The 57,671-nt window shown below is 51.3% G+C and carries 47 protein-coding genes and 1 pseudogene (2 of these 48 cut by a window edge); 35 read left to right on the top strand and 13 right to left on the bottom strand.

Annotated elements, in window-relative coordinates; genetic code table 11:
- From AB4Z33_RS00505 to AB4Z33_RS00485, 5 genes and pseudogenes are all read left to right on the top strand, one after another.
- On the top strand, positions 1-455 hold the final stretch of the coding sequence (locus AB4Z33_RS00505) for a leucyl aminopeptidase (protein WP_442048003.1). Its footprint begins 1,060 nt before the window's first position; only the last 455 of its 1,515 coding nucleotides appear in the window; its start codon lies off the left edge, out of view; it ends in the stop codon at positions 453-455.
- Between the two features lie 94 nt (positions 456-549).
- Positions 550-1,258: pseudogene (locus AB4Z33_RS00500) on the top strand (DNA alkylation repair protein).
- A gap of 265 nt (positions 1,259-1,523) precedes the next feature.
- Complete coding sequence (locus tag AB4Z33_RS00495) at positions 1,524-4,436, top strand: 2-oxoglutarate dehydrogenase E1 component (protein ID WP_442048002.1); 2,913 nt, start codon at positions 1,524-1,526, stop codon at positions 4,434-4,436.
- 6 nt (positions 4,437-4,442) lie between these two features.
- A complete protein-coding gene (odhB, locus tag AB4Z33_RS00490; RefSeq protein WP_442048001.1) occupies positions 4,443-5,669 on the top strand; it encodes a 2-oxoglutarate dehydrogenase complex dihydrolipoyllysine-residue succinyltransferase in 1,227 nt (408 codons plus the stop codon).
- A gap of 232 nt (positions 5,670-5,901) precedes the next feature.
- Positions 5,902-7,761, top strand: a complete 1,860-nt coding sequence (locus tag AB4Z33_RS00485; protein WP_442048000.1) for a PAS domain S-box protein — start codon at positions 5,902-5,904, stop codon at positions 7,759-7,761.
- Here the strand turns inward: AB4Z33_RS00485 and AB4Z33_RS00480 are convergent.
- The 3 genes from AB4Z33_RS00480 to AB4Z33_RS00470 all read right to left on the bottom strand — a co-directional run bounded on the left by AB4Z33_RS00480 (position 7,697) and on the right by AB4Z33_RS00470 (position 10,415).
- Positions 7,697-8,941 (bottom strand): MFS transporter, encoded by a 1,245-nt coding sequence (locus AB4Z33_RS00480; protein WP_442047999.1) that lies wholly within the window; start codon positions 8,939-8,941, stop codon positions 7,697-7,699. The genes AB4Z33_RS00485 and AB4Z33_RS00480 overlap by 65 nt on opposite strands.
- Positions 8,942-9,015: 74 nt before the next feature.
- The gene (locus AB4Z33_RS00475; RefSeq protein WP_442047998.1) at positions 9,016-9,465 is read right to left on the bottom strand and encodes a MarR family winged helix-turn-helix transcriptional regulator; all 450 of its coding nucleotides are present in this window, start codon (positions 9,463-9,465) and stop codon (positions 9,016-9,018) included.
- A 104-nt stretch (positions 9,466-9,569) separates the two neighbouring features.
- Positions 9,570-10,415, bottom strand: a complete 846-nt coding sequence (locus AB4Z33_RS00470) for an AraC family transcriptional regulator (protein WP_442047997.1) — start codon at positions 10,413-10,415, stop codon at positions 9,570-9,572.
- Between the two features lie 146 nt (positions 10,416-10,561).
- Between AB4Z33_RS00470 and AB4Z33_RS00465 the strand changes: the two genes are divergently transcribed.
- Together AB4Z33_RS00465 and AB4Z33_RS00460 are read left to right on the top strand one after the other, a co-directional pair.
- Positions 10,562-11,698: a Gfo/Idh/MocA family protein gene (locus tag AB4Z33_RS00465; RefSeq protein ID WP_442047996.1), complete on the top strand. Its 1,137-nt coding sequence runs from the start codon at positions 10,562-10,564 to the stop codon at positions 11,696-11,698.
- Positions 11,695-12,768, top strand: a complete 1,074-nt coding sequence (locus tag AB4Z33_RS00460; protein WP_442047995.1) for a Gfo/Idh/MocA family protein — start codon at positions 11,695-11,697, stop codon at positions 12,766-12,768. Before AB4Z33_RS00465 ends, AB4Z33_RS00460 begins: the two co-directional genes overlap by 4 nt.
- A 60-nt stretch (positions 12,769-12,828) precedes the next feature.
- On the opposite strand, the gene AB4Z33_RS00455 is transcribed toward AB4Z33_RS00460, so the two are convergent.
- Positions 12,829-13,206, bottom strand: a complete 378-nt coding sequence (locus tag AB4Z33_RS00455; RefSeq protein ID WP_442047994.1) for an ABC transporter permease — start codon at positions 13,204-13,206, stop codon at positions 12,829-12,831.
- A 407-nt stretch (positions 13,207-13,613) separates the two neighbouring features.
- On the opposite strand from AB4Z33_RS00455, the gene AB4Z33_RS00450 reads away from it, so the two are divergent.
- The 4 genes from AB4Z33_RS00450 to AB4Z33_RS00435 all read left to right on the top strand — a co-directional run bounded on the left by AB4Z33_RS00450 (position 13,614) and on the right by AB4Z33_RS00435 (position 17,333).
- Positions 13,614-14,846, top strand: a complete 1,233-nt coding sequence (locus AB4Z33_RS00450) for a GTP-binding protein (RefSeq protein WP_442047993.1) — start codon at positions 13,614-13,616, stop codon at positions 14,844-14,846.
- Positions 14,847-14,912: 66 nt separating this feature from the next.
- The gene (locus tag AB4Z33_RS00445) at positions 14,913-15,995 is read left to right on the top strand and encodes a LacI family DNA-binding transcriptional regulator (protein ID WP_442047992.1); all 1,083 of its coding nucleotides are present in this window, start codon (positions 14,913-14,915) and stop codon (positions 15,993-15,995) included.
- 140 nt (positions 15,996-16,135) lie between these two features.
- A complete protein-coding gene (locus AB4Z33_RS00440; protein ID WP_442047991.1) occupies positions 16,136-16,591 on the top strand; it encodes a VOC family protein in 456 nt (151 codons plus the stop codon).
- Between the two features lie 40 nt (positions 16,592-16,631).
- Positions 16,632-17,333 carry an SDR family oxidoreductase gene (locus AB4Z33_RS00435; RefSeq protein WP_442047990.1) on the top strand — a complete coding sequence of 234 codons (702 nt, stop codon included), beginning with the start codon at positions 16,632-16,634 and terminating at the stop codon, positions 17,331-17,333.
- A gap of 124 nt (positions 17,334-17,457) precedes the next feature.
- Here the strand turns inward: AB4Z33_RS00435 and AB4Z33_RS00430 are convergent, their stop codons facing one another.
- The 4 genes from AB4Z33_RS00430 to AB4Z33_RS00415 all read right to left on the bottom strand — a co-directional run bounded on the left by AB4Z33_RS00430 (position 17,458) and on the right by AB4Z33_RS00415 (position 21,578).
- Positions 17,458-18,537 (bottom strand): Gfo/Idh/MocA family protein, encoded by a 1,080-nt coding sequence (locus AB4Z33_RS00430; protein ID WP_442047989.1) that lies wholly within the window; start codon positions 18,535-18,537, stop codon positions 17,458-17,460.
- A 25-nt stretch (positions 18,538-18,562) separates the two neighbouring features.
- Complete coding sequence (locus AB4Z33_RS00425) at positions 18,563-19,489, bottom strand: AraC family transcriptional regulator (RefSeq protein ID WP_442047988.1); 927 nt, start codon at positions 19,487-19,489, stop codon at positions 18,563-18,565.
- Between the two features lie 55 nt (positions 19,490-19,544).
- Positions 19,545-20,549 (bottom strand): Gfo/Idh/MocA family protein, encoded by a 1,005-nt coding sequence (locus AB4Z33_RS00420; RefSeq protein ID WP_442047987.1) that lies wholly within the window; start codon positions 20,547-20,549, stop codon positions 19,545-19,547.
- Positions 20,550-20,714: 165 nt separating this feature from the next.
- Positions 20,715-21,578: a helix-turn-helix domain-containing protein gene (locus AB4Z33_RS00415; RefSeq protein ID WP_442047986.1), complete on the bottom strand. Its 864-nt coding sequence runs from the start codon at positions 21,576-21,578 to the stop codon at positions 20,715-20,717.
- Between the two features lie 134 nt (positions 21,579-21,712).
- On the opposite strand from AB4Z33_RS00415, the gene AB4Z33_RS00410 reads away from it, so the two are divergent.
- From AB4Z33_RS00410 to AB4Z33_RS00395, 4 genes are all read left to right on the top strand, one after another.
- Positions 21,713-23,008, top strand: coding sequence for a Gfo/Idh/MocA family protein (locus tag AB4Z33_RS00410; protein WP_442047985.1), 1,296 nt, complete (start codon positions 21,713-21,715; stop codon positions 23,006-23,008).
- Positions 23,009-23,026: 18 nt separating this feature from the next.
- Positions 23,027-24,433: a glucuronate isomerase gene (gene uxaC / locus AB4Z33_RS00405; protein ID WP_442047984.1), complete on the top strand. Its 1,407-nt coding sequence runs from the start codon at positions 23,027-23,029 to the stop codon at positions 24,431-24,433.
- Positions 24,434-24,636: 203 nt separating this feature from the next.
- Positions 24,637-27,456, top strand: coding sequence for an EAL domain-containing protein (locus tag AB4Z33_RS00400; protein WP_442047983.1), 2,820 nt, complete (start codon positions 24,637-24,639; stop codon positions 27,454-27,456).
- Positions 27,457-27,460: 4 nt separating this feature from the next.
- Entirely contained in the window at positions 27,461-29,110 is a 1,650-nt protein-coding gene (locus AB4Z33_RS00395; RefSeq protein WP_442047982.1) for a thiamine pyrophosphate-binding protein, read from the top strand.
- Here the strand turns inward: AB4Z33_RS00395 and AB4Z33_RS00390 are convergent.
- Positions 29,093-29,719, bottom strand: coding sequence for a hypothetical protein (locus AB4Z33_RS00390; protein ID WP_442047981.1), 627 nt, complete (start codon positions 29,717-29,719; stop codon positions 29,093-29,095). The two genes, AB4Z33_RS00395 and AB4Z33_RS00390, sit on opposite strands and share 18 nt — an antisense overlap.
- Positions 29,720-29,781: 62 nt before the next feature.
- The gene (locus tag AB4Z33_RS00385) at positions 29,782-29,988 is read right to left on the bottom strand and encodes a hypothetical protein (RefSeq protein WP_442047980.1); all 207 of its coding nucleotides are present in this window, start codon (positions 29,986-29,988) and stop codon (positions 29,782-29,784) included.
- A gap of 124 nt (positions 29,989-30,112) precedes the next feature.
- Here AB4Z33_RS00385 and AB4Z33_RS00380 point away from each other — a divergent pair, with 124 nt between their 5' ends.
- The 3 genes from AB4Z33_RS00380 to AB4Z33_RS00370 all read left to right on the top strand — a co-directional run bounded on the left by AB4Z33_RS00380 (position 30,113) and on the right by AB4Z33_RS00370 (position 32,935).
- On the top strand, positions 30,113-30,847 hold the full coding sequence (locus tag AB4Z33_RS00380; protein WP_442047979.1) for an SDR family oxidoreductase: 735 nt from the start codon (positions 30,113-30,115) through the stop codon (positions 30,845-30,847).
- Between the two features lie 45 nt (positions 30,848-30,892).
- Entirely contained in the window at positions 30,893-31,525 is a 633-nt protein-coding gene (locus tag AB4Z33_RS00375; RefSeq protein ID WP_442047978.1) for a ThuA domain-containing protein, read from the top strand.
- Positions 31,526-31,594: 69 nt separating this feature from the next.
- Positions 31,595-32,935 (top strand): multi antimicrobial extrusion protein MatE, encoded by a 1,341-nt coding sequence (locus AB4Z33_RS00370; protein ID WP_442047977.1) that lies wholly within the window; start codon positions 31,595-31,597, stop codon positions 32,933-32,935.
- Positions 32,936-33,009: 74 nt separating this feature from the next.
- On the opposite strand, the gene AB4Z33_RS00365 is transcribed toward AB4Z33_RS00370, so the two are convergent.
- Positions 33,010-34,227, bottom strand: coding sequence for an aspartate aminotransferase family protein (locus tag AB4Z33_RS00365; protein WP_442047976.1), 1,218 nt, complete (start codon positions 34,225-34,227; stop codon positions 33,010-33,012).
- Between the two features lie 430 nt (positions 34,228-34,657).
- On the opposite strand from AB4Z33_RS00365, the gene AB4Z33_RS00360 reads away from it, so the two are divergent.
- On the top strand, positions 34,658-35,686 hold the full coding sequence (locus tag AB4Z33_RS00360) for a dienelactone hydrolase family protein (protein WP_442047975.1): 1,029 nt from the start codon (positions 34,658-34,660) through the stop codon (positions 35,684-35,686).
- 5 nt (positions 35,687-35,691) lie between these two features.
- On the opposite strand, the gene AB4Z33_RS00355 is transcribed toward AB4Z33_RS00360, so the two are convergent.
- On the bottom strand, positions 35,692-36,612 hold the full coding sequence (locus AB4Z33_RS00355) for an AraC family transcriptional regulator (protein ID WP_442047974.1): 921 nt from the start codon (positions 36,610-36,612) through the stop codon (positions 35,692-35,694).
- A 131-nt stretch (positions 36,613-36,743) separates the two neighbouring features.
- Here AB4Z33_RS00355 and AB4Z33_RS00350 point away from each other — a divergent pair, with 131 nt between their 5' ends.
- The 9 genes from AB4Z33_RS00350 (at position 36,744) to AB4Z33_RS00310 (ending at position 48,966) form a co-directional block, all read left to right on the top strand.
- Positions 36,744-37,808: a Gfo/Idh/MocA family protein gene (locus tag AB4Z33_RS00350; protein WP_442047973.1), complete on the top strand. Its 1,065-nt coding sequence runs from the start codon at positions 36,744-36,746 to the stop codon at positions 37,806-37,808.
- Complete coding sequence (locus tag AB4Z33_RS00345) at positions 37,801-38,538, top strand: ThuA domain-containing protein (protein ID WP_442047972.1); 738 nt, start codon at positions 37,801-37,803, stop codon at positions 38,536-38,538. The genes AB4Z33_RS00350 and AB4Z33_RS00345 overlap by 8 nt, the downstream gene beginning before the upstream one ends.
- Positions 38,539-39,103: 565 nt before the next feature.
- On the top strand, positions 39,104-40,444 hold the full coding sequence (locus tag AB4Z33_RS00340) for an extracellular solute-binding protein (RefSeq protein ID WP_442047971.1): 1,341 nt from the start codon (positions 39,104-39,106) through the stop codon (positions 40,442-40,444).
- Between the two features lie 107 nt (positions 40,445-40,551).
- The gene (locus AB4Z33_RS00335) at positions 40,552-41,508 is read left to right on the top strand and encodes a carbohydrate ABC transporter permease (RefSeq protein ID WP_442047970.1); all 957 of its coding nucleotides are present in this window, start codon (positions 40,552-40,554) and stop codon (positions 41,506-41,508) included.
- Between the two features lie 75 nt (positions 41,509-41,583).
- The gene (locus tag AB4Z33_RS00330; RefSeq protein ID WP_442047969.1) at positions 41,584-42,417 is read left to right on the top strand and encodes a carbohydrate ABC transporter permease; all 834 of its coding nucleotides are present in this window, start codon (positions 41,584-41,586) and stop codon (positions 42,415-42,417) included.
- A 28-nt stretch (positions 42,418-42,445) separates the two neighbouring features.
- Complete coding sequence (locus AB4Z33_RS00325) at positions 42,446-44,239, top strand: glycoside hydrolase family 66 protein (RefSeq protein ID WP_442047968.1); 1,794 nt, start codon at positions 42,446-42,448, stop codon at positions 44,237-44,239.
- A 114-nt stretch (positions 44,240-44,353) separates the two neighbouring features.
- The gene (locus AB4Z33_RS00320) at positions 44,354-46,126 is read left to right on the top strand and encodes a cache domain-containing sensor histidine kinase (protein WP_442047967.1); all 1,773 of its coding nucleotides are present in this window, start codon (positions 44,354-44,356) and stop codon (positions 46,124-46,126) included.
- Between the two features lie 20 nt (positions 46,127-46,146).
- Positions 46,147-47,670 (top strand): response regulator transcription factor, encoded by a 1,524-nt coding sequence (locus tag AB4Z33_RS00315; protein ID WP_442047966.1) that lies wholly within the window; start codon positions 46,147-46,149, stop codon positions 47,668-47,670.
- A gap of 27 nt (positions 47,671-47,697) precedes the next feature.
- Entirely contained in the window at positions 47,698-48,966 is a 1,269-nt protein-coding gene (locus AB4Z33_RS00310; protein WP_442047965.1) for an extracellular solute-binding protein, read from the top strand.
- Positions 48,967-49,024: 58 nt separating this feature from the next.
- Here AB4Z33_RS00310 and AB4Z33_RS00305 read toward each other — a convergent pair whose 3' ends face one another.
- Positions 49,025-49,483, bottom strand: a complete 459-nt coding sequence (locus tag AB4Z33_RS00305; RefSeq protein ID WP_442047964.1) for an Lrp/AsnC family transcriptional regulator — start codon at positions 49,481-49,483, stop codon at positions 49,025-49,027.
- A gap of 313 nt (positions 49,484-49,796) precedes the next feature.
- Between AB4Z33_RS00305 and AB4Z33_RS00300 the strand changes: the two genes are divergently transcribed.
- The 7 genes from AB4Z33_RS00300 to AB4Z33_RS00270 all read left to right on the top strand — a co-directional run.
- The gene (locus tag AB4Z33_RS00300) at positions 49,797-51,182 is read left to right on the top strand and encodes an amidohydrolase family protein (RefSeq protein WP_442047963.1); all 1,386 of its coding nucleotides are present in this window, start codon (positions 49,797-49,799) and stop codon (positions 51,180-51,182) included.
- Positions 51,094-52,371, top strand: a complete 1,278-nt coding sequence (locus AB4Z33_RS00295; RefSeq protein WP_442047962.1) for an ABC transporter permease — start codon at positions 51,094-51,096, stop codon at positions 52,369-52,371. Before AB4Z33_RS00300 ends, AB4Z33_RS00295 begins: the two co-directional genes overlap by 89 nt.
- A gap of 1 nt (position 52,372) precedes the next feature.
- Positions 52,373-53,311: an ABC transporter permease gene (locus AB4Z33_RS00290; protein ID WP_442047961.1), complete on the top strand. Its 939-nt coding sequence runs from the start codon at positions 52,373-52,375 to the stop codon at positions 53,309-53,311.
- 30 nt (positions 53,312-53,341) lie between these two features.
- The gene (locus tag AB4Z33_RS00285; RefSeq protein ID WP_442047960.1) at positions 53,342-54,880 is read left to right on the top strand and encodes an ABC transporter ATP-binding protein; all 1,539 of its coding nucleotides are present in this window, start codon (positions 53,342-53,344) and stop codon (positions 54,878-54,880) included.
- A 44-nt stretch (positions 54,881-54,924) separates the two neighbouring features.
- Positions 54,925-55,959: a BMP family protein gene (locus AB4Z33_RS00280; protein ID WP_442047959.1), complete on the top strand. Its 1,035-nt coding sequence runs from the start codon at positions 54,925-54,927 to the stop codon at positions 55,957-55,959.
- 64 nt (positions 55,960-56,023) lie between these two features.
- Complete coding sequence (locus tag AB4Z33_RS00275; RefSeq protein WP_442047958.1) at positions 56,024-57,022, top strand: Rieske 2Fe-2S domain-containing protein; 999 nt, start codon at positions 56,024-56,026, stop codon at positions 57,020-57,022.
- 38 nt (positions 57,023-57,060) lie between these two features.
- Positions 57,061-57,671, top strand: the 5' portion of a protein-coding gene (locus tag AB4Z33_RS00270) for a phytanoyl-CoA dioxygenase family protein (protein WP_442047957.1). 172 nt of this gene lie beyond the right edge of the window; the window shows 611 of its 783 coding nt (coding positions 1-611); the start codon lies at positions 57,061-57,063; the stop codon falls past the right edge of the window.

The raw sequence follows: 57,671 nt of genomic DNA, 5'->3' as shown, positions 1-57,671 counted from the left end.
CCGACGCAGAAGGAAGGCTTGTGCTTGCCGATGGTTTAACGACCGCCATTCGCCGCGGCGCTACACGTCTAATCGATGTGGCAACACTGACTGGAGCGGTAGGAGTGGCGCTTGGTACGGAGGCAACGGGAGCGGTTACGAACGATACGTCATTGCTGCTGCAATTGCTTGCGGCTGCTGAACGTGCGGGCGAGCGCGTATGGCAGTTGCCTTCCTACCCAGAGTACAAGAAGCAGTTGCGAAGCGACGCTGCTGATCTGAAGAACAGCGGCGGACGTTATGCCGGAACGATTACGGGCGGCTTGTTCATTGGCCATTTTGCCGAGGAGCTGCCATGGGTTCATCTGGATATCGCCGGAACGGCGTGGCTGGAAGCGCCAAGAGGCTGGGAGCCTAAGGGAGCAACAGGCGTAATGGTGAGGACATTGGTCGAGTTAGTCGAACAGCGAGATTAGCGTTATTATAGGCATCGGTGGCATCGGTTAGGCTATTCACCCTCCCATAAGTGGGCATACTAACTACTAATTAACGATCTGGGGGACAGTTGTCGTGACTTATGAAGAGGTTATGAGTGAGCTGGAGCGATTGGGATCGGAGCAAACGAAGCGTACATGTATCTCTCATGGAGCAATGGAGCCTTTCTTTGGTGTTAAGATTGGCGATATGAAGAAGCTCGTGAAGCATGTGAAGAAGGAACATGAACTAGCTCTAAAGCTATATGACTCGGGGATCTCTGATGCGATGTATCTGGCAGGTCTTAGCGTTAATCCAAAGCTGATGGCAAAAGAGCAATTGCAGCATTGGGTAGATCAGGCGTACTGGTATCTGCTTGCGGAGACGACAGTAGCGGGTGTAGCGGCCGAAAGTCCCTATGCCCGCGAGCTGGCGCTTGCATGGATGGAATCAACGAAGGAAATGGTTGCTTCGTGCGGTTGGAGCACCTATGCCAGTTATGTATCGGTGACGCAGGATGAGAAACTAGATATAGAAGAAATTCGCGGCTTGCTTCGGCGCGTTGAGCAGACCATTCATCAAGAGCAGAATCGCGTCCGTTACACGATGAACAGCTTCGTTATTACAGTCGGCGTCTACGTCACGGAATTGATGGAAGAGGCAATGACCGCAGCTGAGCAGATCGGCAAGGTRCATGTGGACGTAGGTAATACGGCATGCAAAGTGCCGCTGGCGGCGAATTACATACAGAAGACGGTAAACCATGGGTAAGGCGGGCGTAAAGAAAAAAACATGTATATGTTAGCCTGCGTATTAAGAATAAATTGGATTAATCGATTATCGGCAAGTTGATGCCCATAATTGATGCTTGAAATGGATGAAACCGATGCCAAGTTGATTATGGTTGACGGGCAAGTAATGTACTAAAATATGAAGAGGTTATGTATCAGAGGGCAAGCATCAATAATTATGAAGCAATTAGTATCAAGGAAGACGGCGCCCATGTATGTTGGCGTTCGCCTTAGAAAATAATAGGATGGTTATGAATAGAGAGGGTGGAATTTTCTGCAATGAGCATCCATGATGAGCGCAATCATTCGCCTTGGAAAAGCTACTATGGTCCCAATCTTGGTTATGTGCAAGAGCAATACGAGCAATATTTGACCGATCCGAATTCGGTTGACGCTTCGGTTCGTGAACTGTTTGTCCAATGGGGGGCACCTCCTTCCACGCCAATTGCGGGCGGAACGCAAACTGCAAGTGCAGTAGTGAGCAACGTGGCACTGCCGGCAGGCGCTGGAGTCGGTCCGATCGACTCGAATATGTTGAAGAAGGTCGTTGCTGCGCATCAGCTTATGCTGAACATACGCAGATACGGCCATTTAGCTGCGGATATCGATCCACTGGGCTTAAGCCCGGAGGCTGATACGAAGCTTCTTGATCCTGCGACGTTCGGTCTTACGCAAGCGGACTTGTCGGCTATACCGGGATCATTGATCTGGGATAACGCGCCAGCGGAAATTTCGAACGGCTGGGATGCTATCCTTCGTCTAAAAGAAATTTACTCGCGTTCGGCTGCTTACGAGTTTACGCATATCCATGACGAAAGCGAACGTTTCTGGCTGCACGAGAAAGCGGAATCGGGTTCATTCCCTGCGCCGCTATCGGCAAGGGAACGCGAATCGCTACTCGAGCGTTTGCTTCAAGTTGAGCAATTCGAAAGCTTCCTGCACCGTACATTTGTAGGTCAGAAGCGCTTCTCGATCGAAGGCGTTGATATGCTCGTGCCGGTGCTGGATGAGATTGTCCGCGCAGTCGCTCATGATGGAGCTACTAATATTCTAATGGGTATGGCGCATCGCGGTCGTCTAAACGTACTTACTCACGTGCTCGGCAAGCCGTATGAGAAAATTTTCTCTGAGTTCCATCATGCGCCTAACAAGGAAGTCATTCCTTCCGAGGGCTCGATGGGTATTAACTACGGGTGGACAGGCGACGTTAAATATCACCTTGGCGCGGATCGCGCAATCAAGGAAGGCGAGACGGTACGCGCGAATGTTGTACTCGCGAACAACCCGAGCCATCTTGAATTCGTTAATCCGGTCGTTGAAGGCTTCACGCGCGCAGCGCAAGAAGATCGCAGCAAGCCTGGCTTCCCGCAGCAGGATCTGCATAGCGCAGTTACGATCGCCATCCATGGCGATGCGGCATTCATCGGCGAAGGCATTGTGGCCGAGACGCTTAACTTCAATAAATTGCAAGGCTACCGCAACGGCGGAACGATTCACATTATTGCGAACAACCGCTTGGGCTTCACGACGAACAGCATCGATTCCCGCTCGACGCRTTATGCGAGCGACTTGGCCAAAGGCTTCGACATTCCGATCGTTCACGTGAACGCGGATGAGCCGGAAGCTTGTCTTGCAGCCGTTCGCCTTGCTTGCGAATATCGTCTGCGCTTCAACAAAGGTTTTGTTATCGACCTGATCGGCTACCGCCGCTACGGACATAACGAGATGGACGATCCGGAAGTAACGCAACCGCTGATGTACACGAAGGTCCGCAATCATCCGACGGTTGCTACGTTGTACAGCGAGCAGCTGAAAGGCGCACAAGCGATTACGGAAGAGCAAGTGGAGCAATTGCGTCAACGCACGACCGCTTCGCTTCAAGCTGCTTATGATGCGATGAAAGCGAACGAAGGCAAGGCGAAGATTGCCCCGCCTGAACAGACTGGCAATGTCGTGGCCGAGGATGTTCGCACAGCTGTTCCTCTAGAAGAGCTGCGTGAGATCAATCTGGAGCTATTGAACCGTCCAGAAGGCTTTACTGAATATACGAAGCTGCAGCGTATTTTGCAGCGCCGGGCATCGGCATTGAACGATGGCGAGAAAGTAGAATGGGCACATGCGGAGACGCTGGCTTTCGCTACGATTCTTGCTGACGGAACGCCGATCCGTCTCAGCGGTCAAGATTCCGAGCGTGGAACGTTCGCGCATCGCCATATTATGTTGAACGACAATGCGAACGCCGAGAAGTTCTCGCCGCTGCACATGATTCCGCAAGCGAAAGCGTCATTCGCCGTTCATAACAGCCCATTGTCCGAAACGGCTGTTCTAGGTTTCGAGTATGGCTACAACGTATTCGCGCCTGACACGTTCGTTATTTGGGAAGCGCAGTACGGCGACTTCGCGAACGTGGCACAAGTTATTTTCGACCAATTTATTTCCGCAGGCCGGGCAAAATGGTCGCAAAAATCGGGTATTACGATTTTGCTGCCGCACGGTTATGAAGGTCAAGGTCCAGAGCATTCCAGCGCAAGGCTCGAGCGTTTCCTACAGCTCTCCGCCGACAACAACTGGACAGTAGCTAACCTGACGTCCGCGGCTCAATACTTCCACTTGCTTCGTAAGCAAGCGGCTATGCTGGGCAGCGAGAATGTTCGTCCGCTCGTGCTGATGGCGCCTAAGAGCTTGATCCGTAATCCGCGCGTCGCATCGCATGGCGTAGAGCTTAGCGAAGGCTCGTTCAAGCCGGTGCTGCCGCAGTTCAGCCTGACTGAACCGAAGGCTGCGAAGGATAAAGTGAAACGCCTTATCCTAGCGACGGGTAAAGTTGCTATCGACCTTGACGAAGCGCTTGCTTCCGGCAATGCAGAGGATTACACTTGGCTGCGCGTTGCGCGTGTAGAGCAATTGTATCCATTGCCGCAAGTGGAGCTTGAGCGTATTATTAGCCAGTTCCCTAAGCTGGAAGAGATCGTGTGGGTACAAGAAGAACCGAAGAACATGGGCTCATGGTTCTACATGGAGCCGCGTCTCCGCGAGCTTGCTCCTAATAAAGTGGAAGTCCGTTATATCGGACGTCCTGATCGCGCCAGTACGGCAAGCGGTCACCAAGAAGTGCATGCAGCAGAACAACAAAGCATTATTTCATCCGCTTTGAACGGTCAACCGTTCGAATCGAGTTTGGTAAGGGGGTAGTTACCGATGGCAGAAATTATTGTGCCGGAATTGGGAGAGTCGATTTCGGAAGGTACAATTACGAAATGGTTTGTGAAGGAAGGCGATTCCGTCAATCAGGGCGACGTCCTTCTGGAGCTGGAAACGGATAAAGTAAATATCGAGATCAGCGCAGACAGCAGCGGTGTTGTCTCGCGCATTGCAAAAGGCGACGGAGAGGTTGTACTTGTAGGCGAAGCGATCGGTTCGATCGGCGCTTCCGCAGGCGGCGCAGCACCTGCACCAGCGGCAGCACCTGTCGCAGCTCCTGCACAGCCAGCAGCCGCTGCGCCTGCAGCTGTGCAAGCGCCAGTAGCTGCTGGAGCAGCATCTGTTAACGCTTCGCCGGCTGTTCGCAAGCTGGCTCGCGAGCAAGGCATCGATCTGACGCAAGCGCAAAGCCAAGCCGGCCGCATTTCTTCCGGCGATGTATTGTCGTCGCAAGGCGGACAAGCTGCTGCAGCAGCTCCAGCGGCAGCAGCACCTGCTGCTCAGCCGCAAGCCGTGAGCGGCAAGCCGGTTGAACGCAAGCGCATGTCGCGCCGCCGGGCAACAATCGCGAACCGTCTCGTTGAAGCGCAACGTACAGCTGCGATGCTGACAACGTTCAACGAAGTTGATATGACAGCGATTCTTGACTTGCGCAAACGCCGCAAGCAATCGTTCTTCGAGAAAAACGATGTGAACCTCGGCTTCATGTCCTTCTTCACGAAAGCAGTCGTTGGCGCGCTCAAAGCGTTCCCGCTGCTTAACGCAGAAATCGACGGCGAAGATATCGTCGTTAAGAAATTCTACGATATCGGTATTGCCGTATCCGCGAAGGAAGGTCTTGTCGTTCCTGTCGTACGCGAGGCAGATCGTCTTAGCTTCGCTGAGATCGAGAAAAGCATCGGCGAGCTTGCATCGAAAGCTCGTTCGAACACGCTTGCGCTTAGCGACCTAAGCGGAGGAAGCTTCACGATTACGAATGGCGGCGTCTTCGGCTCCTTGCTTTCGACTCCAATCTTGAACACGCCGCAAGTAGGTATTCTCGGCATGCACAAGATCCAAATTCGTCCGGTCGCCATTAACGATACAGAGATGGCTAACCGTCCAATGATGTACATCGCTCTTTCTTACGATCACCGTATCGTAGATGGCAGCGAAGCGGTTCGTTTCCTAGTTACCGTTAAGAACCTGCTTGAAGATCCGGAAGCTCTTCTTCTTGAARGCTAAGTTCATTACCTATTCAATCTTAAGCCCGTGGGCAGCAACTTTGTTGCTTCCACGGGCTTTTTCAATGTTGGCGGTGAGTTGCGGCTTCTACAATGACCTTCTGCATTGACAAGAAAATCGATGGTCAAACAAATTTAATAGGTATTAAGCAGGACAATGGTTTTGCACGTTGAACATTATTCAATGATGATGACAAATTTACATGCAAATGCACATATAGGTGGGATAGCATATGTCGATAAACAAGTGTGATCTATTCATGTTGGAGAGCGAGGAGCGTTATAGGCATTTGGTTCAGATGCTGCCTGACGCTCTCGTTGTATTTGTCGATTATGACCTCGTTTTCGCGAATGACTCTGCACTTCGGCTTTTCAAGGCAGGGAAGCTGGAAGACGTGATCGGGGTGCCGATCGTCCAATTCGTGCATCCGGATTACTTGTACTGCCTCCCGGCACATGTGGAGTATCTGCTTAGCGAGGTTGGCCCCTCGAACCTTCAAGTGAAGAAGCTGCTGCGCATGGATGGAACTGCTTTTGAAGTCGAAATCAAGGCAGTAGCCGTTACTTATGATGGCAAACGGGGGATTCAGCTCCTTATCCGCGATTTATCCGATCGGATCCGTATGGAGGCTTCCCTTAACGAGAAGGAGAAGCTGTACAAGACGGTAATTGAAAACACGGTTGCAGGAGTTTTCGTCGCGCAAGGAGATGAAATTACATATACAAATCCGCACTTCGCGGAGATGTACGGTTATACACCGGAGGAGTTTATACATATTAGAGTGCGAGATTTGCTGGATGATGGCGATCTGAGAAAGATTAGGCATGAAGTGATGGACAGTTTAAGCAAGGGAACGACTAAGATTCATCTGAGATTGAAAGGACGGCGCAAGGACGGCAGCGTTATGTATATTGAAGGCAGCTCCTCGATTACAACGATAGAAGGCGAGGAGGTTATGCTAGGTATTGTGCAAGACGTTACGTTCAAGCATGAGCAGGAGCAGCAGCTTCGCATGACAGCACTCATGTATCAGAAAATTATTAAATTCATTCCTGAGGCTATCGTATTAACTGACGATGGCCAGGTTATATATGCAAATAAGCTTGCGCTTGAATTAATAGGGGCTAAGGATGGCAATGATGTAATCGGGCAAAACGTAATCAACTTCATACATCCAACTTTCCAAGCGAAAACAACGATGCGGATGGATGAAATTATTTTGTCTGAGGATATCGCCCCTTTCACCGAAAGCATCGTTCGCTGTTCGGACGGAAGATATGTCGACGTCGAAATATCAAGCATACGTATAAATGATTACATGGGCAAAAACGTACTGCTTAGCGTTATAAGGGATCTGACAAACCGAAAGCGATCGGAGGAAATGCTGGTTCGTTCGGAGAAGCTCTCGGTCATTGGCCAATTGGCGGCTGGTGTAGCGCATGAGATCCGCAATCCGTTAACAGCACTTAAAGGGTTTACCCAGCTGCTTAAAGCGAAGTACGACGATCATTCGCACTATTTTGATATTATGGCTGGGGAGATTGATCGTATTAACCTCATTGTGAACGAATTTATGACGCTTGCGAAGCCGCATTTCTCGCAATTCAGCAGCGGACATATCGAGCCGATTATGCAAAGCGTGCTGTCGATCTTGGAGACGCAGGCGATTCTGCTTAACGTCGAGATTAAGGTGGAGCTCGGGCTCGAAATGCCAGCCGTATATTGCAATGAGAATCAGCTGAAGCAGGTGTTTCTGAATGTCATCAAAAACGCGATAGAAGCAATGCCTGGAGGTGGCGTTGTGGATATATCGGCTGTTCTTACAGCTGAGAACGACATATGCATTCGAATTAAGGATGAGGGGCAAGGTATACCTGAGGAGCTCATTGCCAAGATTGGCGAGCCGTTTGTAACGACCAAGGAAAAGGGAACTGGTCTTGGTCTGATGATCAGTTCCCGAATCATTGAGGCCCATAACGGCACGCTGCATCTATACAGTAAGCAAAATGAAGGCACGACTATCGAAATTACATTGCCTGCTCAAGATTCAGATCAGGAACGGCTGCCTGGCGGCGCTTATGATGCAGAATGAAATAAACAACAGAAGATAAGGCAACGATGCTGCCGCAAATGAGATACATGGCGGTGTAGCCGTAGTGAGTAGCGATTAAGCCAAGGCAAAAGGATCCGATGCCGTAGCCCAAATCGAATAGGATAAAGAACGTTGCCGTAGCAAGTCCTCTGCGATGTGGCGGAGCGGCCAGCACGGCAATCGTCTGGAAGCATGGAAGCAGAGCTCCATAGCCAAGTCCGATGACGGCGCCCGATACGAGCAGCATAAGCGGTGAATGTGCAGCGCTTAGCATGAACAAGCCGATGGCAAAGACGGCAATGCTCGGATAGACGATATAATGCTCGGACACTCGATCGAGCAGCTTGCCTACGATTGGACGAGGCAGGACGATCATAATGCCGAAGCAGACGAAGAAGTAGCTGGCATAATCGTCAATGGCACGATCGGCTGCGAAGACGGACATGAAGGTTACGAGTCCGCTGTAAGCGAATGCGACGACGAAGCCGCTAACGGCAATAGGCAATACTTTACGTTCGAAGAGATTACTCCATTGCAGCTTAGTCTTAACCTGGGTATGTGTAGTCTGAGATAGCCCCGATTGCGCCTTCGATGCCTCCTGGGCTTTTGCAGTCGATTTGCTCTTAGCACTTGCTCCTAGTGCAAAAGCGATTAGCGCAAATACGGCGCATAACATAAACAGTGAATTGTAGCCGCCGTGTTTCGTAATCGTCAGCCCGACGAACGGACCAATCACCATCGCTAGGCTCATGAACAAGCTGAAGTAACTAATACCTTCGCCCTTGCGATTCTCAGGCATAATGCTAATCGCGGTTGTGTTCGTTGAGGTTGTGCCGATTGCGAACGTTCCTCCGTGAAGAAAACGGACAAGCAGCAGCATGCCGAAGCTATATACGCCTAAGTATGCGACGGAAAATAAAAAGAATAGCAATAGCGAAACGAATACGATCTTCCTCTCGCCAAATTTGTCCATTAGCTGGCCGGTGAACGGGCGAAGCAGTACGGCGGCGATAATGAAGACGGTCATTGCCAATCCCGCCTGTGATTCAGATCGGCCGAGACCATCGGTAACGTAACCCGATAAGGCGGTAGMCATAATATAAAAGCTCAGAAATAAGAAAAAACTGCTTAAGCAGACTTTAACAAAATCTTTGGTCCATAATTTATGATTGTCTATCACTGCAGGTTCCCCTCTCGGATGTTGTCGTTTTTTTGCCTAAACACAAAAAAAGCTGTAATCGCTGGAATGCAACGTCAGCCGTTTAAAGGTTGAATGTCTTGTGCGTTCTCGATGTTACGGTTCACTTTGTTCATGAATTGCATGAACAATTGAACTTCTTCCGGTGAGATGCCGGAAACGATCTGCCGGACATATGCGGCTTCTATAGGAGCTAGCGTGTGCGCTGCCGATCTTCCAAGATCGGTTAAGTGAAGCAGGAGCGATCTTCGATCATTCGGATGCGCTGCCCGTCGCACGAGCCCTTTTTTCTCCAATTGATCGACTAAGCGCGTGATGTTGGCAGGATCCTTCTCGGAACGCTGTGCGAGTTCCTTGTGGCTGATCCCATCCTTCTCGTCTAATGTCATGAGAAGCGACCATTGCTCAGGCGTAACGTCTGAATGGTGAAATAGCTGCTGTAAGCTTTGATTGAGCTTGCGGCCTGTATTTGAGATCATATAGCCGACTGAATGTTTGAATTCCACTGTTCATTCACCTTCTTCGCAATTCGAATCTAAAATAGTTGATATAACAATAATACGCGTAACAACTAATTAGGTCAAGGAAAGGTTGTCGGCGCAAAACGGAGTTAAATACGAAGCTGATGCTGCTTGCGGTATTGTTCAGGCGTTACTTTTAATTGCAGCTTGAAGGCACGGCTGAAATGAGACGGATGCTTAAATCCGACCTCGTAACCAATATCGGTAATCGGCTGCTTGCCCTGAGTGAGCTCGATCTTTGCTTGATAAATACGGCGCTGCATCAGAAATTGAAAGATGGTCATGCCGGTTACTTCCTTAAACGTTTTGGCCAAATAATATTTGCTTAGATGCAGCTCGGCTTGGATCGCGTCAAGCGTAACGTCGTCGGCATAATGCTTCTYCACATAGGAGATGATTGATTGAACGTGATGTTCCTTCGGCGACGGTAAGGTCGCTATCTCCTGCAATGGTTGCTTGCAATGCTCGTTAATAATAATCATGAATTCAAGAAACAGTGCTTGAAACCGTTGGAACGCATAGGTGGATGATTCATTATGGAATTGCACCAGCTTGGCGAATATCGTCTCTATTTCCTGCTTGTCCTCACCACGAAGCTGCAGCCTCACGTTCTGCAGCTTCTGGAATGGAGCTAGCAAATCGGCTGCAAAGGGCGGTTGAATGAACTGCTTGAAATAATAGGGGTCGAAATGCAGCGTCGAACGATGGTACAGCACGTTTGGATCGACATTGGCTCGGTGCAGCGTTGTGCCGTGCATAAGAAGCAAATCGCCAGGTTCGAGCACATAAATGCGATCATTGATAAGATAGTTGGCTTTACCGTCATGGAAGTAATAGATTTCATAATGAAAATGGGTATGGTATTGAATTTGCGCGTTATAATTGGAGCTTGTCCCGATTGTGAAAGGCTTGGAGATTTTATGCTGCGTACTCATTGCTCACCCGAGTCCTCCTTGTGTAAATAAACTCATTATACACCAACCAGAGTTAAATTAAAGCGGATACAAGCTAATGCGAATGAAGTCGCTTTCGCTCTGAAGTGGTACGATTCAAGTAAACCAACACAAAGGGGAAATGGCGGATGCAAACCGTACGATTGGGTATCATCGGACTTGGCAATATGGGCAAGGGACATATCGGATATTTAAAGAAAGGCGAGGTTAGCGGTGTCGTTCTGACGGCCGTTAGCGACAGCGTACCTGCTAGCCTTGCATGGGCAAAGGAGCAGCTTGGCGATCAGGTTGGTTTATTCGCGGATCCCTATGAGATGATGGACTCCGGTCTTGTTGACGGCGTGTTAATCGCAACTCCGCATTTCTCTCATCCCGAGCTTGCGATCGCGTGTTTCGAACGTGGTCTGCATGTGCTTTGCGAGAAACCAGCCGGAGTCTATACGAAGCAAGTTCGCGAGATGAACGACGCTAGCCGCAAGACGAATGTGAAGTTCAGCATGATGTACAATCAACGGACCAATCCGCTATACGTGAAGCTGAAGGATTTGATCGATTCCGGCGAGCTTGGCGAGATTAAGCGTACGAACTGGATTATTACAAATTGGTATCGTTCGCAATCCTATTATGATTCGGGCACTTGGCGCGCCACATGGGCAGGCGAAGGCGGCGGCGTACTGCTTAACCAAGACCCGCATCAGCTTGATCTATGGCAATGGACGATCGGTATGATGCCGACGCGCGTCCGCGCCTTCTGTTACTTCGGCAAACATCGCAATATCGAAGTAGAGGACGACGTAACGGCTTTCGTCGAATATGAGAACGGGGCAACGGGCGTATTCGTAACGACGACAGGCGAGGCGCCGGGCACGAACAGGCTGGAAATTAGCGGCGACCGAGGTAAGGTTGTTATCGAGGACAATAAACTTACGTTCTGGAGATTGCGCGTATCGGAGAAGGAATTTAACAACAGCTACAAAGGCAGCTTTGGTCAACCGGAATGCTGGAAGATGGACATACCGGTTGAAGGCAGCTACCCGGATCACAAGGGCATTACGCAGAACTGGGTCAATGCGATTCTGCGCGATGAGCCGCTTATTGCTCCCGGCGAGGAAGGCATTAAAGGATTGATGCTGTCCAACGCGATGCTGCTGTCCACTTGGACGGATAATTGGGTCGACTTGCCGATCGATGAGGAGAAATACTACGAGTATTTGCAGGATCGTATTGCCAATTCGACGTTTAAGAAGGAAGTGACTGCACAATGAGTAAAGCTGACGGTATGAATTACGCCCCTAAAGGCAAGCCCAATCGGGTAGCTGAGCCGGGACAGTTTGTTTTCGCGGCGGTTAGTTTGGATCATGGGCATATCTATGGCATGTGCAACGGTCTATTGGAAGCGGGCGCTGAGCTTAAATGGGTATACGACACAGAACCTGCTCGGGTAGAAGCTTTCTTGAAGACATATCCGCAGGCGAAAGCGGCAGAGTCGCTAGAGCAAATATTGGACGATTCGCAGGTTCAGCTTGTTGCTGCAGCGGCGGTGACGTCGGACCGCGGGCCGCTTGGCGTTAGCGTTATGCGCGCAGGAAAACATTATTTCACCGACAAAGCTCMGTTCACGACGCTGGAGCAGCTTGAAGATGCTCGGCAAGCGTATGCCGATACGGGCAAGAAATATGCGGTCTATTATAGCGAACGGTTGCATGTGGAAAGTGCCGTGTTCGCCGGACAGTTAATCGAACAAGGCGCGATTGGCAGAGTGCTGCAGGTCATCGGCCTTGGTCCTCACCGCCTGAACGCGCATTCGCGACCGGAGTGGTTCTTCCAGAAGGAGAAGTATGGCGGCATTATATGCGATATCGGCTCTCACCAGGTGGAGCAATTCCTTTACTTTACCGGCAACAAAAACGCAACGGTCGTGAACAGTAAAGTTGCAAACTACAATAATAAGCAATACCCCGAGCTAGAGGACTTCGGCGATATGTCCATCGTCGGCGAGAACGGAGCGACTGGCTATTTTCGCGTAGACTGGTTCACGCCGAGCGGCCTAAGCACATGGGGGGACGGCCGTATGATTATTATGGGCACGGAAGGATACATCGAGCTTCGAAAGTATGTAGATATTGCACGGGATTCCGCAGGTGATCAAGTGTATTTGGTCAACGCGGACGGCGAGCAGCGGATGCAGGTAAGCGGCCAAGTCGGTTTCCCGTACTTTGGCGGGCTCATTCTCGACTGCTTGAACGGCACGGAGCTTGCCATGACACAGAAGCATACGTTTAAGGCAGCGGAGCTGAGCTTGATCGCACAGAAACAAGCGGTGAAGGTCGAATAATCCGCTTAATTATAGTCAGGCCGTAAGCGCATCAATCGCTTGCGGCCTCTTTATTGTGAATTAACCGATTCGTGCTCCTTCAAAACGTGTGCCTACGTTTGCTTCAATGTTGCCGCCTGCAACACCGCTAATCGTAAAAAAAACTTGTACCCGATCGCCGACGCGCAGCCGGGCAAGTCCGCCCGCATCAATGCTTCCGTCGCCGAACGGGAACGTTTCGCGATCGGTTAGGATAGGCGCGTCGTTTGCCCGGATCGCTAGTCCGACATCAACCGCTCCAGATGCGTTACTGTCGAATCTGACACTTGCAGTAATTGAATATACGCCGCTTCTCTTCGGAATAAACGTCGATGTTGCGGGATCATATTCATTATTGAGATCGAATTGCTCCAAACCGTACAATACCTGAGGGAACGGGTTGCCTCCTGCGCCAGGCACGGGCTGGACCGCATTGGCAATAGCTCTAAACGCCGAATTGCATCCACAAGTATGTTTTTTGCAGGAGCATCTTTTTTTCGTCGGCCGTTTTGCGCATTTCGTCACGCGATTTTTTACATGACATACCTGTTTCTTGGGAGAGCATACTGTTTGCTTTTTAAACATTCCGCCACCGTCCTCTATTAATCTGGCATGAGCTATATAATAGAGTATGTAGCTCAAAAGTTTATTGATTGGATATGAGCCCGGAAAAGTAGAGTGGTGCACATACATTGACGAGATCCTTATGGACTGATATACTCACTTAATCGTAACAATTACGATTAAACCGATGTGAATCGGTTTTTCTTTCGATATCTAATCGTAATAATTACGATATAACAATTGGAAACGAGGGGTCACTTAAGATGAGCATTTTGAGCAAATTGAGCATTTTGGACAAAACGAAGAGCCGCAACAAAATTCCGGTCACGGTGCTGAGCGGTTATTTGGGTGCTGGAAAAACGACGATTATGAACCATGTACTGAACAATCGGGAAGGATTAAAAGTAGCTGTTATCGTCAATGACCTTAGCGAGGTCAATATCGATGCCGACTTGATTCAAGGCGGCGGCGGGTTATCCCGCACGGACGAGAAGCTCGTGGAAATGTCGAATGGCTGCATTTGCTGTACGCTGCGCGAAGACTTGCTTCGGGAAGTAGAGAAGCTTGCGATGGAGAATCGGTTCGATTATATTTTGATTGAATCGACTGGTATAAGCGAGCCTGTTCCAGTAGCGCAGACGTTCACCTACTTGGATGAGGAGCAAGGGATTGATCTATCGAGGTACTGCACATTAGACTGTATGGTCACTGTCGTGGATGCTTATAGCTTCTGGCATGATTACTCCTCGGGGGAATCGCTGCTGGAACGAAGCCAGGCAGCTTCCGAGGACGATGCGCGCTCAGTCGTGGATCTGCTTATTGATCAAATCGAGTTTTGCGATGTGCTTATTCTTAACAAATGCGATTTAGTAGAGGAAGAGGATCTAGCGGAGCTGGAAGGCGTTTTGCGTGCGCTTCAACCGAGAGCCAAGTTGATACGCGCTGCAAGAGGACGGGTCAATCCGAAAGATATTTTGCACACGTCGTTGTTCAACTTTGATGAAGCGAGCCGATCAGCGGGTTGGATAAAGGAAATGGAAGCGCCGCACCATACGCCGGAGACGGAGGAATACGGCATCGCTTCTTTCGTTTATGAGCGAGCAAAGCCGTTCCACCCAGGGCGATTAATGGCCTGGATGGAGCACTGGCCTGAGGAGGTCGTCAGAGCCAAAGGGATTGTCTGGCTTGCGACTCGGAATAGGATGGCCCAAAGCTTAAGTCAGGCAGGGCCATCCATTCAATTCGGGCCGGCAGGATTATGGGCTGCCGAGCTTCCGGAGGCCGAAAAGCTGGCGCTGCTCGCCGAAGAGAAGGAGCTTGCGGACAAATGGGATGAGCAATATGGCGATCGGATCAATAAGCTTGTATTCATCGGCATTACGATGAATCGGGCCGAGCTGACGGGTTCGCTGGATGACTGCCTTCTCAGCGATCAAGAGCTCGCATCGGATTGGAGCCTGCTCATGGACGAGTTTCCGACTGTATTAGAAATGTAAGGAGCAGCAGGCGAAAATGACGTTTGACAGCGGTTGCGATCGTTGTTAACATAGCGGTATAAACGCGTGTTTACAGGAAGTGGGTACATCGATTTGAGCAAGCTGGGCAAGGAAATAAACAGTACCGAAATTGCCAGGCTTGCTGGCGTATCGCGCAGTACGGTGAGCCGTGTCATTAACAACTATTCGAACGTTCCGGAGCATACGAGGCAGAAGGTGCTCCAGGTCATAGAACAATATAATTATTTTCCGAACCTGTCAGCGCAAGTGTTGGCCGGGAAGAAGACAAGAACGATCGGCCTGTTCATGATCGATTCGGGCGATGTATCGAGCGACTGGATCGCCAGTCTGCTGCTGACGAAAGTAATTGAGAGCGCATCGAGATACGGCTACTTCGTCTTGACGCATATCGTGCGCGATCCGAAGCGGCAGGAGGAAGCGAGAGCGGTGAAGGAATGTTTCTATCAGCGCCGAATTGATGGCGGCATCTTCATTGGAGCAGCGAATGAGGAGCCGATCATCGAGGAGCTTATCGCGGAGGGCTTCATGGTCGGCATCGTTGATCATCATATGTCTGGTGAGCAAGAGCCGAATCGGATTGTATTCAACTTCGATAATGAGGCAGGTGCTGGTCTTGTTATCGATTATTTGGCGGGACTTGGGCATACGCGCATTGGGATTATTAACGGCGATTTGAACAGGTACTCGGGAGTTGCGAGGCGGAAGGGTTTCAAGGCGGCCATGGAGCGCAATCGGCTGCCTATTGTGAAGCAATGGATGATGGCAGCTGATTTCAATGAACCAAGCGGCTACTTGGCGATTAAGGAACTGTTAAAGCTTGGCRGAGAGCTGCCGACGGCGATCTTCGCAGCCAACGACAGCATCGCTTTCGGAGCTATGCGCGCATTAGGAGAAGCAGGTTTGCGCGTCCCTGATGATCTATCAATCGCAGGTTTCGACGACCATAGTCTGAGCGCCGGATTTAGTCCCCCTCTGACAACGATTCACGTTGATTTCTCGGCGATGATGGATGAGCTTACTCGCCATTTAATTGACGGAATAGAGAACGGCAGTCAAGTTTACTCACAAATAGCGATGACGAATTCGCTTATCATACGTGATTCCTGCCGGGCGCCTTCTTCTTCATAAGTGGAAGAGGCGCTTCTTCTTACAAAGAAATAAACGCGTGTTCACGCAATTCGAAGCTAATGAGGGGGGATGCTTATGTAAGGAAACCGCGATTCGGATTTTGCACAGATGCACACTAATCGAAAAGGGGAATGTTAGCTATGAACAATAATATTTTGGGCAATCGTACCATTACTCAGATTGGTCTATTGGTGCATGACATAGAAGCAACCTCGCAGGCATACGCACAGTTTTTTGGCGTGGATAAGCCTGATTGGTTCTGGACGGATGCGGTAGACAAGGCGCAGACGGAATATAACGGCGAATCATCCGTAGCTCGGGCGAAGCTTGCGTTCTTCGATATGGGAGCGCTTCAGCTTGAGCTGATCGAGCCGGATGAGCATCCGAGCACATGGAGGGATCATCTGAACGCGCATGGCGAAGGGCCGCATCATATTGCTTTTGCCGTCGACGGCATGAAGGAGAAGATCGCCTTAATGGAGCAAAACGGTATGCCTCTTGTGCAAAAAGGGGAGTATACCGGGGGGCGTTACGCTTATATGGATACATTCAAATCATTAAAGGTTATGTTGGAACTGCTCGAGAACGATAAATGAGATAGCATCAACTGGGATATAGATGGAGGTAAATGACGAAATGCGAATATTAATTACAGGTGCAAATCGGGGGCTTGGCCTTGCCTTGGCAAAGGAAGCATGCGAGCGTGGACATGAGGTGCTGGCCGGGGTACGAGGACCAGGCTCTTCTGTGGAGAAGCTGCAGCCGTTGATCGAGCAAAATGGAGAGCAACTTACGTTATTGCCGATTGACGTATCGGATGAGAATTCGATCCGATATGCGAGTGAGCAGGCAGGGGCTCGGTTCGATGGGCTCGATGTCATTATTAACAGCGCGGCTATTCTGCTTGGGCGCGATCAGAAGTTGGAACAGCTGGATGCGGAACAGCTGGAGCAGTCGTTCCAGACGAATCTATATGGGCCGATACTCGTGCTGAAGCATTTCCTGCCTTTGCTGCGCAAAGGTGAGCAGCAAGCGGTTATCAATATTAGCTCGGAGGCAGGTAGCTCGGCTGGCGCTTACGGCGGAGATTACTCTTATGCATTGTCGAAGTCTGCGCTTAACATGTTCTCTGCTCAACTACGGGCAGAGCTTGGACCGCAAGGCATACTTGTTCATGCCGTACATCCCGGCTGGATACAGACTGACATGGGCGGTGAGCAAGCGCCAGGTGATGCAGACGCTTCGGCTAGCGGCATATTGGATTTGGTGGAGAGACGGACAGCGGCGGAAGATGGTGCGCTGTTCATCGATCATCGTGGAGCGCCGATGCGCTTGTAGTGATTTGGAATAGTTGGGAGGAACCCCTGTGAACACACTAATGTGTTCACAGGGGCTCCTCCTGCTTCTAGAGACATATAAGAAAGCCAGGCAGATGGTTTGTATCTGCCTGGCTTCTAATGAATTATAGGTAAACCGCTTTGCCGGTTTTCGCTGATTCGTAGATAGCTTCAAGGATTTGGGATACGACGAATGCTTGCTCAGGCGTCACGACAGGATCTTTGTCCTCGTCGATTGCTTTGATCCACAATCTCATCTCGAGATCGATGTCTCTTTCGGTAGCGCCGTCGTAGAACGCAACGCCGCCGGCTTTCAAGTCAATCTCCGTTGTGTACAGGCGGCTGTGCTTCTCGCCGTTGATGCGAAGGCCGTCTTTCATATCGGCTCCGCCTTCTGTACCGGACAGCGTACATTTCGCTTCGTCGACTTCAAGCGTATTGAGTGCCCAGCTTGATTCGAGCGAGATCGTAGCGCCGTTCTCCATCACGATCATGCCGAATGCGGAATCTTCAACCGTGAACTTGGCAGGGTCCCATGGTCCCCATGCATTAGCCGCGTTCTCGCGTTGCGACAACTTGTGGTACGAAGTGCCGAGTACGACTTTCGGCTTGTAGTTGTTCATCATCCACAGCGTAAGGTCAAGCGCATGCGTACCGATATCGATAAGCGGGCCGCCGCCTTGTTTCTCTTCGTCGAGGAATACGCCCCAAGTCGGAACGGCACRGCGACGAATCGCGTGAGCCTTCGCGAAGTAAATTTCGCCAAGCTCGCCTTCCTCGCAAATTTTCTTCAAGTGTTGGCTGTCAGCGCGGAAACGGTTGTTGTAGCCGACCGTCAATTTTTTGCCTGTGCGTTTCGCTGCATCAACCATACGCTGAGCGTCATGAGCCGTCTTCGCCATCGGCTTCTCGCTCATAACATGTTTGCCTGCTTCGAGCGCGTCAATGGCAATTTCAGCATGCGAATCGTTCGGCGTACATACATGAACGATGTCGATAGTAGCATCGGTTAGCAATTCTTTATAGTTCGTGTACACGCGAGCGCCTTCAGCGCCGTACTTTTGGGACGCTTCCACAGCGCGCTCTTCCACGATATCGCAGAATGCGACCATTTCAATGTTTTTCAGCTTGCACAGTGCCGGCATATGCTTGCCGTTGGCGATACCGCCGCAGCCTACAATTGCAATACGATAAGTACGTGACATATTAAATAGCCTCCTCAGATTAAGTCTATAAAGTAGTCACGGTCTGACGTTCCATCTTCCGATAGTCGGAAGGGGTCATTCCGTAACGCTTGCGAAAGACGGTGTGCAAATAGTTGCCGGCGGCAAAGCCGGCGTTCTTCGCGATTTGCTCTACGGATAACTCGCTTGCCACAAGCTCCCGGCAGACGGCCGCAAGCCGAATATCTTCGAGTATGCGGCTGAAGGATTGCCCGTTATGAAGCTCCTTGAACAACCGCTGAATTTGCCTTACGCCGAGATTCAGCTTGTCGGCAACATCCTCCAGTGTAATCGGCCCGGCATAGTTGGCTTGGATGTATTCCATTGCGAGCCGGTACCGATAAGCCTTCATGTCGCGGGTCGGAAATTGCTTCTGCTCGCCTGCCGTCTCGTATGCGCGGACAGCACGCAGCAGAATTTGAATCACATTTTGCTTAATGGTCGTATAGCTGCCCGTATAGTTGTCCTTATAAGCCCGGTATGCATCAAGGAAACACGGCATCGCCTCATGAAGATCGGACGTCGGATAAGCAGGGAGCGCCTTCAGCTTCTCGACGCAGGCATGGGCTTCCGCATCCTCCCAGTCATCGTATACATCGGGAAGCTCGTTCTGCTCCAGGCTGCGATCGATAATATCGACATGAAGACAAAGCTCGTCCATAGCCTCAGCCGTATCCGCTTCCTGATAGTGCATGACCTCGGGCCCTGTTAAGTACAATAATCCGGACTTCAGCGCGTACTCCTGATCGACGATAATGACCTTGCCTCTGCCTTGAGGAATGAAATGGAATTCGAACTCCGCATGCTTGTGAAAGCCGATGACTCTGCCGGATGGAAAATGGGTGAGATGGAATCGCAGCACATGGATATCATAACGTCCCCATCTGATGTGAAGCTCCAATCGTTCCAGCGCATCTTCGCGTTCTCTCATCATTTCGTATGGGAAGCTAGGCAAAACCATCTCCTCCTCTGCAGTTCCAGATGCCCGTCTACTCGCTAAGCTCGCTGATCGAGATCGCTCTTCTCTCCTGAGCAGACCGGTTAGAAGCTTCCATCAGCTTCGTAAGGTCGGTTGCCAAGGAGATGTTCTCATCCGCTTGCGTGTCGTTGTTGATATGGCCGACCCATTGGTCGAATGCGCTTTCACGATTGCCAGGCAACGGAATCTTCGTCCACTTGTCGGCATATTCGCCGTTTGCGCCATTCGTGCGAAGCAATAGTTCGCCGTCCGGCGTACCATACAGCAGCGTTCCTTCCGTGCCGTGGACTTCAATCGTGAATGGCGAGTGGCTGTTCACGAAGCCAGCCTCCGCAATACCGATAGCTCCCGAAGGKGTAGACAGCACGGATACCGCGTTGTCCTCGACATCTTTGCCAGTTAAGTAACTGAACGTAGCGGATACTTCGGAAGGCATCTCGCCAAGGAACAATCTAGCGAGGTACATCGGATGACAACCAAGATCGATGAGCGCGCCGCCGGCGCATTGCTCCAAGTTGTAGAAGTGGCTAGGCAGCCAGTCCGCAATCGCTCCGTTATGGGATAAACGTGTCCGCACAAGCGTCAACTTGCCGAGCAGATTCTTCTCCAAAATATCGCGAATCGCGAGCGTATAACTATCATTTAGACGAGGCAGCGATACGGTAAGTTTCACTTTGTTGTTTGCTACTTCGTTAAGTATAACATTTGTTTCTTTTAAAGTCGGCGCAATTACTTTTTCTGTGAAAATATGTTTGCCTGCGCGTGCCGCCTTCGCGATCACTTCGGCATGCATCGAGGTTGGCGCATCGACGATAACGGCGTCAATGTCTTCTCTCGCTAACATGTCATCCAAATTCTCATAGAATGGAACGCCTTGTTTCTCGGCAGCTTCCCGTCCGCGTTCAGGAATCTCGTCCCATACGGCCGCAATTTCTGTCCCCGGGTGCGCCTGAGCTTGCTTCGTGTAATCCCATGCATGCACATGCCAATAGCTAATTTTACCTATGCGAATCATACATTCACCTCTCCATTAGTTCAGCAGTTGATTGTATAGCCTCAATATATAAATTTATGACAACAAAGTAAATGTAACATATTTATTTTCTTATTATTAGTGCAATTTCATGACCTTATATGTTCAATATTACGACACTTTGATAATCAAGCTCGTGGAAGTTGATCAACTCTTGCCATACTGCTTGCGATAGTCGCGAGGCGACTGCCGGGCGATCTTCTTGAACATTTTGCCAAAGTGGGAAAAGTTCTCGAAACCGACGGCAACCGCGATCTCCGAGATTGAGCTGTCTGAATCGCGAAGCAGGCGCTGCGCCTCCTTGATGCGGGTCAGAACGACGTAGTCGGAAAAGGCAAAACCGGTAATTTCCTTAAACATGCGGCTGAGATAATAAGAACTAATGAAGAAACGCTCCGATAGGTCTCCAAGACGAAGAGGCTCTGCATAGCTGGCGTTAATATGCCGGACGACCTCGGTTATTTTCGCATGCATCGGAGTTTCGTGTTGCATCGGCGCAAAATCATGCTGCTCCACGTAACGTGCCGCAATAAGCAGCAGTTCGGTTATAGCCGGGCCGGGGATAAGCTCATATCCCGTAGGTTTATTCTCTATTTCCGAAAGCAGTTGGAGAATGAGCTGCAAGGCGCGATATTGTTCGGACAACGGCAGGCGAATGATGGGGCTGTCTTGCCGGAACGCGCTAAGCAAATACCCGAAGTGCTCCGAAGACCATTTCTCGACTGTAGCGTCATCGAAGTGGATAATGACACGCTCGTGCGCGGCTTCGCCGGCATGCATCGTTTTGTGGAGCTCATGCTTCGGTATGAACACGAGATCGCCTTGCTCGACGGCGTATGAACGATCGCGAATAAAGTACAGCCGTTTTCCCGACAGCATGTAATAGATTTCGTAATAGGCGTGATAATGGTCGACGCTCATCGTGAACGCTTCTGATCGCTTCATGTATTCGACGTAAAGCTCCGGCGTGTCGCCGAAGCTGTAACTGTACGGTTCTTGCTCGGTGGGCATGATCTCCAGCCTCCAAAAGGTATGATTAGCGCAAGATATGCGGTATTTGATCAAAATTAAGCAGAATATGAAGAGAATTATACTACTCTTATGCGCTAAAATAAAACCAAGATAAATAGAGGAGGACGAATCAAATGACAAAGAAACGTTATGTATTGGTAGGCAGCGGCGGCAGGGCTGAATTTTTTTACGGTGCGCTTGCAACCGATTTCAAGGAAACGTCTGAGCTAACGGCATTTTGTGATATTAACCAGACCCGCATGAATTACGCGAACCGAATTTTGACCGAAAAGTATGGCTACAACGCCGTTAACACCTATAAGTCGAATGAGTTCGATCGCATGATCGAAATCGAGAAGCCCGATGCTGTAATCGTAACAAGCATGGACCGTACGCATCATTCGTACATCATTCGCGCCCTGGAGCTGGGCTGCGATGTCGTAACGGAGAAGCCGATGACGGTAGACGAGAAGAAATGCCAGGAAATACTCGATGCGGTAGAACGCACGGGCGGTAACGTGCGCGTCACGTTCAACTATCGATATGCGCCGCATCATACGAAGGCGAGAGAACTGATCGCGAGCGGCGCAATTGGCAAAGTAACGTCCGTTCACTTCGAATGGCTGCTTAACACGCAGCATGGCGCGGACTACTTCCGCAGATGGCATCGCAATAAGGGGAACAGCGGCGGCTTGCTCGTCCATAAGTCGACGCATCACTTTGACCTCGTTAACTTCTGGATCGATTCGCAGCCGGAATCGGTATTCGCCTTCGGCGACCTGTTGTTCTACGGACGCGAGAATGCGGAGCAACGCGGCGAGACGAAGTTTTATGAGCGCGCGACGGGCAATCCGATTGCCGAGAACGATCCTTTTGCGCTACACTTAGATAAAAACGACCATTTGAAATCGATGTACCTGGACGCGGAACACGAGGACGGCTACCGGCGAGATCAAAGCGTGTTCGGAGACGGCATCAATATCGAAGATACAATGGGCGTGCTTGTCCGCTATAAGAACAACGCGATTATGACTTATTCGTTAAACGCTTACTTGCCATGGGAAGGCTACCGCATCGCATTCAACGGCACAAAAGGCCGCATCGAAATGAATATCGTCGAGCAGTCTTACGTGAACTCCGGCGGCAAGAAGTCCGAGGAGGGCGCGCTGAAGGACAAGTCGATTACGGTATTCCCGATGTTCGGAGCGCCGTACGAGGTTGACGTGGAAGAAGGAGTCGGCGGTCATGGCGGCGGCGACCCCGTTCTGTTGAACGATCTGTTCGGTACGCCGGTGGAGGATAAGTGGAATCGCGCTGCCAATCACATAGACGKGGCAAGATCGATTTTGACGGGCATCGCGGCTAACCGCTCGATTCAGACGGGTCAGGCGGTACAGATCGACGATTTGGTTCATTTTTACAAAAAGTGATTATGGGGGAAAGCTGCAATGAAGCCATTTATGGACGACAACTTCTTGTTATTTAACGAGACGGCCGTTACGCTTTATCACGATTATGCGAAGCAAATGCCAATCATCGATTATCACTGTCATCTAAGCCCGCAACAGATTTATGAAAATACGAGCTTCTCCAATATTACGGAAGCTTGGCTATACGGCGATCACTACAAGTGGCGCGCCATGCGTGCGAACGGCGCGGAGGAAAGACTTGTAACCGGCGGCGAAGGCGCTACCGATTACGAGCGGTTCGCGGCTTGGGCGAAAACCGTTCCGCAGACGATCGGCAACCCGCTGTATCATTGGTCGCATCTTGAACTGCGCCGTTTCTTCGACGTGCAGGAGCTTATTAATGAGAAGAATGCTCCCGTGATCTGGGAGAAGGTTAATGCGAAGCTTGCAACGGGYAGCTTCAAAGCACGCGATCTGATCAAGATGTCGAACGTCGAGGTTATTTGTACGACGGATGATCCTGTCGATTCGCTGGAATATCATATCGCAATCAAAGGTTTGGAAGAATTCGACGTACAGGTGCTGCCGTCATTCCGTCCTGATAAGGCGCTTGAGATTAACCGCGCGACTTACCTGCCATGGATCAAGCAGCTTGCGGAAGTATCCGCCAGCTCGATCGACAGCTACGATGCGCTGCTGGACGCGCTCGCGGATCGCGTGAAGTTCTTCGACGAGGTCGGCTGCAAAGTATCCGATCACGCGCTGGACTATGTGGCGTACGCAGAGACGACGAAGGAAGAAGCTTCGGCTATATTCGCGCGCGCGCTGCAAGGCGAGAAGGTAAGCCTGGAGGACGAGAAGAAGTATAAGACGTATACGCTGCTGTTCCTTGGCCGTCAATATGCGCAGCGCGGCTGGGCGATGCAGCTTCATATTAACGCTGCGCGCAACAACAACGCGCGCATGTTCGGCAAGCTCGGCCCGGATACGGGATTCGATTCCATTAACGACAGCTCGGTGGCTTACCCGCTGTCTCGTCTGCTCGACGCGCTTGATTCGGACGACCTGCTGCCGAATACGATCGTTTATTCGCTTAACGCGAACGACAACGACGTGCTCGGCGCTCTAATTGGCTGCTATCAAGGCGGCGGCGTACCGGGCAAGATTCAGCTCGGCTCGGCATGGTGGTTCAACGATACGAAAAACGGCATGCTTGATCAGATGAACGCGCTGGCTAATCTTGGTTTGCTCAGCCGCTTTGTCGGTATGCTGACGGACTCACGCAGCTTCCTGTCCTATACGCGCCATGAGTATTTCCGCCGTATTTTATGCAACCTGCTCGGCGAATGGGTGGAGAACGGCGAAGCGCCTGCCGATCTGGAATTGCTCGGTGATATGGTGCAAAATATTTCGTACCGCAATGCGAAGCAATACTTCGGTTTTTAACGAAAAAGGATCGAAATAGAGGCCCGAATACACTAAAATGTGTATTCGGGTATTTTTTATTGGAAATGACAATTCGGATAAAGGATTTATAGGATTTGTGTAGAATTTTGTAGATTAATTATACATACTGGTAAATGCAGGTTCTGAATCATTTGACCAGCAAGAACGGACGGGCAACTTACTAAGGGAATGGTGGTATTGTCATGTTAAAGGAACAGATGAGATATTCACGTCTTGCGAATCTCACGAAGTTAATAAATACGAAGCTTGAACTGCGAGACGTGCTTGAGCATGTAACGACGGCCATATCCGAAGAAATCGTAGGTTGCGATTCTGTAGGCATTTATTTACCCCAAGAGGACGGTACTTTTAGAGGTTATGTGGGCAAGCCGGAGGTCATTAACGGTTGGACGCTCGATATGCATGTGATCGACACCGAGATGGATTTGCTTGCAAAAGAAGTCATCGAAACGAAGAAAACGATCTATATTCCGGATACGTCTCAAGATTCGCGGCCGGACCCGAGAGCCGTGCAAGGCTTTCATATCAAATCGCTGCTCGTGCTTCCCATCTCGTTCGAGCAGGAGCTGTTCGGACTTGTATTTCTGTTCGATTACGGCATTCCAATGAACTTGACCGATTCGGAAATACAGACRGTGGAAGCTTATGTAAATATGGCGGCCGTGTCGATCCAAAACGCGAGAAACTTGGCGCACAAAGAAAACTTGATCGCCGAGAAGCAGCTGCTGCTCGACGTCACTCGCGACCTCTCGCTGTGCTCTACGATGCAGGAGAGTCTGGACAGCTGTTTCTTCTATCTCGGCAAGGTGCTGGAGAACGATAATATCGGCGTACATTTGCTCGATCCGATTACGGAAAGCAAAATTAAGCCGGCCAAGCTAAGCAAGGACAGCGACTGGACGGAAGAAGACTGGATGCGCACCCATAGCAAAATAATAATCGACGAAAGCAATGATGAGGTCGTGCAAGAGGTCATTCGGACGAAGAAGGCGGTACTCATTCCGGACGTGTATGCGGACAGCCGTCCTAATCATGAGGTTTGCCGCAACTTCGGAATTAAAGGCATGCTGATGCTGCCGCTCGTGTCGATGGGCGGAGCGCTAGGCTCCATCGCGGTCGTTAAGCTCGATGAAGGCACTCTTCTCTATTCCGAGGCTACGCTGCAGCTCGCGCAATCGATCGTGGACGCRACGGCGTCGACGCTGTCGAACTTGCTCTATATGGAGAAGCAAGAAACGATCATCAAAGAGCGGACCTCTGAAATCACGGTTAAGAATAACGAGCTTGAACGCCTCGTAAGCGAATTGCAGCAGCTCAGCCGAGAGAAGGAGCTTATTCTTAATTCGGCCGGCGAAGGCATATTCGGCTTAGACCTCGATCGCAACATTACGTTCTGCAATCCGGCCGGCGTCTCCATGTTAGGCTACAGCTCTTCTACTGAAATGATCGGCGAGCCCTCGCGGATTATTTTCAAAGGAAAGCAGCAGGAGCAAAAGTCCTCCGTTCATAAGCAAGAGTCCGACAACAAATGGGACCATTACTATGAGAATGAGCTGTTTTATCGGAAGGACGGTTCCAGCTTTCCAGTCGAAAACGTCATATCGCCAATTAAGGAAGAGGACGAAATCGTCGGCGAAGTGGTCACCTTCAAGGACATTACGCAAAGGAAGCAGATGGAGGAGGAGATTAGGCGTCGGGCCTACTTCGACAGCTTGACCGATTTGCCTAACCGTCTGCTGCTGATCGACAAGCTCAATGAAGGGCTGGTTCATGCGCAGAAGAACGGCGGCAAGCTCGCGGTCCTTTATTTGGACATGGACCGCTTCAAGTTCATTAACGATTCGCTCGGCCACAGCTACGGTGATCTTCTGCTGCGGGATGTCGCCAGCCGGCTGATCCGCTCCGTGCCGAAGGAAGCGACTATATCGCGTCAAGGCGGGGACGAATTCACGATATTCCTGCCGCACATCGAAGGCGAAGACGAGGTCATCGAGGTTGTCCGGCTAGTCGTCGACTGCTTCGCCGATCCGTTCGAGCTGATGGGCCACGAAATTTATATGAAGGTGAGCATGGGCATCAGCATGTATCCCGATCACGGCGACACGACCGAAACGTTGATCAAGAACGCGGATACCGCCATGTACAAATCAAAAGAAATCACCGGCAACAGCTATCATTTCTTCCGAAACGGCATGGATACGAGAACGTTCGAAATCATTAAGCTCGAGAACGATCTGTACAAGGCGCTCGATCAACAAGAACTAGAGCTCTATTACCAGCCGCAAATCAATTACTTGACTGGCCGAATTGTCGGCGTTGAGGCGCTGCTGCGTTGGAATCGCCCTATGAGCGGGCTTGTATCGCCGGATCAGTTCATTCCGATCGCCGAGGAAACGGCTCTTATCGTCCCTATCGGCGAATGGGTGCTGCGAACGGCATGCCGACAATTAAAAGAGTGGCAGCAGCTAGGCTATCCGTTATACAGCATGTCGATTAATTTGTCGGCGCGCCAGTTCGAGCAAAACAATTTGTTTGTTGCCGTCCAATCGGTGCTGCAAGAGGTGGGAATAGCCCCTGACAATTTACAACTAGAACTTACAGAAAATTCAATCATCAAAAACAAAGAAGTAACGTTGAAAACGATGAAGGCTTTGAAAGGGATAGGAGTGAAAATCGCGATTGACGATTTTGGAACAGGATATTCGTCGTTAGGCTACTTGTCCAGTCTGCCGATCGACACGTTAAAAATCGACAAATCGTTCCTACAGGACATTACAAGCGATGACGATCATGCTGCCATCACGAATACGATTATTACGCTGGCGCGGAACTTGAACTTGAGCGTCATTGCCGAAGGCGTCGAAACGAAGGAGCATGTTCGTTTTTTAAGCGATCGTGATTGTTACTTAATGCAAGGCTATTATTTCAGCAAACCAATGACAGCTAAGGAAATCACCGACAATTTTCTCGCGAATGAATATGATAGAGATAAGTGGAGGTAGTGGAATGAGAGCGGCAAGAGCAGTATTGGAGTTATTGAAGGCAAACGGCGTAAAGCATATTTTTGGTATCCCGGCGGGATCGGTTAACGCCTTCTTCGACGAGCTATACGAAATGCCGGAAATAGAACCGGTCGTCACGAAGCATGAAGGAGCCGCATCGTATATGGCGGCTTCCTACGCGAAGTATTCCGGCGGTCTTAGCGTGAGCATTGGCTGCAGCGGTCCGGGCGGGACGAACCTCATTACCGGTGCCGCCAGCGCGATGCGCGAGCATTTGCCGGTGTTGTTCATTACCGGCGCAGTTCCCGTAAGCACGATGGGCCTGAACGCCTCGCAGGAGCTGGATGCAGCTCCGATATTTCGTACCGTGACGAAGCACAGCGTTATCGTCAAGGAAGCGGGCGAGTTACTCTCGGAAGTGGTTAAAGCGTGCCAAATTGCGATATCGGGGGTGCCGGGGCCGGTTCATGTCGCGATACCGATTGACGTTCAGCATGCGAAAGTGGGAGAACCCGACATTCCCCTCCTTCCTCCTAGGAGGCCGATGGTTCCGAAACTGGATGTCATCGAGAAGGCGGCCGGAGCGCTGCTGAATACGAAGGACGGCTGCATACTGGTCGGACAAGGCGTCCGCGGCTCTGTCGATCTGCTGATCGAGCTGGCTGAAATGCTGAACTGGCCGATTATGACGACGCCGCAGGCGAAGGGTTATATTACGGAGCAGCATCCGCTCCACTGGGGCGTATTCGGTTTTGCCGGTCATGAGACCGCCTCGAATCTAGTTACCGAAGGAGCAGGCGGCGCGCTGCTCATCGTCGGCTCGAGCTTAGGCGAGACCGCCACGAACAATTATAACGCAAGCTTGACGAAAGGCCGGTTCACGATTCAGCTCGATTTCGACCAGACGGTGTTCAATCGGAAATACGCGATCGATCTTCCCGTGTTGGGCGATATCCGCTTAAGCTTGCTCATGTTAATCGATGAGTTGAAATCGCTAGGATTGTCTGGGGTTAGCGCCAGCGGTCAACGTAAGGCGATTAAGCAGGAGACGCCAGTTACTACGGACGAAGTATATAACACACAAAATGTGCTGCGCCATATTCAGAGCAGCCTGCCGGCTGATATGAGGTATACGGTAGATATTGGCGAGTTCATGTCTTATGTCATTCACCATATGAAGGTGCTGGAGGAGGATTCGTTCGATATCAATGTCCATTTCGGAGCAATGGGAAGCGGGATCGGAGCGGCGATCGGCTCCAAGTTGGCCGAGCCTGACCGGCCCGTCGCTTGCATAACGGGGGATGGCTGTTTCTTCATGCATGGCATGGAAATATTGACGGCCAAGGAGCTTGGCTTGCCGATCTTGTTCATCGTCATGAACAACGCGCGTCTCGGCATGGTCTATCATGGACATTCACTGCAGTTCAAGCGAACGCACCCATCCTTCGAGCAGGAGCCGATCGATATATCCCGGATGGGTGCGGCGATGCAAATTCCGAGCTACCGCATTAACGATATGAACGATCTGGACCAAGATGCCGTGAACGGGCTTCTGAACTCGAACGGACCGGCTATATTGGAAGTCGCGTTAAAGGATAACGGTACGCCGCCAATGGGTGACCGGGTCAAGTTTCTATCATCCTTCGGCAAATAAGCCTCGTCTGTTGAACTCGCGTATCGCGTCCAAAAGCGCTTTAATCGTGTGTCCCTTGAACGAGTCGGGAACAGCTTTGCCCTCAGGATCGGCATAGCGGAAGCAGATCGATTGGGAATCATACTCGTAGCCCAACCGGGATAGATCTGTAATTAAAGCCGGCGGCGGCTCAGAAGAACCGGCAAGCTCGACGTAGCGGACTGTCGCAGAGATTTGAACGTCCACATCATGAGCTCCGGTATGTACGGCGAACAGATCGTCGCTGCTTTGGATCATCCACCGGCCTTTCGAAAACATCGAAATTTGTTTACCCTCCAGCGCAGATAATGCATCCAGATTAATTCCGAAAAGTTGATTAATCCACCGGCGAATGTCCACGCCGGAAGCCGTCTTTCGGTCGGAGCTTTCGATATAAGCTTCAAAAGCGGCGCTAGGCGAGCTTTTATAGGCTCCAGTTTCAGTGTCAGTGTCAGTGTCAGCAGCAAGAAAGGGCATCAATTCTAGCTGTATAGCAAACACTTGCCTTACGACCGCGATAATGACTGCGCCGCTAGCACCGGATTCATAGGTCTCAAGCAGCTTGTCCATTTGTTCCGACTTCGTCATCATTGTGCATGCCTCCCATCTATGTCATATTATAAGGGATGGCAGTGATGTCTCATAGAGAAAGATTACCGGTACAAGCTCGTCATATACCGGAGCATTTGAGGACCGGCAATGTTAGCGGCTATTCCGAACAGCTCGGAGTTTGCCGTTTTTTTGCATACTAAATAAAAGGCGAATCCGCCGATCAGCTCGAAGGCGATAAATTCTCTCCATTTCCATGCGGGAACGACGTAGACGGTAAATTCTTTCGTAGGTGGGGTTCGCTTTTTCAACGTGATACAACCTCCGGCTATCGGGCTCTAATCAATCATATAAGCGTATGCGGGGCGGCTTATCCAACATTCGACCTTTCAACAAAGCTTCGTCCCGTCATTCAACTAGAGGAGTGTATTCGATATGACGAAAACAACAAAAACCGTATTTGTATCAGGAGCGGATCGCGGTGTCGGACTGGCGCTGGCATCGGTATGGCTCGGCAAAGGTTATACGGTATTCGCCGGCCAATACGCGGAGGGGACGCAAGGGCTGTCTGAGCTGCAGCAGCAATACGGCGATCAGCTGCATATTGTGCAGCTTGATGTGTCGCGTGATGAAAGTGTTGCCCAGGCGGTAAGCTATGTGGCAGACCGCGCAGGTCAGTTGGACCTGCTGTTCAATAATGCGGCGATTCTAGGCGATATTCAGGCGAAAATTACCGATGAGCTGAACTACGCGGAGATGATGGGCGTCTTCAACGTCAATACGCTCGGAAGCTTGCGGATGAGTCAGTCCTTCATGCCGCTTCTTCTGAAAGGCGAGACGAAGATGATCGTGAACATATCGTCGGAAGCGGGCAGCATAAGCAACTGCCATCGCGATAGCTGGTATGCGTATTGCATGTCCAAAGCGGCGCTTAATATGCAGTCGAAGCTCGTGCATAACGGCTTCAAGCCTTTGGGCGGCCGCGTACTCGCCATGCATCCGGGCTGGGTGCAGACGTATATGCAGGGCAAGCTGGACGCGAATGCAGAGCTGACACCAGAGCAATCCGCTGCTTCGATTACACGCGTCGTCGAAGAGAAGCTGGCGCAGCCTCAGTCGCAAGCGGAATGCGAATATGTCGATTATAACGGCACGGCTATGAACTGGTAGTTTATAATAGGAACGAGATTGGAAGGAATAGAAAGGGGATTAGTGATGAGCGATAAGATTCGAGCAATGGTGTTCGGCGACAATGAGCGCGCGCCGTATCATCCGCTTCATGCGATAGAGAAGGAACTGCAGGCGATTCTGGGCGATCGCTTCGTCCTGGAAGCAACCGATGACTATGACCGATTACACTCTGCTTCGATTGGCCAATACGATCTATGCGTCTCGTATGCCGATTGCTGGGAGGAGAAGCTGACCGATGCGCAAGTTGCCGGACTTGTCGCTTTCGTGGTGCAAGGAGGCGGCTTGCTCGTCATTCATAACGGCATATCGGTGCAGAATCGGCATGAGCTGCGCCAGTTGATTGGCGCTAAGTTTCTCGGACATCCGGAATATCAGCGGCTGAAGTTCCGTTACGCGGACAACAGTCATGAAATATGGACAGGAGCTGAGCCGTTCGAGATGGATGAAGAGCCGTATATGTTCGAGATGGACTCTTTCATCGAGACAGAGCTGCTCATGACCTATGAGATGGACGGAGAATTGTATCCGGCAGCATGGGCGCATAAGCACGGACTTGGCCGCGTTGCCTATTTGATGCCGGGCCATCATGCGCCGTCGTTCGCGAACCTTCCGTATCGCGGCCTCATTGCGAGCGCGGCGATGTGGGCGGCTCGTTAACGGGAAGCGGCAAGCACCTAGTCGTTAAGCTAAGACGATAACAGACCAACAGCAAGAAGGAGCCTGCATATGAGCGAGCCTATGTTACAGACGAAGCAGCAAGCCATAAGCATGATGAAATTATGGTCTTTTTTTCTGCCATTAGGCATTTCGGCAAGTTTGGTCACCATTTCGCACGTAATTATTAATAGTACATTAAGCAGAGCTGCTGACCCCGAGCGGATAATCGCCAGTTATGCGGTCGCGATGAGCCTGCTTGCAATTACGGAAAGGCCGGCCGTTCTGCTCCGTCAGACCTGCTCTACACTGGTTCGGGATAAACGCTCCTATACGTCGACGCTTACCGTCGCACAGCTTGTGTTTGCCAGCATTATGATAATGGGGCTGTTGATCAGCTATACACCGCTCGGGACATTCATATTTAAAGACGTATTCGGAGTCGGTGAGGACAGTGTGGACGATGTTCTTCGGGTCTATCAGGTGCTTATGTTCGTAAGTATATTTTCGGGGATTCGCTGTTTTTACCAGGGCGTTATCATTTATAATTTGCGCACCAAGTGGCTGACGATCGGCATGGCAGTCCGACTCGCCGGTATGTATATGCTCTCGCTGTATTTTATCCATACCGGGGTGCACAGCGGCGTTGTCGGAGCGTACATCTTCTTATTCGGCATGATGATCGAAGCGGCGGTCAGCTTCATGGAGGGGCGTTTGCTCGTACGCAAAATGCCGGACAAGCTGGAGGATCATACCACTAAGACCAAAAGTCATGTTTTCTCTTTTTACCGGCCGTTATTGTTCTCTTCCCTTATTTCGGTGTGGATCGGTCCGGCGATTAATGCGATGCTGGGCAAAACGTGGAATGCCGAGCTGGCCATTTCTTCCTTTGCGATCGCAGCCAGTCTCGTTATGCTGCTCAGCAGTTTTTTTAGCTATTTTCATCAAATCGTAATCAATTTCTATCCTATCGATCCCGGTGCGGTTCGTCGATTTACGCTAATGCTAGGTTTCGTGCCCGCACTGTTAATGGGGCTCATAGCCTTTACGGATTTAGGCGTTTTTTTGCTGGAGCATGTTATCGGCGTACACGGCCGATTGCAGGCAGAAAGCATTCGGGTATTGCAAAGCTTCGTGCTCTTCGCGCTCGTGATGCCTTGGCTTGATGTCCTGAATGGACTCGTATTCGTACGCAGACAGACGAAACTTATTATCGGCTCCCAAATCTCGAATCTAACTTTCACGATCATCACGCTTATCGTTTGTACCTGGCTTGCTCCCGAATGGAACGGGGCAATCGGAGCTTGGGCGCAGTCGCTCGGCATGATGGCGGAGCTCATATTCGTTGCATTGGCGCTGCGATTTATTAAAACGGATGAACCCGTTCCTGCTGCAGCAAGAGCGGCAGTCTGATAGGTCGCTATGTCATTTAGCACATAATAAAGGGGCGTCGATCCAATGATCGACGCCCCTTCTATGTGGCCGGGTTATGCGAGGAGGCTGCTCATTTCGCGGCGCAAAATATCGATCATAAGATCGCTGTGCTCCTGCGCCACAATAAGCGGCGGCATTAGCCGGATAGCAGAGGGCTTGGGCGCATTGATGAGCAAGCCTGCATCTTGGCAAGCAGCAGCAAGCTTCGGCCCCAGTCCTTCTGGGACGTCGAAGGCGAGCAATAGCCCTTTGCCGCGAATGTTCGAGATCGGCAGGTCAAGCGATAGGCCGCTTAGCTTGACCTTCAAGTACTGCCCTTGAAGCTCGGCATTGCGAGACAGGTTGCTACGGGCAATTTCTTTTACGACCGCGTATCCCGCAGCCATCGACAACGGCGCTCCGGTGTAGGTGCCGCCTTGATTGCCTTGCTCGAAAATATCGTATTTGTCGGTAGTCAGCATCGCCGACAACGGGAAGCCTCCGCCGATTGCTTTGCCCAGCGTCAAAATATCGGGCTTAATCCCGTAATGCTCAAAGGCGAACAGCTTGCCGGTTCTGCCAAGTCCGGTCTGTATCTCGTCGATGATAAGCGGCATGCCGTACATATCGCAGATCTTGCGCAGTCCATACAAGTAAGCTTCATCGACGACGTTAACGCCGCCTTCGCCTTGAATGAGCTCGAGCATAATCGCGCATGTATTGTTATTGACGGCGGCGAAGCAGGCATCCAAATCGTTGATTGGCACATGCTTGAAGCCGTCTACCTTCGGAGCGAATAACGTCTCCCATTCTGGCTTGCCAGTTGCCGACATCATAGCAAGCGTACGTCCATGGAAGCCGTTCTTAACGGTAATGATCTCATAAGCGCCGTTCATCTTCTTAGCGCCATGCTTTCTTGCCAGCTTAATGGCGCTTTCGTTAGCCTCAGACCCGCTGCTCGCGAAGAACGCTTTATCCATGCCGCTAATATGCGTTAGCAGCTCAGCGAATTGAATCATCGGCTTGTTGTAGTATGCTGGGCTTGCATGCACAAGCGTTCCCGACTGCTCGGCAAGCGCCTCCCGAAGCACCGCCGGCGAGTGGCCAAGCGCATTAACGGCCCATCCTGCAATAAAATCAAGGTAACGCTTGCCTTCTGTATCCCACATAAACATGCCTTCTCCGCGTTCCATTACAATAGAAGGACGTTTGGTCGTAAAAAGTATCGATTTATCGGCTTCGGCCAGCAAGCCGGTTGTCTGTGTTGTTACAGCTGTTTCTGTTTGAATCATAAATATTCACCCGCTTATTCAGATTATTGTATAAATATACATTACACCGTATTTATATGCAATAGTTCGTGAAGTAATTCTTAACGAGCGTGGTTGGATTTTAGACTGGATTTCGTCCATTCAAATGAGGCGAACTACTCCAAAATATAAGTTTGAATGGATCTGGTACAGGCTAATGAGTCCATTTAGGCGGATGCGAGCTAGATAGACGGATTAGTCTGTATAAAATCCACTCAAAAGTAACAGAATTGCTGTAACCCTCTAGTTCATTGGACAAAATCCACTCAAACGGCTTCAGTAGCTTCCTACATAGGCAGCCATCATGCAGCTCTGACGGGACGGGGAGGGATGCCTCTCATTCGCTATTTATGACAGCGCTATCATGTTATGATCAACTTAACCATAAATGAGCAGGGAGGATGAACGAGAGATGAATACGTGGAACGGGGATTCGCTTCTTGATCGGTTGTATGAGGAAGCGGTGAACAAGCATAAGGTGCAAGCTGCGGGGGAGACGCGGCCGCAGCGAAAAGAGAAACTGAAGCAGACGCTTCGTAAGACAATCGGCGAGTTCGAGCGTAATGAGGAGCATGAGYCGCATCTGCTGGAGCGCGTCGAATGCGACGGTTATATTCGCGAGCGAGTGGAGCTGTCGGCGACGCCGGGCGTTTCTTATGCCGCGTATGTCCTCATTCCGAAAGAGGCGAGAGGTCCTCTGCCTGGTGTTCTGGCGCTGCATGGTCATGGTTACGGCAGCCGCGAAATCGTCGGCCTGCTGAAGGATGGATTGCCGGATGAAGGCATACCCGGCATACACCAGCATTTCGCGGTTCAGCTTGTGAAGCGCGGGATGATCGTTATCGCACCTGACGTGATCGGCTTCGGTGAACGCAGGCTGCTTGCCGATTTGGCTGCGAATCCGGAAGCGCCGAACTCTTGCTATCGTCTGTCGACGCAGCTTATGATGCTCGGCAAGACGCTTACCGGACTACGTGTCGCAGAAGCGCTTCATGCGTTTCGTTATGTTGCCTCGCGCCGAGAAGTGGATGAAGATCGGGTTGGCGTCATGGGCTTCTCGGGAGGCGGTTTAATCGCCTATGTGTGTGCTGCTTTGGAAGAGAGGATCAGCGCCGCGGTGCTAACGGGCTTCACGAATACGATTAAAGACAGTATATTCGCTGTGCAACATTGCATCGACAACTACACGCCGGGTCTGCTCGAGCAAGCGGAGCTGCCGGAACTGATCGGCTTAATTGCGCCGCGTCCGTTGTTTCTGGAATCGGGAGAGAAGGATCCGATCTTCCCTGTTGCCGGATTCCATAAGGCGGCCGCTCGAATTGAGGCAATCTACGATAGGGAGGGTGCGGCAGACAAGCTGGCGCAAGACGTTTTCCCTGGCGTTCACGAAATAAGCGGAAGGTTTGCATACGACTGGCTGAGGGACACACTCTCCAAATAATGCTCCTATGTCTTCTTCTCCTCTATGATTCGCTTTGCATACTGATTCGGGGGCATACCGACATGTTTCTTGAACACTTTGCTGAAGTAATAAGGATCGTTCAAACCAGTTAAATAGCCGATCTCGCCAAAAGTAAGGTCGGTTGTCTCGATGAGCTCCTTCGCATGCTTGATTCGTACTTGATTGACGTATTGGGTAATCGTTTGCCCCGTCATCGCTTTGAAGCAACGATTCAAATAATCATAGTTGCCCTCGAAGGCCGATTCGATTTGATGACTCGTTATTTTGTGCGGGTAGTTCTGATGGATATAATCGAGCAGACCGTTCACCTTGCCAATCGATTTGGCAGGGTAACGGTCATTTCTTTGCAGCTCGTCCATGAAGTTGTCCCGCGACAGCTCGATCAGCAGCTCCGTGAACCGCAGAGCGGTCAAGCTGTGGTTGTAATGCTTGCGCCTATACAGCTGCAGCATGTCGTTCATAGCGAGAAGCGCCTTGCGGAACCTTGCTTTGTCCGTAATCGCATGGCTTTTTGGAAAGCAGCAGTCATATTCGGACACAAGCGGATGGACAGGTTTTCCCTCTAGAAACGGCGACTGATCGTGATGAGCGATAAAATATTGAGCCAGCGCCTTCATATCCTCCACCTGAAGCGTTCTAATGTCCCCATGCTCGAAGTGAATATAATAATAATCGCATAGATCATGTTCCGTGCCTTCATGCTCCATATTCGGTTCAAGCACGTATATATCGCCTTTCCGCAGCACGAAGGAATGGCCATTCTCCTTCATATGCAGCTCGCCGCTCTTGATGAAATAGAGGACGTATTCGTCCGTAATCCGTTTGAAGTGAAGCCAAGGGCTCTTATACGATATGAAGCCTACCAGACGAATTCTTGGCACGATTTCGATATTGATCGCAAGCAAGCGAACACCTCCGTCATAACTTCAAAAGTCGGTTTTGTACAAAAAGAGTCTGTATCTTACATTCCCGTTCATTCTATCACAATCTATACTGGGGTTGTATTCGCAGCCGACATTGAAACGGGGGATAACGAGTGAAGAAGTTAAAGATTGGCGTTATTGGACTAGGCGGGATTGCTAACTTTCATATCGAGGGCATACAGGCAAGCGAGGATGCGGAGCTATGGTCGATTTGCGACGTTAATGAAGAAGCGCTTGCTTCAAGGGGAGAGCAGTTGAATATTCCGGAGGAGCGCCGCTATACCGACCATAAGCTGATGCTCCGAGATATCGAGCTCGATGCGGTGACGATCGGAACGCCGAACAGCAACCACTTTGATGCAGCATACGAATGTATTCAAGCTGGCAAACCTTTTGCGCTAGAGAAGCCAATCGCGCTCAATGAACAGGAAGCGATTACGCTGCGGGATGCTCTAATTCAAAACCCTGTACCGCATATGGTGTGTTTCTCCTATCGGTATAAAGCGGCCGTTCGCTATGCGAAACAATTAATTGAGAAGGGCGAGCTTGGATTCGTCCACCATGTATACAGTCAATACTTGCAAAGCTGGGGGCTGAACGAAGACATTCCGCTCGTATGGCGATTCCGCAAAGACTTGTCAGGCTCGGGGGCGCTCGGTGACTTAGGCTCGCATATTCTTGACCTCCATCGTTTTCTTGTCGGGGAAACGGTACGTGTTATAGCCGATGCAGGCACGATCGTGAAGGAGCGTAATCGGATTGGAGCGGAAGGTAAGGGTGCCGTTGATGTCGATGATTTCTGCCATGTGCTGGCTCGTTTCGAGAGCGGAGCTTCCTCCTCGATGAGCATTTCGCGGTTCGCGTACGGACGGGGCAATTATCAGCAGGTGGAAGTGTACGGGACGAAGGGCGCGCTTTTGTATAACCTCGAAGAAGAGGATACGCTTCAAGTGAAGTTTGGCGATGAGCAGCAGTTCCGTTCCGTGGATATTCCCGACGATTGCCGTGTCGGCCAGATGCAATCYTTTTTTGATTTATTGCTGGGTAAAGGCGACGGCTTAGATGCGACCATACAAGACGGATTCATCAACCAATTAACAATCGATCGCATTATTCAATCGTTCACCGAAGAAAAATGGGTATCAATCACACCCGTGGAGGCAGCTAATCATGGCTAATATAAAAGTAACCGTATGGAATGAATATCGGCATGAGCGCGTGAAYGAGCATGTGGCAAGCATATACYCTGAAGGTATTCATAATGCTATTGGCGGGTATTTGAAAACGCAAGCGGGTGTTGAAGTGCGGACCGCCGTGATGGATGATCCCGATCATGGCTTAACGGACGAGGTGCTGGCGAATACGGATGTGCTTATCTGGTGGGGGCATCTGGCGCATGGAGAAGTAAGGGACGACATCGTGGCGAAGGTTCGCGATAAAGTGCTGGACGGCATGGGGCTGATCGTCCTTCATTCGGGCCATGGCTCGAAAATATTCGAATCGCTGCTCGGCACGAAAACGGGCGCGCTGAAGTGGCGCGACGATGGCGAGAAGGAACGGATATGGGTAATCGAGCATGGTCATCCGATTGCGGAAGGTCTCGACCAGTATATCGAGATTCCTAAGGAAGAAATGTACGGCGAGCGCTTCGAAATTCCAGCGCCGGACGAGCTTGTATTCATTTCGTGGTTCGAGGGAGGAGAAGTGTTCCGGAGCGGCTGCTGCTACCGTAGAGGCAAAGGTAAGCTGTTCTACTTCCGCCCGGGGCATGAAACGTTCCCGATCTATCACCAGCCGGAGATCCTGCAGGTCATCGGCAATGGCGTTCGATGGGCTGCGCCAGTTAAAGGCGCGAGCGTCGCATATGGACGCGTCGCTCCGATCGAGCCGATCGGTAAGGCGGACTAAGGTTTATACAGAGGAAGGGCGTTCCCGTCTCAGACGGGAACGCCCTGTTTTTTTTCTAAAGGTTATCCATAGCCATAGCCGTGTAGAACTGCTTCCTTAGAAGCGACTTGTCTTGTTGACTATGCGATTGCTTGCAGAGCTCTGCCATTCGGAAATTAACAGGAAGACCTCCCGTTAAATTGTCAATCTAGGCGTCGTTGATTGAAATAACTGGAGATACTCCCTTTAATATAGAACTAATCCCCGCTATAGGAGGAGAATGGCATAATTAGAAGGAGAAATTCCAGTTATTACATTCAAAACGGTTACTCACGAAGAATTAACTGGAGTTTTTCCAGCTAATTGATCGAACCTATACCAGCAGACCAGCGCAGCCTCCATCTCATGGTGTCTTATATTTCTACAAACACAGAAATATAAGACACCACTTTATTTCGCTCCATAACTCGTTTAAGAAACATGAGTAAAATCCGACACCATAAGCACAATGTAAACGGTTTCTTGAAACCGCCTTTCAACTCATAATGAGGAAGCAACGCACATATGAGAGGGAGGGTCTTACACAATGAAAAGGTACAAAAAGATTTTCTTCGGGGTTCTGGCAGCGGTAACGGCATTCACRATTACGGCTTGCAGCGGCAACAGCGGAAACAATGTGAACAATACGCCGGCCGACACCGGGGGCAACAACAAGCCGACAAATGAAAGCGGGAACAAGCCGCAAACGGACGGCAAAAAAGTAACAATCGAATATTGGCACACGTACAGCGACCAGGAAGAGAAGGTGCTTACGGAAGAAATCAAGCCGCTGTTCGAGAAGCAGTATCCGAACATCGAGTTGAAGCTGACGCGCATGCCGTATGAAGGATTGAAGGAGCAGGTTATTGCCGGCGTAGCGGGCGACGCGGCTCCCGACCTGATGCGGATGGACATTATCTGGGTACCGGAATTCGCGAAGATGGGCGCGTTGCAGGATATTAGCCAAATGGACGGGTTCGAGGATCTGAAAGGCAACCTATTCGAAGGGCCGATGCAAACGAACGCATATAACGGCGGCTACTATGGCGTGCCTCTGAATACGAATACAAAAATCGCGATATACAACAAAGCGATTTTGGATGAAATCGGCGTAGCGCAAGCACCGGCGACTATCGATGAGCTCGTCGCCGCGGCRAAGCTTGCGGTATCCAAAGGCAAGCCGGGCGGCATCAGCATCGGCGGCGCCAACGTGTGGGCGGCATCGCCTTACTTCTGGAGTCTCGGCGGCACGCTGACGAACGAGGATTATACGAAGGTTGAAGGTTTCTTGAACAGCCCTGCCAGCGTGAAGGCGCTGGAGACGATCGTGCAATGGAACAAGGATGGACTCGTTACGCCGACGATTCTCGGCGGCGAACCGGGCGCTTGGGACGGCATGAAAAACAATGATTACATGATGATCGACGACGGACCTTGGTTCTACAGCATTCTCATGAACGAAGCGGAATCGGCGTTCAAGCCGCTCGAGCAAACGGTTCGCGCATTGATACCAGCCGGCGACGGCGGCAGCCGCTCCGTCGTAGGAGGCGAGGATCTCGTTATCTTCGCAAACTCGAAAAACCCGCAGGAAGCATGGACGTTCGCAAAGTGGATGCTCGGCGAAGAGCCGCAGAAGATTATGAGCAAGCTTGGCCTCATTCCAACGAACAAAACAGCAGCTAACGATCCGTCCTTCCTCGAGACCCCTTTTGTTGCCGAATACGTGAAGCAGCTTGAGACAGCGCTACCGCGCACGCCGATTCCGCAATACGGCGAGATGGAGTCGATCATTAACCTCGCGTTCGAGAAAGCAGTCCGCGGCGAGCTTGACGCCAAGACAGCGCTGGACGAAGCAGCGAAAAACATCGAAGCGATCCTCACCAAGTAAGCAATCAATCAACTAACTTACGCATTCTCAATCACTGAGGCCTTCTTCTTCATCCCAGGCGGAGAGAAGAAGGCCTCCCAATTGAGCGAGAAGGAAGGAGTTTCCTCATGTCTATTCCAGTGACGGGTCAGCCGATATCCGGGCATACCCCTGCTAGTTTGCGGTTCAAAAAAGGATTGAAGCAATGGATGGTGGTGCTGCCGTTCATCTTCCTGGGCGTCGTTGGCACGGCTGTGTTCGTCATCTACCCGATGATCCGGAATATCCTCATCAGCTTCCAAGACTACAGCATCATGCCGAACGCGGAAAATCCGTATGTCGGGTTCGACAACTACGTATCGGCCTTCACTGATCCGAACAATAAAGTGTTAATGGCGATCCGCAATACGTTTCTGAACGTCGCGGTGACCGTACCGATCAACTGGCTGCTCGCGATCGTGTTCGCCGTACTGATCAACCTTCATTTTGTGAAGCAAAAAATCGTCTTCCGGACGGTCTACTACTTGCCTATTATTACTTCATGGATCGTCGTTGCGTTTTTGTTCCGCTTCCTGTTCGCAGGCGGCGAATACGGCTTGGTTAACTACATTTTCTACAAGCAGCTCGGCATTTTTAATGAACCGATCAATTTTCTCTCCAACTATTGGTCGGCGATGATCGTCATTTGGCTGTTCCACATTTGGAAGACGGTCGGCTGGGGTGTCGTCATTTATTTGGCAGCGTTGCAGGGAATTTCGAAAGAGTATTACGAGGCTGCGGCTATCGACGGGGCAAACGGCACGAAGCAGTTCTGGAGCATAACCGTCCCTATGCTAGGACCGGTAACGGCGTTTGTCGTGATCAACTTGATCAACGGCGCATTCAACTTTTTCCCGCAGGTGTACTTTATTACGAGAGGCGGGCCGATGGATCAAACCCAGACGCTGCCGAGCTTAATGTATATGCAAGCGTTCAAAAACTTTAACTTCGGTTATGCATCCGCGGTAGCCGTCATGATGGGGATCGCCGTCTTCCTGCTGACGTATACCCAGATGAAAAAATTCGGCAATCAGCGGTTTTTATAAAATATTTCATCCGCGAAACGTTAGCTTACTCCTCCAAAGGACTTAGCTAACCGTTTGCGCTAGGGAGGGATAACAATGAAGACAAATTGGCATATTCAACTGCTCGTTTACGCAATTATTATTTTAGGCGCTTTGGCCTTCCTGTTTCCCTTCATCTATATGATTATGACGAGCTTCATCAAGGGCGCCTATTCGCTGCCGCGGCCGAAGGAAGTGTTCTCGGTCGTTCCGGACTTATACAATTACAAGCTGGTGTGGAGCAGAAATAATTTCGCGCGTTATTTTCTGAACAGCTCGCTTGTGACGATCGTATCCATGGTCGGCAGTCTGTTCCTCGGCTGCTTGACGGCGTATGGCTTCGCGAGATTTACGTTTCCCGGCAAAGAATTTCTGTTCCGCACGTTTCTGCTGACGATGATGATTCCGGGTGTCATCAATATTATCCCGCAGTTCCTGATCATCAAATCGCTTCATCTGATCAACACGTATTGGGGGCTATGGCTCATCTACATCGGCGGCGGGGTCGTCGGTAGCACGTTTTTCTTGCGCGGCTTCTTCCAAAGCATACCGAAGGAATACGAGGAATCGGTGCTCATCGACGGCGGGGGCAACTGGCGGATTTTCTGGAATATTTATTTGCCGCAGTCGATGCCGGCCATCGCGACGCTCGCCGTTCTCTCGTTCCAAGGCACATGGGAGGAATATTTCACAGCGCTGGTCATTATTAAGGATGAAGCGATGCGCACGCTGCCGATCGCGCTCCTCATGTTCAACGACAAATACGCGACGAATTACTCATGGGTATTCGCGGCTTCGATTATTGCGCTCATTCCGACCGTGCTGCTCTATATCATTTTCCAAAAGCGGTTCGTGCAGGGCGGCTTTAACGAAGGCGGCGTGAAAGGTTAATGCCATCGATAAGAACAGGAGATCACGAATGAAATTGAAACCTATGAAAATAAAATCATTATCGTTGCTGCTCGTCGGCTGCGTTGCTGCAATGTCCGCGGCGGGCTGTAGCAGCGAGCTGAAGCTGAACGCCGAAACCGTACAGAGCCAAAGCTTCATGACGAAGCTTTCTACGGATAAGGCTGCGTATCGTCCTGGCGACAAGGTGCAATTCACGCTTGATCTGAAGGAAGACCGGCCCGGTTCGAAGATCATCGTTCAATATCGCCATCTCGGCGAACAGGTCGGCAGGCAGGAAGTGAAGCTGGACGGCAAGCAAGCCGCTTGGAGCTGGACGCCTCCGAAGGAGGATGGCAAGGGCTACATGGCCGAAGTATTCCTGACGGAGAAGGGCAAGGCGGTGGATCATCTCAACGTCGCGGTCGACGTCTCCGCAGATTGGAGCAAGTTCCCGCGTTACGGCTACTTGGCTGACTTCCATGCGATGTCGGCGGATGAACAGAAGGCCGTTATCGAGCGCTTGAACCGATTCCATATTAACGGCATTCAGTTCTACGACTGGCAATACAAGCATCACGAGCCGCTCCAAATGAACGGGAACGAGCCGGCCGCCGAGTGGCCGGATATCGCGAATCGTCCCGTTGCTTTCGATACCGTTAAAGGTTATATCGATCTTGCCCATGAACGGAACATGATGGCGATGAACTACAACTTGCTGTTCGGCGCATACGAAGGCGCGGAAGCCGATGGAGTGAAGCGGGAATGGGGTCTATTCCGCGATCCGACGCAGACGAATCAAGATAAACATCCGCTGCCGGATAGCTGGGCTAGCGATATTATGCTCTATGATCCCGCTAACCCGGAATGGCAGAACTATCTAATAGAGAAGGAAATCGAAGTGTTCAAGCAGCTTAGTTTTGACGGTTGGCATGTGGATCAGCTCGGCGACCGCGGTGCGCTATGGAATGGCAAGGGCGAATCGGCCAAGCTCGCCGAAGGGTACGTTTCCTTCCTGAAGGCGGCTAAGGAGAAGCTGAATACCGATTACGTCATGAACGCGGTCGGCCAATACGGGCAAGCTTTCCTTGCTGCGCAGGCACCGTTAGAGTTTCTGTACACGGAGGTATGGGACGCGCATCCGAAGTATTTGAACTTGAAGGACATCATCGATCAGAACAACAAGTTCGGCAAGGGCAAGCTGAATACGGTGCTGGCTGCTTACATGAACTATGATCTGGCTAATTCGGCGGGACAATTCAATACGCCGGGTGTTCTGCTTACCGACGCCGTTATTTTCGCGGCGGGAGGCTCGCATCTGGAGCTCGGCGAGAACATGCTGGCGAAGGAATATTTTCCGAATCGGAACTTGAGTATTCCGGGCGAGCTGGAGGAGCAGCTTGTTCGTTACTATGATTTTCTGGTCGCCTACCAAAATGTTCTTCGCGACGGTGTTGAAGATTCTGAGCTAGCGGCGGAAGGGCTAGGCGATACCCAGGTGTCAACTGCTCCCGAGCTTAATAAGGTATGGTCATTCACTAAGCAAAAGGGTGATAGCGATATCGTCCACTTCATTAATTTCACCGATGCGACGACGCTGGAATGGCGCGATAATGAAGGCAAGCAGGCTATTCCTAGAGAGCTTAAGGATGTCCGGATTGCCCTTCCCTCAGGAAAAGAGGTTGCAAGCATTCAGTTTGCTTCGCCCGATTATTACAACGGATCAGCAGTCGAGCTGTCGTTCGAGCAGAAGGACGGCGTCGCAACATTCAAGCTTCCGGGCCTGAAGTATTGGGATATGGTGACGGTGAGGTACAAGCAATAATAGAATTGCCAAAGCGATGGCGGGAAAGCCCGAGACGCTTTGGTTTTTTCTCTTTTAAACAACGGCGAATGAGGTAAACTAGAATTATCTCGAATAGTAAGGGTGGACATACCTATGCTTCGCTTTGAACGAATCAGAAACCGCTATGCTTCCAAGGTCATTATCGCCTTTTTGTTCATTATATTGATCCCTACTACGTTGTCGGGGTTCTCTTTCTACTTGGAATCTACCGCACTTGTCAAAAAAAACGTAAGGGCTTCCACGGTGCAGTTGACGAAACAGACCGCGGACGCGCTATCAACCATGATCAATGCGGGCAGCGACACATCGGATTTGATCTATAGCGACTTGCAGGTTCAGCATACGGCTATGCATTACGCGACGAGCCCGTTGAATGAGCAAGTAGAGATGTCGAAATCGACGAATACGCTGCTTCGAAATATTGCCTACTCCAGCTCCTTTGTCAAAATCGTTTATATATTGAAGGATAGCGGCGTCGGCTGGGGAAGCGGCACTTTCTCCACGTCGAAGCTGAAGAAGGCCGAGCTGGCCGAGCTGGACTGGGTGAAGAAATCGAAGCTGGAAGACGGCAAGCTTGTCTGGCAGCCGCTTCGCAGGGATCTCTTTAGCGGAGGCGGYGAGAACACGGAGCTGGTGCTGCCGGTAAGCCGTGTCCTAAAGGATTTCGATACGCTGAAGCAGATTGGGCTGCTTGTCGTGAACATGAACGGCCGATCGGCAGTCAACACGATTGGTCAAGTGAAGCTCGGCGAAACGGGACGTTATACGGTCGTCGATTCGGAGGGTGTTGTCATGATTGACACCGATCTGACGCGAATCGGCAAGCCGGTAGCTGAGCGTGATCTTCATGAGCTTATTGTCGGCAATGACGCGGTCGAATTCGAATATGACAATAATGGCGTTCCGTATTATGGCGTCAAGCAAATGCTGAGCAACGGTTGGATGCTTGTCGGTACGGTGCCGACCGTGGAGATTACGGGCGCGCTCGATAAGCTGCATACGCGCATTCTGATTACATCGGCGTGCTTCGCGCTTATGGCCGTCCTTATCGGGCTATTGATTGCCAAGAAGGTGACAAAGCCGATTAAGCAATTGACGCTCGAGATGCGGCGCGTGCAGCAGGGAGATCTGACGGTGCGGACGGAGGTCAAGACGTCCGACGAGATCGGGCTAATGAGCAAGCATTTCAATAAGATGCTCGATGAGATCGAGCAGTTGATGGAACGAGTCGAAACTCAGCAGAAGGAGAAGCTGGAGGCTGAGGTGCGAGCGGTAACGTATCGGATACATCCTCATTTTCTATATAACACATTAAGCACGCTGCGCTGGCTTATTCGTTCAGGAGAGCGGGAGCGGGCTGATCAAGGACTGGCAGCACTTACTCGGCTGCTGCAGGCGAACATGGGCAAAGACGGACAAATGATTACGATCGAGGAAGAACTGGAGATTATTCAGAAATATTTGGTCATTCTCGAGATGCGTTATGAACATAAGTACGAGCTGAATATTCAGATTGAGCCGGAGCAAAATGGGATTCGAATCCCGCGAATGCTGCTGCAGCCGCTCATCGAAAATGCCGTATTCCACGGCTTCGTTCCGCTCAATCGGGGTGGAAACATAACGGTTGAAGTCTATGGTCGATATCGCGAAGTGCATATCGTTGTGAAGGATAATGGAGCTGGGATAGAAGGCGAGCAACTGAAGCTAATGAATTCCCGGCAGGGAGGCATGGAGCAACTCGGCATCGGGTTGCGGCATATTCATGATTCGCTGAGGCTGTATTACGGACCGGCTTCATCCCTCTCCATCATGAGCGAACCGGATGTCGGATCAACGATCCATATTATACTTAGATTTCAGAATTAGCGGCAAGAGGGGGGAAGAAGATGTTTGATCATGTGTTAATCGTGGACGATGAGCCGATTATTCGCAATGGCCTGAAGAGCTTCATCGATTGGGGCGGGCTGGGGCTTATTCTAGAAGGCGATTGCGCGAACGGCAAGGAAGCGCTCGGCGTGCTTCGCGAGAAGCCGATCGATATTCTCGTTACCGATATCAAGATGCCGGTCATGGATGGCTTGGAGCTTACTCGGCAAGCGCTTGCCATTAATCCGTCGATCAAAATCATTCTCATCAGCAGCTATAATGAATTCGAATACGTACGCGAAGGGATGAAGCAAGGGGCGATCGATTATTTGCTTAAGCCGACGCTGGAGGCCGAGGAGCTGATAGCTGTATTGCAGAGATGCAAGGACCTGCTTGCTCGTGGCCGCAAGCAAGTCGTGGAGCATCAGCAACTCGTCAAACAGACTGCGCTGCTGGATCGCAAACGGCTGGAGCAGGACGTCATTCGATCACTCTTTTCCGGCAATCCCGGCTTGCGCTTTGGCGATTTATTCGGCATGAATGGCGGTACGTATACATGTGCCTATGTAACTGCCGACGGATTGACGGAATGGCAAGAGACGTATGGGAATTTGCATTTGAGCATGATGTATGAGGATATTCAGACGTTGTTTTACGATTGGTCGGAGATAGGCTGCGCACCGATTATGAGCGGGGAAGGCTTGCTGCTCGTTTATCCCGAGCGGTCACCGAAAGTAGGAGAAGAGAAGGCTTTGCTTGCTCGTTTTCAATCGCTAGTGGCTAACGAGCTTTCGCTATCCGTTACGATCGGCTATAACGCATCTGCGGATACGGAATGGCTGAAAACCGGCATGGAAAGAAGCCGTACTGCTGCCATGCGACGGTTTTATGACGGCGTAGGGAGCGTCTATGAATGGGAAGATGGCGAGGAGAAGACGTTAACGAAGCCTAATCTTCGTTCTGACTCTACGGCCCAGGCTGCTATTGACAGCTTTATCGAGCGTTGGAGAACAGAGCAGCCATTGCCAGAGCAAGTGAGAAGAGAAGCGTATGAGCTGTTGACGGTTTTATCTTACAAGAATGGCGATTCCAAGGTGTCCTTCGACTTCCGTGAGCTTGTCAGGCGATGTGAAACGCTGGGGCAGCTAGAGGCCGCTATTCACAGCTTGTCGGAGGAGATGGAGTCGCCTAATCGAATGAAGCTTACGGACAAAGGGCATGGCGCGCAATTAATTGCGAAGGCAATGGAATATATTAAGCTCCATTATCGCGAGGAATTGACGCTGCAGGACGTCGCGGACTCCATTCATGTAAGCAAAAGCTATTTGTCGAATCTGTTCAAGAAGCAGTCCGGCCATAATTTTATTGATTATGTGATCGACCTTCGGCTTCATGAAGCGAAGCGGCTGCTTATGGAGAATGAGATCAAGATTTATGAGGTTGCCGAGCGGTCGGGCTTCAACGATGTCAAATATTTTAGCAAGCTGTTCAAGAAAATGACGGGGATGACGCCGGTGGAATATCGCGACAAGCACCAGCAATAAGCGAATTAGGCGACGGGAGAGAGCGAAATGGCCGTTAATCAAAAACGAATAAAGATGCTAGTGCTCGCAACGTTGCTGCTCTTTGCTTCCGGCTGCGGGCAACAGTCGATCATAACGGATAAGAGCAGCGTGGCGAGTCTGAACGATAATAAAGTGTATGAAATCGAGTTTTGGCATACGTATAGCGATGCGGAGACGCAAATACTGGAGGACCAATTGATTCCGGCCTTCGAGAAGGTCCACCCGGATGTGCGCGTTCATCCCGTTCGTCAAGCGAATGATAATGAGCTGAAGTATACGCTTATATCCAAGGCATCCTCCGACCGCGCGCCGGATGTTGTTCGGATGGATATTGCATGGGTACCGGAGTTCTCTCAGAGCGGGCTGCTGCTTCCGCTCGGCGACAATCCCGACTATGACGAGGTGATGTCCGCGCTCCAGAGCAATACGGGATCGGCGGGTTATTATGAAGGCCAGCATTACTCGCTGCCGGTCAATATGAATACGAAGGTCGCCATCTATAATCGCGCGCTGCTCAAGGAGGCAGGCCTTACCGATCCGCCTGCGAGTTTCGCGGAAGTCATCGAGCTTGCGAAGAAGCATCGATTCAAGATCGGCATCGGCGGGCTCGACGCGTGGAAGAGTCTTCCCTACATTTATGCGTTAGGCGGTATCATGACGAGCGACGATTATAAGAAGGCTTCGGGGTACTTGAACAGCGATAAGACGATTCATGCGGTTGAGCAGCTTGTCTCGCTGTATAACGAGCAGCTAATCGACCGCAACATCATTAGCGGCGGCGCGGATAACTGGGAGGGCGTGAAGACGGGGCGCATTTTGGTAACGGATGAAGGGCCGTGGTTTTATAGCATCTTCGAGGGGGATGAGTTGAAACGGGCCATTGATTCCACCGTCGCTGTCCCTTTCTCGCCAGATTATGGCCCTGCTTCGATACTAGGAGGCGAGGATTTGGTCATCATGCAGGGAGCGGAGTACCCGGCCCAAGCATGGGCATTCATGAAATGGATGGTGCGGGAGGATTCGCAGATCGCGATGTCGAAGACGGGGCTCATACCAACTAATATGAAAGCGAAGGTAATCAAAGCGCAGGACGACTCATTCATCCCGCCGTTCACGCAGGCGCTCGATCAGACGTTTCTCCGTCCGCCGGTCAAGCATTGGGGCAAGATCGAAGAGATCTATTTGGATTATATGATAAGGWTTTTCCAAGGAGAGCTGTCCGCCCGGGAGGGGTTAACGGAAGCGGCCGAGCAGATTGATAAATGGCTGGAATAAGGTATCGCAGCAAAGGCGGCACAAGGACTGATTCCTTGTGCCGCCTTTGCTGTTCGCGCTATAGCTCGAGGCCGGTACCTTGCTTGAAACGTCTGATGACCATATGCGTGTTGACGTTGACGATCCCTTCGAGGGCGTATATTTTTTTGAACAAAAAATGCTCCAATGCCTCTTCATCCTTCAACAACGCATGCATATGCAGAGAGCTTGGGCCGGTCATTTGGTAGATGCTGATGACCTCCGGCTCCTCCGACAAGATAGCGCCGGCCTGCTCCACGAATCTTGGCTCTACGGCAACCTCGAAGAAAGCGGAGATCGCCTGCCCGAGTCTTGTCGTGTTAAGCCGGATGGTGAAGTTTTCGATAATGCCGCTGTCGACGAGCGAATCGACCCTCTTCTGAATGGCTACCCTCGAAAGATTAAGGTGCTCGCCGATCTTGGCGTAGGACATCCTTCCGTTGTCATGAAGCAATCGAATAATTTCTTGGTCGGTCTCGTCCATGTGAGGTAATAACATATTAAATCCACTCCTGAATCGAATTTTTGTAAATGTAGCGTTATGAAACCTTACGTTACTTTTGTGTTAGCTATAGGATTGCAAAGTTACGAATTGATTGTGTTTAATATACCATTAGTAACCAAAATGGTCTATAGATACTGAATTAGTTGACTATTTTGACCGATAGCGGTTTACAAAAGTGATTGACGACCCTGAATGTCGCAAATATAATGATGTCATAAAATATTACATAAATAAACGTGAATCTGTCGTTTTGGTTACGAATAGCTCAACTTTGATTACGAATAACTAACATAAGGGTGTGAAGTGCATGAAGCGACATTTAATTCGTAACGGTACAGTCATGACGATGAATGATTCATCAGAGGTGATTGAGAGCGGCTACGTCTATATCGTAGACGACCGGATTCAGGAGGTTGGGGAATGGCCTCCCGACGGTTCGAAGGATGCACTACTTAGTGAAGCGGACAACGTCATTGATGCATCCGGCAAAGCGATTATACCCGGTCTTGTGAACGGGCATACGCATTTGTTTCAAACGTTCATGCGCGGCGTATCGGACGACATGCCCTTAGCGCAGTGGCTTCGCCAAATTATATGGCCGGCGTCCATCGCGATGGAAGAAGAGGACTTCTACTTGGCGRCAATGATCGGCTGCATCGAGAATTTGAAATCCGGTGCTACCTACATTATGGAGCATCATTACGTACACACTCACCCCGGTAACGACAACGCCGTGCTGCTGGCGATGGAACAGTCCGGCATTCGAGGACAAATGGCGCGCGGCGGGGTAGATCTTAGCTATGAGCCGAAGCTCAGAGAGTCCATTGACGAGATATTCGCGAATACGGATGCGCTGCTCGATCGTTGGCAGGGCGCCGCGAACGGAAGAATCGGTATCGCAATGGGGCCGCTTAATTTGTACGGCTGTTCGGAAGAGTTCTTGAAGAAATCGGCCAAGTACAGCGAACGCAACGGTCTGATTACTCATATCCATGTCGCGGAGACGAAGGATCAGATCGACAATACGATGGAGCGCTTCGGACTTCGGAATCTCGAGCTCGTTGAAGCTGTTGGATTGCTAGGCAAGCAAACACAGGTCGTCCATGGCATATGGCTGAGCGATGCAGAGCTTGATTTAATTCAACAGAACGAAGCGACCGTCATCCACTGTCCCGTATCCAATATGTATTTGGCTTCCGGCGTAGCCCGAGTCCCCGAGATGCTGGACAGAGGCATTAACGTTGCGCTCGGAACGGACGGCCCAGGCAGCAACAATTGCCAGGATAACTTAGAAGTACTTAAGTTCACGGCTTGTCTTCATAAAGTCGATCAACTCGATTCGACGCTGCTGCCGCCTATGCAGGTGCTGCAGATGGGGACGAGAAACGGAGCGAAGGCGGTAGGCAGAGAACATGATCTCGGCAGTCTGGAGGCTGGCAAGAAAGCGGATGTCGTCATCGTCGATTTGCAGAAGGCGCACATCGCTCCGATTCATCGCGTAAGCTCGGCGATCGTTTATAATGCGAACGGCAATGACGTGGACTCGGTTTTCGTTAACGGGGAGCTGGTCGTACACCGCGGTAAGTGCGTGTTTGTGGACGAGGATGAAATCATTCGCAGAGCGCAAGCAAGAGTGGATCTGCTCAGACGCAGGCTGGGGACGGAATATCCCGTATTCAGCAGCAAGGGATAATGAAGGCGGGGGGCTGGACCAAGTGAGTGAGACTGGGCATAAAAAAGAAGCGATGGAGAAATGGTTGAAGATCATCGTAGAGGTCGGCTTCTATGCCGGAGCTGTTATTGTCGCTTTGCTTGCTGGCGGACTCGTTATGCTAATCGCCGGCGTGTCGCCCTTCGAGGCTTATCGTCTTATATGGGACGGGGCTGTCGGCGACATGAACAGCTTGAGGGAGACGCTCGTCAAGGCGACGCCGCTTCTGTTCGCGGGCTTATGCTACACCTTCGCTTACCGCTGCGGCCTGTTCAATATTGGCGCGGAAGGGCAGATCTACATCGGCGCGCTGACAGGGACGATTGCCGCCTTGTATATTCCAGGACTGCCCGCTTATGCTCATCTTCCGCTTTGCATTGCTGCGGGAGCTGTAGGCGGCGCCCTATGGTCGGGCATCGCGGGCGCGCTCAAGATCGGCAGAGGGGCGAGCGAGATTATTAATACGATCATGCTCAACTATATGGCGATTTATCTAGTCAGCTACATGGTAACCGGACCGCTCAAGGAGCAAGGAGGTTCTCTCCCGCAGTCCGCTAGACTGCCGGATACGGCGCTGCTTGGCAAGCTGTTCGATTCGCGGCTGCATTACGGCTTTATATTGGCAGTCGTCATCGCGGTTGTCCTTTATTTTATATTGAACCGCACGGTGTGGGGGTACGAGATTCGATCAGTCGGCTTCAATAAGCAAGCGACGAAGGTAATGGGCATCCCGGTTAATCGCAATGTGCTTCTCGTCATGATGGTGAGCGGCGCGATTGCCGGAGTCGGCGGTTACGCGGAGATCGCTGGCGTGCAGAATCGGCTGTTCCAGAACTTCTCGCCCGGCTTTGGCTACGACGGCATTGCGGTAGCRCTCGTCGGCGGCGCGCATCCGCTTGGCAATATAGGCTCCGCCATTCTGTTCGGCGGTTTGCGCAGCGGGGCGAATGCAATGCAGCGGCTGACGGGCACATCCACTTCGCTCGTCTATGTCATTCAAGCGACGATTATTATCCTCGTCGTCTGCAATCGTTATTGGTTCGGCGGGGTGAAGAGAAAGCTCATTGAGGCATGGATGACTAAGCTTGGCAAGGCAAGCCTCTCCCGCAGGGGAGATGGCTCAGCGACAGCCCAAGCGGCGTTCAGTCTGAAGAAAGGGGAGGGGAACTAGGATGAGCGAAGACATCATTGTAAGTTTCCTGGCTTCGGCCATTCGGCTCTCCGTACCGCTTCTGCTCGCAGCACTCGGCATTCTGTTCATGTCGCGGAGCGGCATATTGAACATCGGGATGGAAGGGATGGTGCTGATCGGCGCGCTGACAGGCGTCATAGGCGCTTATTATACCGGCAGTGCCGGACTGGGCGTGCTCACAGCTATCGTCGTCAGCGGTTTAGTCGGCCTCGTGTTCGGATTTCTCGTCGTCACGACGGGGGCGGATCAGGTCGTTATCGGAACGGCGCTCAACCTGCTCGGTCTCGGCATTACGACCGTCTTCGGGAGAAGCCTGCTCGGTATGGGGCAGGAAGCGGTGCAGGTACAGGGCATTGCCGTGGTGAAGATTCCGCTCTTAGGCGACATTCCATATATAGGCGAAGCATTGTTCCATCAGAATGTACTTGCCTATGTATCTTACTTGCTCGTACCGATTGTCGCATTTATTTTCTACAAAACGAATTGGGGGCTGCAAGTACGCGCCGTCGGCGAAAATCCGTTGGCAGCAGACACGCTGGGCGTTCGCGTTCACCGTACAAGATATATTTGCTGCATCGTCGGCGGCATGCTTGCAGGTGTTGCAGGCTGCTCCCTATCGCTCGGCATATTGAATCAGTTCACGGAAAATATGGTTGCGGGACGCGGGTTCATCGCCCTATCGGCCGTTATCTTCGGCAAGTGGACGCCGGCCGGCACGATGGCTGCCTCTCTGCTGTTCGGAGGAGCGGATGCTCTGCAGCTTCGTTTCCAAACGTTCGGCATCAAAATTCCATATCAATTCATGCTGATGTTCCCTTACTTATTAACGATGGTCGCGCTAGCGTGGTTCTCGGGCAAGAGCAAACAACCTGCGGCAACCGGAGCGCCATACAAGAGTCTGGCTAACCGCAATGGGTAAGACAGTAGAAGCTTGAGGAGGATGATGGCAATGGAGATAAAAGCGGAAATCATTTTGGAAACCCGCGAACTGGTGAAGCGCTTCGGCAGCTTCGTCGCCAACGATCGTTTGAATCTATCGATTAGGAAGGGCGAGATACATGCGCTTCTTGGGGAAAACGGAGCAGGCAAGAGCACGCTGATGAACATGCTGTCGGGAATGCTGGCGCCAGACGAGGGCGAGATCTTATTCCAAGCGCAGCCGGTCAAGTTCGCTTCTCCTAGGCAGGCTGTAAACGTGGGGATCGGCATGGTGCATCAGCATTTCATGCTCATTCCCGCTCTGACAGTGGCAGAGAACGTTGTGCTCGGCATGAAGCAGGATCGCAGTCCGCTCTTTCGATTCAAGAAGGCATGCTCCGAGATACGGGAGCTGTCGGATCGGTTCGGGCTCGACATTGACCCTAAGCAACGCGTAAGCGAGCTGTCGGTCGGCCAGCAACAGCGGGTGGAGATCGTCAAAACGCTGTTCCGCGGAGCGGAGTTCATCATTCTAGACGAGCCGACCGCGGTACTGACGCCGCCCGAGGTGCAGGATCTGTTCCGTGTGCTGCGGACGCTGAAGTCAGAAGGCAAGACGGTCATCTTCATCAGCCATAAGCTGCAGGAAGTGCAGGAAATATGCGATCGCGTCTCTGTTCTAAGGCTCGGCAAGCTTGTCGGTACCCATGAGCTGGGCGGTACGACAGCGGCGGAGCTTGCACGGATGATGGTAGGCCGCGATGTTCATGCTCAGATGCGCAAGGCGAGGATTGGGAAGCAGGCGGAGACTCGATTGGAGATGAGAGGGGTAAGCGCGGGCGAAAGCGGCTCCGAGCTGCTCCGAAACATTAGCTTATCAATTCGACAGGGTGAAATACTCGGCATCGCCGGCGTTGACGGCAACGGGCAGAGAGAGCTCAGCGAAGTGCTGCTTGRGCTGAGAAACAAGCAAAGCGGCGTGATTGTGCTGGAAGGCGAGGAGCTTCATCGCCAGCATCCCCGCAGCATGACCGAGCGCGGCGTAGCCTATATTCCGGAGGATCGCCATAAGGAAGGACTTATGCTGCAGATGAGCATCGAGGAGAATCTTATCTCCAAGGAATATCGCAAGCTGCGCTTCAGCAAGACCGGCATCATCAACCGCCGAAAGATGCGCCAGAACGCGGAGGAGCAAATACGCAGCTTCTCGATTAAGACCACGGGCGCGGCCATTCCGATCGGGCAACTGTCTGGCGGCAATCAGCAGAAGGTGATTCTAGCCCGCGAGCTGATGCTGAATCCGAAGGTGCTCGTCGCGATGCAGCCGACGCGAGGCATGGATGTCGGCGCAGCGGAATACGTGCATAAGCGAATTCTCGAGGCAAGGGAGAAGGGCTGCTCGATTCTGCTCATATCGACTGAATTAGAGGAAATCATGGCGCTGTCCGACCGGATAGCGGTGCTTTACAAGGGAGAGCTGCTGGACACGATGGATCGGGAAACGGCGGATTTGGATCGTATCGGCATGCTAATGGCCGGCATCCGGCCGAAGTCTTCTTTTGCCATATAGAAGTGTTGCATACAGACAAAAAAACATTATTTGGAGGGGTTAGGATGAGAACGAAAATGTTTAGTAAGACGCTGGCGGTATTAGGTATAAGCTTAGTATTGATTTTTGCGGCGGCATGCGGCGGCGGAAATACGGAGACCGGCAATTCCGGCAATACGGACGACGACGGCGGCACGAGCGGCAAGGCGCTCAAGGTTGCTCTGCTAACCCCGGGTCCGATTAATGATAACGGTTGGAATGCAACGGCTTATGCCGGTCTTATGAAAATCAAAGAGGAGCTTGGCGCGGAAACGGCATACTCCGAGAAGGTCGGCAACTCCGACGCGGCTGAATTTATTCGCGGTTACGCCGAGGACGGCTACGACGTTATTATCGGCCACGGCTTCGAGTACGGCGATGTGATGAAGGAGATCGCGCCGGATTTTGAGAAGACATGGTTTTTGGTCAACAGCTCTACGATTACGCAAGAGCCGAATTTGACTTCGCTTAGCTTGAATAACAGCGAGCAAGGTTATTTGATGGGTTCGATTGCGGCGCTGTTGTCCAAAACGGGCACTGTAGCAGCAATCGGAGGCTCGGAAATTCCTCCTATTACGAAGTCGGTGGCAGGCTTCGAGAAAGGCGCGAAAGAAACGGTGGCTAACATTAATGTGCTTACAACGATGCTCGGCAGCGACAACGATGTCGCCAAAGCGAAGGAAACGGCGATTACGTTCATCGAGAAAGGCGCGGACGTCGTTATGACCAATGCGAATCAAGCGGGACTCGGCGGTATCGAAGCAGCGGAGCAGAAGGGCGTTCTCGCCATCGGCTCGAATCAGGATCAGAACAGCAACGGTCCGGATACGGTCGCAACGAGCGTGATTCAGGATTACCCGGAAGCGATGAAGGTTGTCGTCGAGCGGATTAAGAACAAGGAGATGAAGGCCGAATCGCAACTGCTTGGCGTGAAGGACGAAGCGATCTACTTGGCTCCTTACCATGGCTTCGAAGACAAGATCTCGCAAGAAATCAAAGACAAAATCAATGCAATCGTCGAATCGCTTAAATCCGGCTCGAAAGTCATTACGAATGAATAGAAGCTGGAATGGAGAAACATGCAACGGATTAGCGCAGTCATAATTCCAGGGGAGAGTGGTTGATATGTTGACTGAGGTACTGAGGGACACCGTCCTCGAAAACGAATGGCATCCCGTTTATATAGCTAAGGATTTAAAGGAACAGCCCGTTTCCGTTACGGTTATGGGCGAGCGCGTAGCCGTATTCCGCGCAGCGAGCGGCAGCGTGCATGCTCTACGAGATCTGTGCGTTCACCGCGGAGCGATGTTGTCCAAGGGCAGAGTGGAGGGTGAGACGCTCGTATGCCCTTACCACGGCTGGAAATATGACGGGAGCGGCGCATGCGTCTGTATCCCGGCGCAAGCGAAGACGGATCGAATTCCTGTCAGAGCGAAGGCGACCAAATACCATTGCATGGAGAAGTACGGACTTGTCTGGGTATGCATCGGTGAACCGACAAGTGAACTCCCTTTCCTCGATGAATTCGAAAATAACGAATTTCGCCCGCTCGCTTGCGGCCCTTATACCGTTCATGCTGCAGGCACGCGCGTCATTGAGAATTTCACCGACTTCGCCCATCTTATGTTCGTACACGGCGGATTGCTTGGCCATCCCGACTATGCAGAGTTGCCGGACTTCAAGGTGTTCAAGGAGAAGGATCGCGTATACACGAGCGATGTGCCGATCTTCCAGCCCGTGGCGCATTCAGGCTCGGATGCCGAAGAAGGTACGACGTATGTTTACGTGAAGGAAGTATTTCGTCCTTTAGCGGCAAGGCTGTCCAAGCGCGATGCCTCAACGGAGCAGACGTTATGGATTCTGCTAACCGTACTCCCTGTAGCAGAGAAGGAATGCACCGTCTACATGGCAGTGTCGCGCAATTACGGCTTTGATGTTCCCGACGAGCAATTTATCGCCTTCCAAGACACCGTATTCGAACAAGATGCTTGGATTATCGAGACGCAGAAGCCCGAGCTGCTGCCGCTGGATCTGCAGCTGGAGCTTAATCATAAGGCGGATACGCTGTCCGTCGCTTACCGCCGCTGGCTCATCGAGCTTGGCGTAACGTTTGGCACAACTTAGTCTGATCGATTTATCGGAATATAGGGGGGAAACAGCMAATGGCTTACGAGGTGTCGCAGGAGAAGCTGCAATTTTACCGTAACGAAGGATACGTGAAGCTGGATAATGTACTGTCGCATGCGGAGATCGATGAGTTGACCTCGTATTTGGACGACGTCATGCGCAGCAAGGAAGTTGGCGGTATCGCGGACGAGCCGAAGTCGGAGCTGTCTAAAATATTGAATATGCGGATGAATACGTGGAAGGAATCCGCCGGCATGGCGAAGTTCACTCTTAGTCCTTACCTTGCGGCCATTGCGTTGCAGCTGTCGGAAGGCTCTGGCGTCAGGCTGTTCCACGATCAGGCGTTCTGGAAGATGCCCGGAGATTCGAAGGCGACGCCGTGGCATCAAGACTCGACCTACTTTCCGATGAAGGAATCCGATGTGATGACCATGTGGATTCCGCTCGATGACGTGGACGAGAACAACGGCTGTCTGGCATTCGTTCCTGGCTCGCATAAGGCAGGCAAGCTTGAGAACGTCGACTTCGTCAATCCTGTCGATCTGTTCGAGCTTGAATGGGATTCCAAGGCTGCTGCCAGCGAGCCGGTTGCAGTGCCTTTGAAGAGAGGAAGCTGCACCGTTCATCACGGGCTCACGTTCCATTA

Source organism: Paenibacillus sp. 2TAB19, from assembly GCF_052115185.1.
Classification (GTDB): Bacteria; Bacillota; Bacilli; order Paenibacillales; family Paenibacillaceae; genus Pristimantibacillus.
The sequence above is the reverse complement of the archived record's forward strand: the minus strand, read 5'-3'. Positions and strand labels throughout refer to the sequence as shown.

What these genes read in the sequence shown, in the direction of transcription:
- AB4Z33_RS00485 (WP_442048000.1), top strand. Translation starts at nt 5,902, where the DNA reads ATGTCGATAAACAAGTGTGATCTATTCATGTTGGAGAGCGAGGAGCGT.
- AB4Z33_RS00465 (WP_442047996.1), top strand. Translation starts at nt 10,562, where the DNA reads ATGCAAACCGTACGATTGGGTATCATCGGACTTGGCAATATGGGCAAG.
- AB4Z33_RS00450 (WP_442047993.1), top strand. Translation starts at nt 13,614, where the DNA reads ATGAGCATTTTGAGCAAATTGAGCATTTTGGACAAAACGAAGAGCCGC.
- AB4Z33_RS00440 (WP_442047991.1), top strand. Translation starts at nt 16,136, where the DNA reads ATGAACAATAATATTTTGGGCAATCGTACCATTACTCAGATTGGTCTA.
- AB4Z33_RS00435 (WP_442047990.1), top strand. Translation starts at nt 16,632, where the DNA reads ATGCGAATATTAATTACAGGTGCAAATCGGGGGCTTGGCCTTGCCTTG.
- AB4Z33_RS00425 (WP_442047988.1), bottom strand. Translation starts at nt 19,489, where the DNA reads ATGATGAGAGAACGCGAAGATGCGCTGGAACGATTGGAGCTTCACATC.
- AB4Z33_RS00415 (WP_442047986.1), bottom strand. Translation starts at nt 21,578, where the DNA reads ATGCCCACCGAGCAAGAACCGTACAGTTACAGCTTCGGCGACACGCCG.
- AB4Z33_RS00395 (WP_442047982.1), top strand. Translation starts at nt 27,461, where the DNA reads ATGAGAGCGGCAAGAGCAGTATTGGAGTTATTGAAGGCAAACGGCGTA.
- AB4Z33_RS00390 (WP_442047981.1), bottom strand. Translation starts at nt 29,719, where the DNA reads ATGATGACGAAGTCGGAACAAATGGACAAGCTGCTTGAGACCTATGAA.
- AB4Z33_RS00380 (WP_442047979.1), top strand. Translation starts at nt 30,113, where the DNA reads ATGACGAAAACAACAAAAACCGTATTTGTATCAGGAGCGGATCGCGGT.
- AB4Z33_RS00375 (WP_442047978.1), top strand. Translation starts at nt 30,893, where the DNA reads ATGAGCGATAAGATTCGAGCAATGGTGTTCGGCGACAATGAGCGCGCG.
- AB4Z33_RS00370 (WP_442047977.1), top strand. Translation starts at nt 31,595, where the DNA reads ATGAGCGAGCCTATGTTACAGACGAAGCAGCAAGCCATAAGCATGATG.
- AB4Z33_RS00365 (WP_442047976.1), bottom strand. Translation starts at nt 34,227, where the DNA reads ATGATTCAAACAGAAACAGCTGTAACAACACAGACAACCGGCTTGCTG.
- AB4Z33_RS00335 (WP_442047970.1), top strand. Translation starts at nt 40,552, where the DNA reads ATGTCTATTCCAGTGACGGGTCAGCCGATATCCGGGCATACCCCTGCT.
- AB4Z33_RS00330 (WP_442047969.1), top strand. Translation starts at nt 41,584, where the DNA reads ATGAAGACAAATTGGCATATTCAACTGCTCGTTTACGCAATTATTATT.
- AB4Z33_RS00325 (WP_442047968.1), top strand. Translation starts at nt 42,446, where the DNA reads ATGAAATTGAAACCTATGAAAATAAAATCATTATCGTTGCTGCTCGTC.
- AB4Z33_RS00315 (WP_442047966.1), top strand. Translation starts at nt 46,147, where the DNA reads ATGTTTGATCATGTGTTAATCGTGGACGATGAGCCGATTATTCGCAAT.
- AB4Z33_RS00305 (WP_442047964.1), bottom strand. Translation starts at nt 49,483, where the DNA reads ATGTTATTACCTCACATGGACGAGACCGACCAAGAAATTATTCGATTG.
- AB4Z33_RS00290 (WP_442047961.1), top strand. Translation starts at nt 52,373, where the DNA reads ATGAGCGAAGACATCATTGTAAGTTTCCTGGCTTCGGCCATTCGGCTC.
- AB4Z33_RS00280 (WP_442047959.1), top strand. Translation starts at nt 54,925, where the DNA reads ATGAGAACGAAAATGTTTAGTAAGACGCTGGCGGTATTAGGTATAAGC.
- AB4Z33_RS00275 (WP_442047958.1), top strand. Translation starts at nt 56,024, where the DNA reads ATGTTGACTGAGGTACTGAGGGACACCGTCCTCGAAAACGAATGGCAT.